Below are 57,671 nucleotides of genomic sequence, written 5' to 3'. Positions count from 1 at the left end.
ATCAGCACCAGCTTCTCTGGCAATTAAAATACCAGCCAGCCAATTGAAGGTATCCAGACCTAATTGATGAAATACATCAATCCTGCCAGCACCTACATAAGCCAGCTGCAAGCCATGGGGACCATAATTCCGGACTACACCAAATTTATTTAACAGTGATGCCACCGCAGCGCTGTGTTTTTCGTTAAAGCCAGGTATAGCTGGTTCCTGGTGTCCGTGTTCAAAAACGGCAAGCATCATATCAGGATCAGTCTTAGCTGATGGCTGGATAGGCTTATCATTCATAACTGCACCTGTCCCTTGCTGCGCCCAAAACATTTCATTTGATAATGGATCATAAATCACCGAAAAATATAATTCCCCATTTCTGATCAATACCAGGTTGATAGTCCATCCAGGAATGTGCTGCAAATATTGTATTGCACCGTCCATTGCGTCGCATAACCAATATTCAGATAGCGGCAACGGTTGCTTTTGTCCGTCGTTATCAAATTCATCAACTGTATTCCAGGGAGTATCGGGAAATTCCGGTGTTAATCCTGCCTTTAACACAGCCATACAGCGTTCGTCAATTACTTCCAATTGTTTAAAGAACTGCTCCTTGTTAGTTGGGATAGTGTTTTGCTTATATTCTTTAAGAAACAAGTCTCCTGCTTGTCTCACCGTATTTAAGACGGTCTGAACATTTATCTGCTTATTCATTTTTGCTTATTTTATAAAGCAAAGAACGTGGATAAAATGCAAACAGAAATATAGTCAAACCTTGGAATGATAGTCCTAATCGTGGTATTGTTGCCGGAATTGCAGCGGAGTTAAACCTGTTACCTTTTTAAAAAGCTTTCCAAAATAAACAGGTTCTTCATAACCGAGTTGATAACCAATTTCCTTCACTGTAAACTTGGTAAAACAAAGCAGCCGCTTAGCTTCAAGCATACAATATTGTTGAATGTAAACTGACACAGAATCACCAGTTGTATGCTTAATAGTATCATATAAATGAGCAACTGAGATATTGAGCTCGGCTGCGTATCGGGCAGGCTGTTTCCAATCCTTATAATTTAGTTTAAGCAAATGCATAAAAGCCTGTTCAATTACAGTTGCCCTGTTAGTTTTTGTTTTGCCGATCGTATTGATTGTTCCAATTTCGCCTGTAATCAGGCCTAGCAAGGCATCGAGTATCGAGTGAATTGCACGTACAGTATATAGATTACCCGCTGCTATCTGCAATTTTTCTATCTGCCCTGTTAAAGTAACCGCATGCCCATAAAAAGCAGATTGCTTGTCTAATGATACAGGTAAGCGAAACCCTTTTTCCATGATGAGCTGAAATTCATTGTCTATCAACGCAGGATCTATACTAAGCACCCAACCTACCGGATTTCGGGCAGAAATAATATAGTGAACCTGGCCGGGAAAGATAAGCAGCATAGCCGGTCCTATTATTGTATTGTTCTCAAAATCGATATTAATCACAAATTGACCGCCTGTAGCTATCATCAACAGATAATGATCATCTCGATGGGGCATAGAATGATCATGTTCAGCAGCATGACTATCATCTATCATGTTCTTGATCAGGATACCAGCTTTAGCCAGAGGCGACATAGGAAACTTTATAATATCAATTTGCTGATCTTTCACGTATTAACTTTTATAATCAATTCTACACAATTATTTGTAATATGCATCCGGCAAAGAGTCTCATCTCTTCACAATGCACACCAGAGAAACCGTGGGAATGCTAATATGAAACAGTAATAAATTGATTACACCTATACAAACCTTGATTGGTGTAATATTCAACTGGTTTGATATTTTAATTTCTACATTTAAAAATAGTGTTATCAAATTCACTTTGTCCATTTCAAGTTAATTTAATCGGGCATTATAACAAAAAATTAATCCAAAAACAAAACATTTAGAATAAGTGTAACAATAATTTTCATTTTATTTGGTTTATACATCTATTTTATAGCGCACAATCACACTGGTGGTATCGATATATTCATTATATCAATATCAAGTATCATTTTTAATATAATTTGGTTCTGCCAAAGAAAAAAACAGCTTCCCCAAGGTGTTATTGAAAGGGATTCTGTTACATTTTATAGTTTGTTCAATGAGGACACTGTTACCTGGTGTGCCACTGTTAAGGACAGCTCACAGGCTAAAGAAGTAATATCTGAACCTGATCAAGAGAGACGGAAAGTGAAAGATAACAAGCCGTTAGAGAAAGACAAAAGCAAAAGATTTGAAGCAGCTAAAAAACATTAAAAATGAGATTTGAAATAAAACTCAAATCTCATTTTTAATGTTTTAAAGATCTAAAGCCCAGAAACCTTTATTCCATCACGCAAATGATTTGTTTTCAAGTACCTGAGAAGTGCTTCCGGATGATCGGTTTGCACACCCTGAACTCCTTTATCCATTGCAACTTTCCACTTTACCGGATCTTCATCAGCCATTTGTACATCTAAAAAGACAGACAATCCGCTTTCTTTAAGTGCGGCAACAAGCGCTGGATCTGAAATATTATCAGTTGCTTCCAATGGAATTTTATCAAGAAAAGTGCTTAGTTCTTCTTTCTTGATCTGCCTGGGCAAGCCAGACATCAGCGGCATTTGCGGAGCTACCGCCCGCCATGCCTTATACTGCTCCGCCTTATTGATATAAACCAGCACTTGCTTTTCCATACCCGCAGCCTTAATTTGTTCATAAGCTTGTGCTACATCAGCCTGCTTAAAATCCAGGTAAATATTAATCCGGTTCTTGCAGGCTTTTAAAGCTTCCATAAAAGAAGGTAAGCTATATAAATGACCATCCTTGGCATTCAGCGTCAGCATCGCCACCTCGTCCAGATTCAAATCCTGAATCCTGCCTTTACCACTGGTCGTATGATCTACGGTTTCATTGTGAATCAAAACCAGATGACCATCACGGGTTGTACGCAGGTCTATTTCCACATAATCTGCACCAAGATCAATAGCTTCCTCAATTGCAGCTATACTATTTTCAGGTTTGACCAGATGGCTTCCGCGATGTGCGATCACGATAAAGCCATTTTTACATTTGGGAAGCGGAGCCAATTTCCGCTGCCCAAATGTGATCACCGCAAAACAGCTGAATACAAGTACCAGTAAGTTTGTTTTACAATTCATCATTTAATAATTATTGCTTTGCAGCAGGGTTCATATCTGTAAATTCCGCAGCATGATCCCTGCTTGATTTATTCAGGGAAAAAGCATCAAACAACTCTCCGGAGGTTTTGTAAGCTTCAAACTTCAGGTTTTTGCCATCCACATGAATTACCTGGAACAGTTGAGTATTTTCCAGAGAAACATTCATCCATTTTGCCCCGTCCACTTTATACATTTTAGGGCCGGCAACAGAAACTAAATATACTGGCCCGCTGACTTCCCTGCCCGATAATCCGCGTGGCAAATTTTGTCCGCGGCTATACGTATGGTCATGTCCCTGCAAAACCAGGTCTATATGATACTTGTCAAATAAAGGTTTAAACCGCTCTCTGAAGTCTTTATTGTCTCTGCTTTTGGCAGTAGAAAAAATAGGATGGTGAAAAGTGATAACCGTCCACAATTTTGTATTTTCTTTCAAAACCTTTTCCAGCCATTCATACTCAGCCTTTGCAGAAGCCTCGTCCAGAATAATCATTTGAGAATCCAATGAAATCACACGTACATTTTGATAATCGATATAATAAACAGACTCTTCTAAACCTTTAGGGCCATTTCCGGGCAAAGTATACTGTACACCCCAATGCGGATCCAATATCAATTTTCTTTTCTCATCACGCACATATTCATGGTTTCCCGGTGAAGGCATACTTGGAACCATTCCGTTGATAAAACCACCACCATAATGCCATTCACCCCACTCTTTGTCATTGTTTGACCTGTTAATCAAGTCACCCGTATGGATAATAAAACGCGCATCCGGTTCATGAGAAAATGCTTTACGGATTACACGTGACCACTTAGAACGGATATCATTTTGCGCATCTCCCAGGTAAATAAAAGAAAAAGGCTTGTTCTGATCAGCAGAGGCTGTGGTAAACTGAAACCATTCACTCCAATATTCACCAGCACCTACGCGGTAAGCATATACCGTTCCGGGCTTCAAATTATTAAAAGTAACACTGTGATACTTCGCTGTCGCATAATTCTGACCACCAGACAATGAACGGGAATCTGCATCATAAGCTGTAATCGCTTCTTCCATCGCAGGGCTGGAATCTTCGGCTTTAATTTGTGCTTTGGCTCCCACAATTGTAGTATCCGTACGCCAGGTTACTGTCTGGCTAACATCAGTATTGCCTTTCCACGTTAAAATTACGCGGTCTGGAAAAGGTTTCGGATTAAAATCCTGTGCCTGAATATTCGTAAAAGCCACAATAACAAGCAATGCAGCAGTATATATAGATTTGTTCATTTGATAAAATTTTAAATTATTTCAGGTACCACATTAATGTAGACTCTTTGTCCGGGCCAAAAACAGAGATTGCTTTCTGATAATTAACTTTGTTTTTCGCACTTTCAGAATCTGGAAAAACATAGCGTTTTGGAATTCCCCTGCCCGCAGCCAAAGGGCCGGTCACAAAAGCCGGATAACCGGTACGGCGCTGATCAAACCAGCCTTCTGATCCTTTAAACAGCATCGCCATCCATTTCTGGGTAATCAGCTGTTCCAATGTACCGTCATATTTAACCAGCGGCTGGTCAAAGTAATTTGCAGGAGCTGTGAGCCCATAACTCTTCATAGACTCTTTAATTCCCTTGTAATACATGGATTCAGCAGTTTCTCCCGGTACAGTAAGTTTCCCTTTCTGGATCGCTTCTGCCAGAATAAAACATTGCTCAGTGTAGGTGATCAGACTGGCATTCAATAAAGGATTAGAAGAACCGCCATTTTTTCTAAAGAAACCAGAAGAGAAAACAGAAACATGATCCTCTCCCCCATTATATGCAGCAGGTGCATCAATCGCATTAGGTACGCCAACATATTTATTAAGATCTACAGTTGAACCAATAGTACTTTTAACCGGCTCTACCCAAAGACCCAGGCGCGGATCATTTATTTGCACAAGTCTGTCAACTAGCTCTTTACTCACTTTCGTCTTTTGATAATCAAAATCAATCATCGCCAGTGGGCCGCCAGGCCAGCTATAAGCGGCTAAATTCCCCAGATAGGCAACTGCCGCGTTATCAGCACTGCTCTCAAAAACAGGATAAGTGGCCTTGTCATTCAAAATGGTCTGCATGTCAGTAAATGCAGCGCCATAAACTTTTGAAATACGCAACAACATTCTTAAACGCAAAGTGTTGGCGAACTTACGCCATTGCAGCGCCTTACCATTAAATAACGCATCGCCTTTAGCATTAATTTCCCCTGTACTTCCTTTTAAAAGATCATTAGCCTCCTGCAACTCTCTCAATAAATCAGGATAGATAACCTGCTGCCGGTCGTATTCCGGATAAATGAGATTACTTTCCTTCGACTTCAATGCCTGGGAATAAGGAATATCTCCATACAGGTCGGTCAGGTAAGCAAAATTAAAAGCTTTCATAATTTTACTGATCGCGACATACTGGTTTTCAGAACGGCTTTGCGCCGTTTCCAGCAAAGTTTTATTCACTGATAAACGGGTATATACATCATCCCAGTCTACCGGCCCCCAGTCAAACAGGTCATAACCAGTATTACGGGCCAGCGTAAGATACCTTGCCGCTGAAGCAGGTCTTCTGCCTGCTGCATTTTCCTGGTAGCCATAAGCAGTAGATAAGATGACCTCAGACATCAGGAACTCTGTGTTAGTCGTTTCCGGAGAATTTGGATTGGTATTGATTTTGTCAAAATCTTTAGTACAGGCACTGAGTATGGCCATGAACAATACCAGGATAGTTTTATATCTGAATTTCATTTGGGTACGGATTAAAAATTACAACTTAATTTACAGCCAAAAGAGCGTGTCCCGGGTAGGGTCCAATGGCCAACACCCAGCTTAAATCCTTCAGTTACACTCATCGTCGTTTCCGGATCGTAGCCCAGGCCATTAGCAGTCCAGGTATACAAATTCCTGCCGATCAGTGAAATGGAAAGGTTGCTTATTGGCAATTTGCCCAATACATTTTTACTAAACACATAGGTTATAGAAGCTTCCCTGAGCTTCAGGAAGGAAGCAGAATAGGTTAAGCGTTCATAATACTTATTATAGGTATTATTGTAAAAATCAGATGCTGCAATAATGACCTTATTCTCATTGTAAGTACCATCTGCACTGGCTATATAACCTGGAATAATCATCCCGTCATTTCGCTTATTACCCTGTGAATCAACCCACGGCAAACCTCCGGTTTGTGCATCTCTGCCAGCAATTGTATTGTCTGTTAAACCTGCATTGATTAAACTTTTAACCACATAAGAGTAAAAGTTACCTCCTTTGCGCCAGTCTAAAAGGAAATTAAGTGTCAGATTTTTATAGCTGAAAGTATTGTTAAAACCAATGGTAAAATCAGGGTTATAATTTCCAACTTTTATATATTCAGCATTATTACGGATATAGTGTCCCGTTTTATCCAACAAGGCTGCTCCGGCATATTGTCCGCCCGGAACTTTAGTATAACTTGGTGTGTAGAAATCTCCGATTTTAGTCCCTTCTTTTATCAAATAACGAATATTATCTCCATCTGCACTACCCATCGAATATTCCGGCAAACCTTCCATTAAAGAGATAACCTTATTTTCATTCCTGGTAAAGTTTGCACCAATTTCCCATTTAAATATACCCTGAACAGGAACAGCATTCAAGCCGATTTCCCATCCGCTGTTCTGAATGTTTCCAGCATTGATTAAACGGTTCGATGCACCCGAAGTAATGGTTGTTGGAATATTGATAATCTGGTTTCTTTTATTGGTCTTATACCAGGTCACATCCAGACCTAACCTGTTATTAAAAAAGCGCAGATCTCCACCAAACTCATAAGAAGTTGCGATTTCAGGCTTTAAGAAGTTATTTTTCAGATTAAACTCAATGGTCGCTCTTTTCACATCGCCCCAATCCTGGTTAAAAGGGATCGTATTGTAGAGCTGATAAGGATCAGTATCACTTCCAACCTGTGCCCAGTTTGCCCTGATTTTAGCAAAAGATAACAGGTCAGATTTCACTTTGAACACATCCGTTAAAACAGTACTCAATGAAACTGAAGGATAGAAATAAGAATTATTTTGAGCAGGTAATGTGCTTGACCAGTCATTTCTACCAGTTACATCAAGAAATACCATGTTCTTAAACGACGCCTGCCCCATTCCATATAAACTGTTGATTCGTTTACGGGAACTATACTGTGCATTGGTGATCGTTCCTGCACGCGCATTATTGATATTATAAATTCCCGGAATACTTAAACTTTCGGTACGCTGAGCCGTACTTCTGTTAGTCTGATCCATTTGGTTTCCCCCAACCGACAAGCCAAACGACCAGTCCTGGTTCAGGGTTTTCTTATAACTAAGCAGGAAATCTGTATTCTGCTCCTTAAAGAAAGAATTATCTACACCATAACCACCAAATTTGAACCGCTTCGCACTAAAAGGACGTTTGGTTTCATGTTCTTCATTGTATAAATCAAGCCCTGTACGTACCATTAAGCTTAAATCATTCGTGATATCGAATACCGCCTGTACATTTCCGGTTATACGATTTCTGTCATAACCATTGGTGTGTTCATAAGCCACAAAATATGGATTATCAGAATCATCCGGAGAAAATTGTTCTAAGTTTTCCCGGCCTGTTTTCCAGTAATTCTTCAAATCATTGATATTCATATTGGAAGGCATGGAGTAAACCATTTGTGTCACACTTTCCCTGTAAGCCGAAGGCCGGTTATCGCTTTTATTATTTACATACCCAATATTGGTACTGATCTTTACTTTAGGATGCAATACATAGGTTGCTGCCAGGTTCAAGGTATTCCTGCTCAGATCTGTATGCGGCACAATCCCCTTATTGACCATATTGGTATATGACAATCTGTAATTACCATCTGCATTTTTACCGGTGATGGCAATGTTATTGGTATAGGTAGAACCTGTATTATAAAAGTCCTTCGCATTATTTGGATGTGATACCCAATCCGTAGGTATAGGTTTTCCACTTTGGGCATCAAGCGGACTGTTCCATTGCAAATGCTTGGTGCCTATATCCAGACGCGGGCCCCAGGCCGAGGTCGTACTTACTGCCGGATCATCCGTATATTCTCCTGCACCAAACTGATTCTGGAAGTGCGGAAACATCCAGGCCTGATCAAACATCGCATTTGAATTAAAACTTACACCTAAACCTTTTTTGGCTGATGAACCACTCTTTGTAGTAATCAGTACCACCCCGCTTCCTGCCCTGCTGCCATATAAAGCCGCAGCACTCGCCCCTTTTAAGATGGTAATGCTTTCAATGTCATCAGGACTGATATCAGCAACCGGACTCCCATAATCTACAGAAGAACGGCCTACTTCAGAAGTCGCCCGCAGCGAATGTGCTACAGGAACACCATCGACAACAAAAAGTGGTTGGTTATCGGTCGCAATCGATGATTGTCCGCGAATGGTTATCATGGCAGTAGATCCTGGATCAGAACCCGTACTCACTACATTTACCCCCGCTACTTTTCCGGCAATGGAATTGACCACATTCACCTCTTTGACAGTATTCACATCACTACCTTTCAAGGTGGCAATAGAATAGCCAAGTGCTTTTTCATTCCGCTTAATACCTAACGCAGTAATCACCACTTCAGATAAACCGGTTTCATCCGGAATAAGGCTGATATTGACCACTGTTTCTCCTTTAAGGGTGAATTCTTTAGTTTGATAGCCCATCATTCTAAACAGAATAGTGGAAGAGGACTCTCTTACATTCAAGCTATAATCACCGTTCAGGTTAGTTGTCGTCGTGTTATTGCTGCCTTTTTCCAGCACATTTACCCCCGGTACAGGCAAACCTTTTTCATCGGTTACCTTACCTTTAACCCGGACAGCTTTTTTAATAATAACCTGGTTGTTCTGGACTACATAAGTTAACTGCATCGGCGTGAGTATGCGGTCAAGCAAACTGCTCACCATTTCATTGTCCGCTTTAACAGCCTCTACCTGCTGGTTCAATACTGCATCTTTGTTGGTGTAAACAAAAGACAGGCTGGTTTTCTTCTCTATGCTTTTCAGCAATGCTGTTAAAGTGCCGTTTTTAAAATTGAAACTTATTCTGTTATTCAGCCCCTGCGCCTTTAAAGGCGAGGCTTGCGCGGCAAAGAACAAGACAGAAAGCATAAAATAAATGAGAGTAAGAAAACGCATTACTTTAAAAATTAATTGATTAGTCACTGCGGACTTTTTCATAACTTTGTGTGTTTTAATCGTTGATGGGTTAAAATAAAATTGAAATCATTAGCCGGAGCATGCGTCAACATGCTTCGGCTTTTTCTTTATAGTTGTCTAATTACATTTACCTCCTTTTATATAAATGGTCTGTTTATTTATTGTGTAATGAATATCCAGGCTTATCTGAATGGTTTGTAACACTTCATTTAAGCTGACATTATTAAATTTCGCCGTGAGTTTGCAACCTTTAAAAGGCTGATCTGTTATAATTCTCACTGCATATCTCCGCTCTAAAGCCTCAAAAACCTCTTTTACAGGCAGCTGGTCAAAAACCATTTTACCTTCAGTCCAGCCAATAGCAGTCCGGGCATCTTCCACGTTCTCCAATTGTAGTTTAGCAGAATTACCGATTGCCTTTTGATTTGGCAGCAGGTGAATAGCCGCCGATTGTATACCTGCTGAATCTCTGGAAACGGCCACTTTACCTGTGAGCACAGTAACTTCAGTTTGATGCCCTTGCCATGCGCAAATATTAAAACTTGTTCCAAGCACACGCGTCCGGATATTTAAGCTATGTACTACGAAGGGATGCTGAGGGTCCCGTTTTACTTTAAAAAATGCTTCCCCTTTGAGCTTGACAGTTCTTAAATCAGCATGCCGGAGGTTTTTTGGATAACTGATACTACTGCCGGAATTTAACCAAATCTGTGAGCTGTCGGGCAACATCACCTTGCTCATCTTTCCGGAACTGGCCGACTTTGTAATCCATGCGATGCTGGTCTGCTGTAAAACCGGATGCTTTACTTTATAGAATAAAGTGAATAGTGTTATTGCGGCAATAGCAGCGGCAGCAGCCAGCCAGAACTTAAGCCTAATGGTTTTCCGAGATGCCTCCTGAAGTAAAGAAGCTTGAATAGTATTAAAACTTTCCTTCCACTCGTCATTCTCAGGCAACGTAGCTGTATTCTCCCATAGCCATAAAGCCTGATCCAGTTCTTGCTGGTGTCCGGGGTCTTTACTCAGCCACTCTTGTATCTTTTGCTCTTCTTGTTCAATTTTCTGAACGTTGCCGCTGGCATTCTCCTTTGCGGATAAATAATCCATTACAAATTTCCAGTTCTCCTGATCCATTCCTATGCTTTTATAGAAACAAGACAAGAAACAGGGCATGCACTACGGGCTGTAAAACGTTAACAATACATTAAGAAATCGTTAAGGCTCTTTTTACCGGAATTCTGACTTGTTTTTCAGTATCCTCTGCTGCAAGAACAGAAAGCCCCTGGCCAGATGGTCTTCCACCGTTCTGACTGAGATATCCAATAAAGCGGCGATTTCTTTATAGCTAAAACCATCTATACGATATAAATAGAAAATCAAACGTCTGCGTTCCGGCATCTGATCAATCAAATTGTATAAGATCCGGTTCCTATCCTTATCGAGATAAAGCTGAGCAGGATCTGCTGTTTCATCCAGGATGCCGGGCAGTTCTTCCTCCTCTATGTGCAGAAAATTTATCCTGGAAACCTTATGGTAATTTGTTGAAGCATTTTTTACCGCCCGGAACAGGTATGCTTTTTCATTTGAAATCCGGGTCTTATTTTTCCAGATGGCGATAAACACATCATTCAGAATAAGCTGGGCTTCTTCTACATCTTTTATCAGGTAAATCGCATATTTCTTTAGCGTAGGATACATGCGCCTGTAAAGATCCTCAAATGCTTTTCCATCGAAGTTATTTACATGATCTCCGTTAAATCCGGCAGTATTGTTTTCGCCCATAAAATATGGAGCAAAATTAGAGCTGCCAAATGACAGACGTATTAACAAAATGTTAAATGAAACAGCTAATCTAATTTAGCAGCTGGAAAGAAAAATGAATGTATTAATTAGGTGACCAGGATTGCCTGGATGGAGGAAATAATTAGCTTTAATGATTTAGCAACCTGAATCTATAAAACAACCAGAACCAATCCATTATGAAAAGACCTGACCAGTTTTTATTCCTTATCCTGCTGCTTATTTTTATCCCTGTACTTTGCTGGGCACAAAATAAGCACTTATCCAAAGCAAAAGATCTAACCAGCTTACAACAAGACTTTGTAGACCTGCGTTTTGGGATGTTTATCCATTATAATATCCCGACCTATATGGACGAAGACTGGCCTGATCCGGACGCTTCACCTGCAATCTTTAATCCCAAAAAACTGGATTGTGAGCAATGGGCAAAAGCCGCAAAATCTGCCAACATGACTTATGGTTGTTTAACGACCAAACATCACAGTGGTTTTGCTATCTGGGACACTAAAACTACAGACTATAATGTCATGAATAGCCCATTGAAAAGAGATGTAGTTAAAGAATATGTCAATGCTTTCAGGAAAAACGGACTAAAAGTGATGTTGTATTACTCCATTTTAGATACGCACCATAAATTAAGGCCAAACCTGATTACGCCCGAACATATAAAAATGATAAAAGCACAGTTAACAGAACTGCTAACCAATTATGGTGAAATCAATGCCCTGATTATTGATGGATGGGACGCCCCATGGTCAAGAATATCATATGATGATGTTCCATTTGAAGAGATTTATACTTTGATTAAATCTATCCAGCCAAACTGTTTGGTAATGGATTTAAATGCAGCTAAATACCCATCAGAAGCGTTATATTATACTGATATCAAATCCTATGAACAGGGAGCGGGCCAGCATATTTCAAAGGAAACCAATAAACTGCCAGCCCTTTCTTGTTTGCCATTACAGCAAAACTGGTTCTGGAAAACATCTTTCCCAACAACACCAGTAAAAGATCCGCTTAAAATGGTGAATGACAATATCATCCCCTTCAATAATGCATATTGCAATTTTATCCTGAACGTAGCACCAAACCGTGACGGATTAATTGATGATAACGCTTTGGCAGCCTTAAAAGAAATAGGAAAAGTCTGGAAGAATGAAGGGGCTACGCAGAAACTTCCCGCAGCAGATGCACCAATAATTTCTCCAAATCTGGCTAAAAACCAACCTGCCGACGGAAGCTGGAGTGATGATATGAATATTATGGATTTCGCGAATGATGATAACTTTAATACGACATGGAAAGTTAATCCAAGAGTTGATAAACCATGGTATGAGGTTGAATTCAGAAAAGAGAAAGCTTTTAATATGGTAGTGATTGCCGATAAAACTCCGGTAACGATCAGGAAATATAAATTAGAATATCGTTTGGATGGTGTATGGAAGACTATTTTCTCTGGAGAAAACGCTCATAAAATAAAGATTCACCGTTTTGATACCGTTTATGGTGATAAAGTGAGAATTAAGGCAGAACAAACAGGTTCAACGGTTGAAATCGCAGAATTTGGTGTATTTAACGAAAGAAGATAACCAATTTAATAACCCTATCCTGCTCAAATCCCCCCAGATTTGAGCAGGATTAAATGGCCAATCTAAGCAATAGTCTCTTAACCCTTTTATATTCCGTATCTTTGCCAATTAAATGGATATTTGATATGAAAGACTATAGTGATATGATTAACAGCGACAAGAATTCTGGTAAGATTAAAGATCTTGAGGATGCATTGAATGGCGTTGAAGTAACTTACTCTCGTTGGCTGGTTAATCGTGAAAATATTCATACGGGTGAGAAACCAGATAGACTAGGAAATTATTTCCGTTATTTCTACGATGAAAACGGTATTCAATTTTATGTAAAAGACGCACTTCCTATTGATATAAAGAATGCGTGCTGGTCTGCTTTCAGAGGCATCTTCGTGAATAAGCAATAATAAAAGTATTTGACATCGTAATAGCTAAAATGGCAAAGGAGAAGATTTATCATCTCCGCCATTAGTTAAAAAATCAGACCTTTTGATACTGGCTTATAGCTTAAAAATAAACTGCCGCAAATAAATAAGATAAATATCTTTTTCATTGTGTTTAGCTTTTTTTATTAATATCACTGGCAAAAGCAATACTTTCCGGATCCTCTCTGAGATAAAAAATGTCAATACGCTCCTGCTGAGTACTATTCAGATCAAGCAAATTCACGACTTTTTCCAGCCCTTTATGATATTTATGCTGGTGATCATCAGTATATTCAAGTTCAAAATGGATTACTGGCTGTGCATTCATCAATCTGCCGGTTTGACGGGCACTAACAATTTTTGCAGCTGCCCTTTTCCCTTTAAACCTGATCTGGTTCAGCTTATCCGGTTTTTTCTCTGTTATCCTAAAAACAATTTTTCCTAAAATATGATATAACAGCAATACCGTTGAGCAAACTATCAGCGGATGTGCAAAACTCATAAAGCGCCAGCCCATACCAAAGCTTTCAGACTGATAAGCATAAATATAATAACCAATGATTAAGGCAAGCATGGTTAACCAACCTAAAACACCAAGCAGGATAGCTTTTGTATTTATAGCCACCTTAGTACTAGCAAAAATAAAACATGGAACATGCTTCAGTTCCTGATCAATCAGCAAGTCAACTTTTTTGCCTGCCTCAAACCGACGTTCGTACGGTCTGCTATCTGTGACCCTCGCTTTACGCAGGACAATTTCTGTATCAGCCAGGTTATTTACGGATAAGTCCAGTTCATAAGCATCATATTTATCGCCCGTCTTTGAAACCTTGCTTACACTTAGAATTTTAGCTCCCCGGCGTATTCCATTAACCAGCAGCTTTTCCAGGCGATGCTTTTTCACAAAAACGCTTAATACCCATTTTTGAAAGAACCCTGCCAGAAGGATTGTCCAGAATAGAACTGAAATTGCCAAAACACTTAGTACTAACCACGGATTTTTGTCTTTAAGGTCAGTTATATCATATTCACTATTGATCGTATAATATAAAATCATAGGAAATGGGATTGCAAAAAACAACATGTAAAGCATCCAGAATATAATAGCAATACGTTTCATTTTTCTACCAGTTAACAACGATTAATTAAAGCTAGCAAATAATGAAACGTATCTGAAATTTTCTTTTGCAGGAAGACGCCCCTGAGCTGAGTTGTCAAAAATCAATTGATCATGACCAGCTTTTATTCCTTATCCAGTAAAAAGCAGATCCCAGGGCAATCAATATCAACAAAGCAGGAAGCCATGTACTTAATTTTAAGGTTTCTTTTTCTTTAAGGGTTTGTTCAGCTTCACTTTTGTTTGTATTTAAACTAAGCTCATTTTTCTTTGATAGTACCGTTAAGTTTTTTCGTATAACTGTCTCTTTATTAATTTTCAGCGGGATCACCTGCTCCTTGATAAAGGCTCTGGCCGAAAGTTTTTTCGTTACAGGATTTAAAATTAAACTGACCTCTGCAAGCGGGCTTTTAATAGCCATTACCCCATTCACCAGATCATCATAATCAATATAGGTGTCTGTGGTAATTACCTGTCCGGGAATAACCAGTATGGTATCTGCTTTTTCTCTGATCGTAGTCAATGAATGATCAAGCGTTAAACTCACTGTATCCTTTTTAGTTTGCTGAGCAGTTTCCTGTTTGCTCTTTTCCGTTGCCCGAAATACGTGACGGGAAGTTCCGCATCCCGATAAGATGATAAGCAATGAGCAAATGAACAGGTAAATTGTTTTCGGGTGTATATTTTTCATAAGGATGTATTTGTTATTTAATTTGATAGCTTATGTTATAAGCTGATAGTCAAACCGGTGCAGGTTATTGAAATATAAAGCTCCCGGGGTTATTCCCTCTGCGCTTATATTTGAATATCCCTGACCGGATGAACTAATTTTTACTCTGATAGTTTATTGTGCACCAACACCTGGGATCAAAGAGAGAAAAGTAACGGTATCAGCAACTGCCTCTTGTTGTGAAGGGAAGTATTGATTATTCTCATTGCGGATCATTTGTGGCCCGCCCATGTTGATCATATCCCCTATCGGACGTGATACATCCTCTCTGTACATTTCAAAACCAAGGTTGTTGTAATATTCAAGTGTACCACCAGTTTGATACAGATCGATCATTACCCCTTCCCAGTCATGGGATCTGTTGAGATGACCGGCAGTATTGTTATATACCTGCGCATTAGCAGGTTTAATTCTGGAAGGATAAGCCGCCAGATAATCCTGTATTTCCGGAGTAACCTGAAGCTCAAAAGCAGAATATTTCCAACTGTTCCAAACGATGTTATTGTAAATGGAGATATCCTCAACTTCAGCACCGTAAGACACCCCCCATGCACGAATTGCATTTCCCTGGTGGTTCGTGATTTTATTGTCATGGAACGATCCATTACCATCCAGATGGAAAATACCATTATGGTAGCCGTTCGGAGCATTAGGATCATCATATCTTGTATTGATATTGTCAACAATATTTCCGGCAATTTCATAACCATCAGCCTGTCCAACATAAACTACATTTCCAATAACCGGGCAATTCTTAACTACACAATTCAGGAATTTAAAGTTTCGCATCAGATTTACAATTCCTTCGGGGGCAAATGCGCCATCACAATGAAACCCTGTACTCGTATTTTCAAAAGTAAGCCGCTCCAATTTCCAGTCTTTAGAAGCAGATGCATCTGTACCATCATACACCCCTTTGTAGTGATAAGAAATGGTATAGTCGCCCACATTTTTAAAGCTGATATCATGCAGGTATATCCCGTTGCTATGGTTTTCAATAGAAATAGCGCGGTAAGTCTGATCCGTAATTAATGCTCCCCACAACTCGAAGTTGTCTGCCTGGCCGATATCGATACTTCCACCGTTCAACACTACTCCAGTTGCATCCATTCTGACATTGGTTGCTTTCTCCACATAGATGTAACTGTAATTACCCGGAACAATCTTCACATTGGTATTGGCAAGCGGCTCCAGAATCAGCTGACCTGAACCCGTACCTATGCTCACGAAATCAGGATCTACCGGAGGGTCTACTGGTGGAATTACCGGCGGCACAATAGCCGTTGCATAAGCTTTTTTAAAATCGGTACTTATAATAGCAGGCGCCGCAACTTTACCATCCGAATAAATGATGATATTACCTTTCACCGTGTAAGTAATTACCTTGCCGTTTAAAGTGATAGAACCTGTTTGATCTTGTGCAGCTGTTGTTGCTGCCTGTGCTGTGAATTGACTCATAATTTATTTGTTTTTAATTTGATAGCTGATATTATAAAGCTGATACCAGAAGAACTGATTTTTAATTATTGTGCACCAACACCTGGTAAAAGCGAAACGAAATTGACCGTATCTGCTACTGCCTGCTGGTTTGAAGGGAAATAATGGTTGTTCTCATTGCGGATCATTTCAGGGCCGCCCATATTGATCATATCATCTACCGGACGCGATGGGTTCTCTCTGTACATTTCAAAACCAAGGTTATTGTAGAATTCCAGTGTACCACCAGTTTGATACAAGTCAATCATTACCCCTTCCCAGTCATGGGACCTGTTTAAAAGACCAGCAGTATTATTATATACTTTTGCATTAGCTGGTTTCATTCTCGAAGGATAAGTTTCCATGTAAGTAAACATTTCCGGGAAAACCTGTAACTCGAAAGCAGAGTATTTCCAGCTGTTCCAGACAATATTGTTATAGATTAATATATCTTTGGTTTCAGTACCATAAGAAGCACCCCATGCGCGGATCGCATTTCCCTGGTGATTAGTAATTTTATTATCATGGAAAGAACCATTTCCAGTCACGTGGAAAAGACCATTGTGATAACCGTTCGGAGCATTAGGGTCATCATACAGTGTATTGACATTATCAATTGTATTCCAGGCAATTTCATAGCCGTCTACTGCTCCCAGATAAACAACGTCCGAAATTTCAGGACAATTTTTAACCGTACAGTGAATGAATTTAAAGTTTCGCATCAGACTCTCAATTCCAGCATCCTGAAATCCACCGCCACCACTAAAAGCTAAACCAGTATTTTCAAAAGTAAGGCGTTCAAATTTCCAGTCTTTAGAAACCGTACTGTCCGTACCGTCATATATCGTTTTATCTTCATAAGCAATCGTATAATTACCTACATTTTTAAAGCTGATATCATGCAGATAGATCCCATTACTCTGGCTTTTAATAGAAAGAGCGCGGTAGGACTGGTCAATAATCGACGCTCCCCATAATTCTAAATTGTCTGCCTGGCCAATATCGATAGATCCGCCTTTTAGAACCACTCCTGTTGCATCCATTCTGACATTAGTCGCTTTTTCGACATAGATGTAATCATAATTACCCGGAACAACCTTTACATTGGTGTTTGCAAGTGGTTCCAGTATCAGCTGGCCTGAACCTGTACCTATGCTCACGAAATCAGGATCTACCGGAGGATCTACTGGTGGAATTACAGGAGGGGTTACCAGCGGCACAATTGCCGTTGCATAAGCCTTTTGAAAATCTGTGCTTGTGATAGCAGGCGCCGCAACTTTACCATCTGAATAAATGATGATATTACCTTTTACCGTGTAAGTAATTACCTGGCCGTTTACAGTAATGGAACCCGTTTGATCTTGTGCAGCTGCTGTTGCTTGCGTTGTGAATTGACTCATAATTTAATTGTTTTTTTTATATAGTTGATTGTTTAATTTGTTTGTTTGCCAACTGCTTCAGAAGTTCATTCAACTCATCCACCGTATTATTAATGCTATCCAGTTTGGAATTAACCGGATAATCAGAAATTTCTATAAATTCTATTTTTTCCGGAGGAGCCCTTGTTGGCAGCACGCCAGTAAGCAACAGTAATCCGAGCAGAACTAAAATTTTTTTCATCTCTCCATATTTTCATTAATGTATCTCCTGACCGATTCTACCGTTCCATTTAAATGGATTAAAGAAGTATCCAGTTTCTTGTTATTGCTATCCTGCTTTTCCTTATAAGGAGCAAGCTGTTTAGGCAATTCCTGCTGTACCCCTTTCTCGACAGCCAGGTTGATCTTCTCATTTAATGAGGTTATATCTTTTATCCGAAGCCGGTTCATCTCATTCAGGGCACTATATTGCCAGAAGTTCATCGCGACCGAAAGCAGGAGCATCGTTGCAAAAGGGTTCTGCTGAACAGCAGTAAACAGCCGGTCAAACATTCTTTCAATCCATGCAGCTTTCCTGTCTATCATGTCTTGTGTTTCTGTTGGTGGATTTTGTATTTCTTCCATGATCATTAAGTTTTATAAGGTTTAATCCTGCTTAACCAACTTTTCAGGAACCTGGCCTGTGTCCCTTTTGCGATCGAACTGTAAAAAGCCTGTCTTTTACTGTTATATATTAAAGTAAGTTTAGCTGGGTCGCTTGTATTCACTGCCTGGATAGTTACAGGTCCTATAATACCATCTGTGGCCAGATTCAGCGCAGAAACCAGGTTAACCGAATCCTGTAAATATTTAGCTGCTCTTACCGTTCCTGAATTCACCCCGAAATCATAAACTGTATTGGCCAGCTGCTGATCACGGATCAGGCTCAACTGATTGATGTCCCAGAAATTCTGTTTGTAAAAAGACCAGATCAGTTCAGTTAACTGCGCATTGGCTTTTGCTTTCCGGTTAATCAGCGCAGCAGAAATACCTGCTGTATCTTTTAGCCCGTCAATAATCAGCCAGCCTCTCCATCCCGACCAGTTATTTCTGGAAATACCGGCATAAGTTTCTCCTCCTTTATCATTCGGATCATTCACATATCCACCTTCATTTATTCCTGTTAACTGCTCTGCTATTCTAAAATCACTCATGTTTTCGGCCCCGGATATTATGCTTGTTAATTATCTATTTCCTGTGTAATCCTATTTTTTGTACATTTACTTCGTTGTACGATACAAATATAATATAGAATATTCTATATTTGCAATACACAAATAGAATATTCTTTAAATAATCATGGAAAACACTGAAAACCAAAGACTTAAAATATTCAGAAAATCGCTCAATAAAACCCAGATGGAGTTTGGAGTGGTTACTGGATTAAAACAGGGAAGTTTCGCGGATGTCGAAAGAGGCAAAGTGAAGGTTTCCGGAGATATTAAAAACGCACTACGTAAAGAATTTTCTTTAAATATAGAATGGCTGGAAACCGGTCAGGGGGAAATGACTGCAATCAGTGCAAAACCAAACGCCAGATCAATCGGCGAAATACAATATCCTTTAGAATTTACGGACTCTCCTTTTATAGACCTGGGAGAAGGACAGTACTTAATGGTCGTACCTTTAGTTAATGAATATGCTTATGCGGGCTATTTATCCGGTTACAAAGACCCTGAGTATTTAGAAGTATTACCAAAGCATACAATAATCGTGGACAAATATCATAAAGGCAGTTACAGAGCATTTGAAATAGTTGGTGACAGTATGGACGACAACACCAAAGAAAGTATCAGTGATGGAAGTATTGCTACCGGAAGAGAAATTCAGCAGCATTTATGGACTTCTAAATTTCATACCCACAGATTTAAAGACTACGTCATTGTACACCGCAGGATGGGAATTATTGCAAAAAGGATCTCCAACCATGATACTGAAACCGGGATCATCACCTGCCACTCCTTAAATCCTGATAAAGTTGCTTATCCTGATTTTGATATCCACCTTGATGATGTGAAGCAGATGTTTAATATTGTAAATGTCCTTCAGAAAAGATAAAAACAAGCTTTACAGATTAATACAAGGTTATAATCTAATTATTATTTTAATATTTTACCTTTGCACGCGCTAAAACAGGCTATATCAATCTGCATAGCCTGTAAGCTCTTCACTTCTATCATATTATCAATGACCGAAGGAAGATTGCCTGTATAAAAATTAAATATAAAACAATATTTCCCCTTTTGAGATGAGTAAGTTTCTATATGGAATTGATTTTGGAACAACCAATTCTGCCCTATCTATTTATGACGAAGAAAAAAACGAAATCATCAATACGATAACAGTTCCTTCCCTCTTGTATTTCCAGCAAGAACAAAGTGCAACCCAGCCATTAAACTATGTAGTGGGTGAAAATGCAATCGACGCTTATTTAAGCGATGGAATGAAAGGAAGATTTATCAAATCTATCAAGCAAATCTTATCAAGAAGCAGCTTTATAGAAACCAGGATCCATAATAAAAGATACAATGCATCAGATCTGGTTGCTTTAATCCTGAAGGATTTAAAAACCAAAGCCGATGAAATTATCGGATTTGACTGTAAGAAGGCTGTGATTGGCCGTCCTGTATTTTTTGACGACGATAGTACCGCTAAAGATACGCTGGCACAGACAAGACTTAGTAAAGCAGCAGAAAATGCTGGTTTTACAGAAGTACGGTTCCAGTTTGAGCCAATTGGTGCAGCTTTTGCCTATGAGAAGACCATTACGAAAAAAGAAAAAGTACTGGTAGCCGATTTAGGTGGAGGAACAACAGATTTTACTTACCTGGTATTAAACCCGGATAATGTGGGCAACAAAGACAGGAGAAATGATATGATTGCCTCAGGAGGTATTTATATTGGCGGAGATAGCTTTGATTCTGCATTTATGTGGGATAAAGGAACGCCTTATTTCGGGAAAAACACTTTGTATGAGGCTACACCCGGGAAAGTCCTGACTGTTCCGATGTCACTGTTTGCAAATATTTGTACCTGGGATAAAATGAATTTTTTTAATGGCCTGAGGATACAAAAAGATTTACAGGATTATTATCATTATTCTAAAAAAGACAGGAAGTTCAAAAACCTGATTACTTTGATTGATAATAACCTGGGCTATTCTATATTTCGTTCTATTGAAAAAACAAAGATTACTTTATCTGATGAGCCGGTTTCTCAATTCACTTATTCAAATATGGATATTGAAATCGACGAAGAAGTTTCCAAAGAACAATACGCTGCCGTAATCGAGAAAGACATCAAAAAGATCAGTGTTTATCTGGACGAATTCATGCTAAAGAACAATATCAAAGCAGAAGAAATTGATAGTTTATTCCTGACCGGCGGAAGTTCACTGGTTGGAGGTGTACAAGCTCTTTTCAAGAACAAATTCCCTCATATCCCGGTAAATTCGGGAGACAATTTTACAAGTGTTGCCAAGGGCCTTGCTTACAGCGGCTACTTATTTGACGCAGATTAATATATTCCTTTTAACGGTTAGTATTAAACGCGAACAGCCCCTGAATATATTCAGGGGCTGTTCGCGTTTAATACTAACCGTTAAACAGCCATCTTATCCCGTGCTGAAAAATGAACAAAAAATGAATATGAACAAGCGTTTTTAATTTTATGAGTTTGACTAAATTCATAGCACAAAACAAAATTTATGAAAACTACAGCTAGCGAAAAGTCACTTCCCTTCCGTGTTGGCAAATGGCTTCCCTCCGATCAGACTATCCTGGAAAAATGGTTAGATGATCTTATTACAGAAGTAGAAAAGGATAAGCGTCCTTTATTGCCTGTAATTGAAGAGTTAAAGGAACTCATAGAAGACGATCCGGAAGTATTTATGTGGTTCCACCTGATGTTCTCAGAAGTACCACGTAAACCACCTTATAATAAGAACCCCGCAGGCGGGCCTCAGGTCAGGGACTATCATTTGATGTTAAGGCTGATGAATAGAATAATGACCAAAGCACCAGAGTTTAACGAAACAGGACTGGTTGGTTTTCCGATCAATGCGATTCTGGACTGGTCTATGGGCACTACTGCCGGATATGCCGCTTTTTTAAATGAAAAAGTGAACTGGCAATTCAAAAGGATACTGAATGAATGGGGGATTTTTCTATGCTCAGCAGATTCAAAATATGTATTGAGTAAAGATCCAAAAAGCGGATGGTTTGGCGCTGATGCAAAAAAAGCAATGCCAGACTTCGATCAGGAATTTATCTGTGATCCTGCCCAGCCTCATCATGGATTTAAATCATGGGATGATTTTTTCACCAGGGAATTCAGAGAAGGTCAGCGTCCGGTGGCCAGCCCTGAAGACGACAATATCATTGCAAACGCGTGTGAATCTGCCCCATACAGGATTGCAGAAAAAGTCAAAAAACATGATAAATTCTGGATAAAAGCCCAGCCTTATTCATTGGAACACATGATGGCCAACGATCCGCTACTGGATAAATTTGTTGGAGGCACTATCTACCAGGCCTTTTTAAGTGCTTTAAGCTATCACCGCTGGCATAGTCCGGTAAGTGGAAAAATAGTAAAAGCTTATGTAGTAGATGGCACCTATTATGCCGAAGCGCTATCGGAAGGTTATGACCCATCCGGCCCGAATGAATCTCAGGGTTATATCACTGAACTTGCCACCAGAGCATTGATTTTTATAGAAGCAGATAACCCTGCTATTGGCCTGATGTGTATTATGCCGGTTGGAATGGCAGAAGTATCTTCTTGTCAGATCACCGTTTATGAAGGTCAGCATGTTAAAAAAGGCGAGCAGTTAGGAATGTTCCATTTCGGGGGTTCTACGCATTGCTTGTTTTTCGGGCCGCAGGTTAAAATTGCCTTTGATATGCACGGTCAGACCCCGGGATTAGACTCCAGCAATATTCCATTAAAATCGAAGATTGCGACAATTTTAAAATAAAATCAATGGATAGCCGGGGCTAATCTTAGCAGTCAGCAGCTTAATCATCACTTAATAATAATACGATTGTCAACATCGCATTTCAGTTTGCTCAATATGGCCTTATTTAAAGATTTAAGGCTATATTGAGTATAACAGCCCTATTTTAAACAGGGCTATCATTTTAAAACCCTTTTTATGAAGATTGAAGCGATTGAATTGCTAAGCAATAATATTATAGAAACCGAACAGTTTTACAACAATGTACTTAACATTAAAACTAATTCAAAAAATGAAAATGAAGTATCTTTTTTGATTGGTACGACAAAAGTATCTTTTCAAACATCGACGGTTGAACGCCCTAATTATCATCTTGCATTTGATATCCCAAATAATAAGCTGGAAGAAGCTTTTAAATGGCTTGAGCAAAGAACGACGGTATTACCAGTAACGGATGATAGCCAATTTTCTTCTTTTGAAGCCTGGAATGCAAAATCATTCTATTTTTATGATAACAATGGAAACCTGCTTGAGTTGATCTGCCGTTTTGATACTGATCATCAATCCGATGTTGCATTTGACAGCAATTCGATATTATATGTTAGTGAAATTGGTATCGTGACCAGTGATGTGCATTCAACAGCAGAAGAATTAATTAGTCAATATGGGCTTGATTACTATGTTAAACAACCCAAAACTGAAAACTTTGCAGTTATCGGTGATGAAAACGGACTACTGATCCTGGTTACCCCGGATAGAAACTGGTTCCCGACAACCAAAAAAGCACAAGCATTTGAAGCTAAGGTCCAACTGAGTACAGCAGACCGGGCATATCAGGAATTATTTATCAAATAACAGGATTTACAACCTCGCAAAAGAGTAATCAATACTTTTTCCATTTCCCGATATCGTTGCCTGTAAATCTTTACCTGCTAACTTGTAAACAATTTTCTTAGGAAAATCATGTTCAGGGTTTTCACAGGTAAAACCATTGGAAGTGATGGTAGTCAATTTAAAATAGACCAGTCCATTGTTCTCTTTCACATCAGCCACAAAAAAAATGGCATTGTCTTTAACCAGCAATGTCATTTTTTCTACAAAAGCCGTATCTGCTCCTTTGCGCATCACCCCCATCCCTTTAAGTTTGAAAGCAGACTCCTTTACCCATTCTTCGGTCGTAATTTGTCCGGGCTTTCCATTAGTGCGGTTCCATTTACCAAGCAGCCATTCCAGTTTCTTAAAATCAGTACTTTGCTTTTTAGAAATCATCGGCTGCTGCGCATAGATAGCTGTACTTAACAGGAACACTATAAAAGTTAATAATAGCTGATTTACTTTCATTATTCTTTTTCTTTACTACAGGGGCTATCTATTATTAAATATAGCAATTACCCATTTTATTTACCTGTAAAAACGAATAAAACTTATCTATTTCAACGAAACAAACTAATAAATTTAATTATCAAAAATCATATAATATTTTTACTTACATTCACTTAAAGTTTATTTAGTTAATCAATTAGCCTGTTAAATTCAGAATCTATCCTAAAATCATATAAATATTAAACATATTATCTCATGAGAAAAACAAGAATTACTGTAATTACGATGGCTATGAGTGCTGTTTTTTTTCTAACCAACTGTAAAAAACAAACCGACAGCACCAACCAGAATCAAGACCTGAATAATTCCGGTACGCAAATCAATGCTGTCAATCCGCTGGCTGTGTTATTTAATGGAGATGCAACCAATGGCAGCAGTAGTGTATGGAAAGAAATCAATGTAGAACAAGAAGGTTCTGTAACTACTGTCAACGATGAAACAGGAACGCTCTGCTGGAACTTTTTAAAGCCTATAGGCAGTCATCGTGCTGAAGGCCATGGTGCAAAAAATTACCAGGCCGCAGAAGGATCAGATATTTATATAGGCTGGACGAGCAAAATATACATGCCAGTCTCTTTAAAAACGGAAGCTATATTTCAATGGAAAGCTTACCCTACCTCTAAAGCAAGTGCAAATCACCCATTAATGCTCCGTACACTTAATGGTAAATTGGAATTACAACATTTTGATGAAAGTCATACTGCAACAGTTCCCTGGTCTATCGCCTTAGCTACAGGAACCTGGCAGCAATTTGTAATCCGGATGAAAGTATCTAAAGATCCCTCTGTTGGTTTCATAGAATTCTGGTACAATGGCGTTCAGCAGACTTTTACAAATGGAAATAAAAGATTAAAATGCAGAACACTTGACAGTGATTTCTGTGACCCGAAATGGGGAGTATATGGTGGTGACACTGCAAAGGTTACACATGTAGTAAAGAAAATACGTATTGCTTCTACTTATGCAGACGCAGCCCAATAACTGTCTTCATTTCAACAACAATCATCTTCATTTAAACAATAATTCCTGCTACTATCAACTTAAGAAATTCACAACCACCAATTTAACCGGGCCTGCTATCATTTTAGCAGGCTTTTTTTGAACCGCCCTAATAGTTATTATCCAAAATCTTTTGAAGAACTGATTGTGACTGACTTAACTTCTTACTCTTAATGGCTTTAAACAGCTGCTCATGCAAATGATGATTCATTGCAAAACGACTGATCCCCTGTTTCTCACGGGCTGCAAAGAAATTACGCATGATCAGCGTAAAACTATAATACAGATCAGACAATACAGGATTTGAAGAAGCCTGGGCAATAGCCGTGTGAAAGGCAATATCCGCATCTGCACAGCGCTGAGAGTCTTCTTCTTCAATAGCCAACTTACGGTTCCCCAAAGCCAGTTCAATTTCTTTAAGCTGTTCCTCAGTGCGGTTCTGTGTTGCCAGTTTTACGATTTCTTTCTCCAGCAACCGCCTTACCGCATTTACATCATCAAAATCAGCACGCCTTAACCTTTGTTCGATACTCACTTCCTGGAAACTCGTGTTCACAAAAGTACCCGACCCTTGCTGCACCTTCAGTATCCCGGAAATGGCTAGAGTCTTAATCGCTTCCCTGATACTAGACCGTCCTACACTATATAATTTCATCAGCTCAGGTTCAGCAGGGATTTTCTCACCCGCTTTATACTTTCCCTGAGAGATATCCTCTTTGATCAGGTTAATTACTTTCTCGTAAAGTTTGATGGAGTTGCTCAAAATAATTGCTTTGTCACAAACATACGATGTTTCTTTCAAACATCATATACATCTATCCCATTTTTAACTTCTGCAAAGCAATAAAAACAGTATTAAACCTCAAATTCAAGTTCACCATGACTATAACGACGTTTACCACAAACATATGATGTTAAAATAAACATATGATGTTTTATTTTAAAATACCATTTATGCATTATATATTTGCTTCATATTAATCTAAAAATTATGGCAACTACAAGACGTGGATTCATTTCCGCAGCATCTTTATCCACCTTTGGTTTAGTAACAGCTGCAACAAGCCTGAATTTATTAATCCCTCAAAAGGCTGATGCAGCAGTAAAATCACCGGTAAAAAAAGGACCCGAAGGTCCACAGGCAGAATTGGAAGATTTTGTTTATGACATTGAAAATGGAAGTACAGGCTGGACAGGCACTGGTGGAACTGCCAAAGAAGCCACTGTCGAAGAATTTCCAGTTTCACAAAGTATAGCGGCCGTAATTATGCGGTTAAATCCAGGTAGCTTCCGTGAATTGCACTGGCACTCCATCGCAGCAGAATGGGCTTATATCTTAGAAGGTAAAGTACGCACAACAGTCGTTTCTCCTGACGGGACAACATCAACCGATGACTTTGAAAAAGGCGACATCTGGTATTTCCCAAAAGGCCATGGACACTGCTTACAATGTTTAGGAGACGAGCATTGTTTATTCCTGCTGGGTTTTGACAATGGTCATTTTTCTGAATTTGGAACCTTTAGCTCCACAGATTGGATCAGCCACATCTCTCCGGAAATTATGGCCCGTAACTCAGGATTATCAGCAAGTACATTTGCCGCTTTCCCACATAAAGAACTTTACATCGGTACCGGAAAAATAGCTACAGCACCAAGACCACAAAACTTAGATCCGAATATCCCAACCAGCAGTTCTGCTCATAAGTTCCGTATGGAAAAAGACGGCGTATTTCAACAATTTGCAGGCGGTTTTACAAGAAAAGTTTCTTCTAAAGAGTTCCCGATCCAAACTACGCTGACTGCCTTACGTATGGATATTGAACCAGGTGCGATCCGCGAACTTCACTGGCATCCAAACGCCGATGAATGGCAATATGTAATGAGCGGAAAAGGAAACCTCAGTATTTTTGGTTCACATGGACGTGTCAAAACAATGCCTTATAAAAAAGGGATGGTGTCCTTTATTAAACAAGGTTACGGCCATTACATAGAAAATACGGGTACAGAAACGCTTAAATTAATTATATTATTTAATGCCCCGGAATATCAGGAAATTTCACTGAATGATTGGTTAAGTGCAAATCCAGCACAACTTGTTCAGGATCACTTTGGTATCACACCAGCCCAAACAGCTACGCTTGCACATCATAAAAAAGGAATTTTTTAGCAAAAAGCCCCTGATTCTTTGGGTCAGGGGCTTTAACTATAGCAGATAACGACTAAAATGCACCTGCTTCAGACAAAGCAGCAAAAGATTGTCCGTCATAAGAAGATTTCGCTATAATTTTAAAGTAGCGGAAAGTCTGTTTAGCAGGCAAATTAATGTACTGTGACCCATTTACATTAGCCAGCACATAAGATCCTGCCGAAACAAAACTTGAACCGTCCGTACTATACTGGATCTCAAAATCCTTAATAGCTCTTTGTAAACCGTTTCTTTGGGTAAGACTAATCCCGGTTACTTGTTTAGCAGCAGCCATATCTATGGTAAACGAATGCGGATAAACAGCAGTAGTACCTGAATATTGTGAATGCCAATAGGTATTGATCACCCCGTCAATCAGATTCGCAGCTTTACCATCTTCTTCGGCGGTCTCCTGTGAGCTTACATTCAATACGTTCCAGCCAGTTTTGCTAAATTCATCTCTGCTGCTGAAGTTCAGTACCGGAATACCATTTACAAAGTCATAATTATAAATTGTTTCTGTGACATTACCATTGTCATGAACTAGTTTAACTTTCAATTCATATGGATTGCCATCCTTGTATTTAAGCTCTGAAATTGGCATTTCCACATAAAAACTATCCACCCCGATCGCTTTAGATTCCCAGGTAGTGGCGTTATAATCCTTATTTACGCCAATCCCTTCATTGTTTACATTCGGGTCATTATAATAAACCACACTGTTTACTTTCACATCTGAAGTAAACCGGCCGGAAACAACAATCGATGATTTCGAAGGATCATATTTTGCATGAATCTTACTGATTGATGCCTTAACCGCACCGTAAGAAGCTTTATCACCCTTATTAAAGACTTGATTTACATTTAATATCGCTGCATCTGTAGCAGTTAAAAAAGTCGGGGAAATCCCTAACGTACCATTACCGGCCCACATTAATGCCATGCCAAGCGTTGCATTTTCCGATACTTTCTGACAGTTGTGCGGTAAATTCAAACCATGTCCTAATTCATGCATCATTCCGCCAAACCAAACACTGAAACGTTTACCATCTGCATCCGTTTTACCCAGGTTTTTAATATCCATACCCTCATAATCAAGTGCATAACACCACTTTCCAGTTCCATAAAATGGCCCTCCGCTTGGTGTTCCGTCTGCTTTAAATTCATAACGCGGTATAATTACCAAAGTATGTGCGCTGGTATTTTCTGCGGGATGTGCGGTGAAATAAGCATTAATCTCTTGTGCAACAGCCCCATTTCCCCCAGAATAAGGATAACTGCTTTTTGGTTTGGTCCCCCTGATCACTGTAATTTTCACCCCTTTAGTCGGGCTGGTAAACAAGCCAAAAGTTTTATCTGCATACCCATTACGGGCCATTTCATCTTTATAGAATTTCTGTCCCCAAAGCATCAGGTCACTTAAACGCTTTTGATAACCAGGCAGGGTATCTAAATCATTTGGTATAAAATAGACCAGGTTAAGGTTATGGACATGATCACTGCTATAACCATCAGCAGTGGTTACTACATCTACCGGCGTAGTACCACCACCTGAAGGATCTATTGCTTTTTTACAAGCCATGAAGCTGATCAGTACCGGAATTAATAATAATAGTTTTCTTTTCATAGTGTTTTTCGGTTAGGTTAAGATATTGTATTCAAGCACAATGCTTTATACAATTGTAATCTATAGATATCCGAAAAAACCAAGCCTATTAAATGATACACAAACGTTTGACTTACTGCCAGTATAATTATCAAATAATAAGTTCATTCTTCCAGTTCATATTGCAAATACCTTTTAGAATACCTATAAGTCAGCATTTACAGCTTACAAAACCATCATCAATCGTTTTAAAACTGAGCATAACTTAGCATATACACATCTTAAAAACATAGCACATTATCTTACAGGAGCTTATCAAACGTTTGCGCAAAAATTGTTATCAGAATTCAACCCCTAAGCTAAAAGCAGAATTGCCCATAGTGAAACTGAAGAAATAGCTATCCATAAGATGGCTCCCTGAAGAAAAGGCTTGACTCCAACAGTTTTAATGACCTTAAATGATAAGCCGCTTCCTATCAAAAATAAGGTTAGTGTCAACCCTGTTTTAGCCACGCTTACCGCATAAGGAGCGAAAGGTTTAAGGAAAGGCAAATAAGTATTTGCAAGCATCGCCATTATAAATAATCCGATGAAATAGGGTATTTTAACTTTCTTCTGGTCACTTTTAAAGATAAAAGCAGTGCAAAAAGCTACAGGGATAATCCATAACGCCCTTGCCAGTTTAACAGTGGTGGCGATCTGTAAAGCCTGCTCTCCATATTTACTGGCTGCCCCAACTACAGAGCTGGTATCATGGATCGCTATGGCGCACCAGATCCCAAACTGGCTTTGTGACAAATTCAAAGCATGTCCTATTCCCGGAAATATAAATAAAGCAGCAGAATTCAATATAAATACGATCCCTAATGCCGCAGAAATTTCTTTTTCACCAGCTTTCATCACCGGAGATAAGGCTGCAATAGCACTTCCTCCGCAAATAGCCGTACCAGCAGAGATTAAAAAAGAGGTTTTACGTTCAGTCTTAAAAACCTTACCCAGGATGAAGCCCAATGTGAGCACGCCAAAAATTGAAGCGACTGTAAATAATAAGCCTTCCTGGCCAGCTTTTAGTGCAAATGACAGGTTCATTCCAAACCCCAGTCCGATTACAGCTAGTTTAAGCAACCAGTTAGTCGCTTTATGATTGAAATTAATAAACGGATGTTCTATGAGCTGTGCAATTGCAAGACCTAGCAAAAGGGCCAGCGGAGGAGACATCAAAGGTAGCAGACAAAAGAGTGCAGCAACAATAAATATAATTTTACGGGTATTCAAATTCAATGACATAATCTTTGTTATTTATAGCACAAAGATGCCCCTGATGGCCCCGCAGATCAAATTGCGAATATTAATCCGCCATTACTTCAAGTTATGGGTTAAACGTGCGTGGCGCAAAAAAACTTCCGATAAGCCATCCAGTTTACCCTGAAGATGGATAAAATAGAAATGACGTTCTATATCCAGTCCGGCTACGTCAATCACTCTTAAAGTTCCACGCTGAAGTTCATTGGTCAGCGCATGTACAGATACAAAAGCCAGGCAGTTGGAGTGCATCAAGTATGATTTGATACTTTCAGTACTTCCAAGGTGTATTTCTACTTTAAGATCAGATACCCGCATCCCGATCTCTTTTAAAGCATAGTCTATAACTTCAAGCGTGCCTGACCCCTGTTCACGCATCACAAAGGAATTCTCCAGTAATAATTCTTTACTCAGTTCAGATTTTTTCACCAATGGATGATGCTGACCGCATACCAACACAATTTCATCCCTGATAAACTCTGTATAACTGATTTCCTGATGTTTAGATCTTCCTTCGATAATTCCAAGCTGAATTTCTTTATCCAGTAAAGCTTTCTCAATCTGTTCCGTATTTCCATTAATCAGGTTGATAGCTATGGCGCTGAATTTTTTCCTGAAACTGGCAAGAATTGGTGCAATTACATAATGGGAAACTGTAGTACTGGCCCCCATTGCTAAAATCCCCTCTTTTTTATGAACAAGTGCATTCATATCAAAATCAATATTCCGGTAGATATCAAATAATGATTCCGTATGACTGAGTAATAGTTCTCCGGCCGGAGTCAGCTGAATTTTATTTCCTTTACGCTCAAAAAGCTTATTGTCATATTGCTGCTCCAATTCATAAATATGCTTGGTTACTGCAGGCTGGGTGATGAATAAAGCAGCCGCAGCTTTAGTAAAACTAAGCCGTTTAGCTACGGTATAAAAAACTTCTAAGCGAAAGTCTGACATAGGTGCCCAAGGTCTTAATAAAATGGCAAAAAACGAAATACTGTATTACCCAAATTTGAATGCTTGTTGTCTGAATATATTTCTAACAAAATTTTCAACTACATTTACAAGCTTAAACAAGCCATTTCAGCAAATTGCTATGGTTTATAGCTAACCTAAAACCTCTTGTAAGATTTTTTACTATTCACAGGCAAACCTCCTTAAGTATAAAAACACAGGAAATAAGATTAAAAAAAATCATATACTAATGAAAAACAAGCGGATCTCCTTTATAGTAATTCTGATAACTATTGTTTTATTTATTGGATTGCTGTTGAGAACATCTTTCAACCAATATACGGAACAAAAAACGCTTCAGGCCACAAGTCTGCAAAGAGATGCGAATAATGAGCAGATCTACAAGCTGGATACCATTAACATGGGCTTGCAGGAAGCGGAAAATAATTTCAGAATGTACACTTCCTTATGGGAAAAGAAATACTTCATCAAATATAGCCAGGGTATTCAGCGCATTTCTTCCCTATTGGAAAGTTTCTCAAAGGAAGATCTGAACAGTGTTTCTACTGATATATCCAATGATTTAGCGAAAAGAGACAAGCAGATTTTGCTTTATGCAAAAATTAAAAGAATGACGGATTCACTAATGTCTGTCAACCTGAAAGTTGATACTGGTAAAACTTTATCTACGGCCATTTCATTTAAGAAATCACCACAGCCTGTAATAAAAAAGATCATCAAAACGGAAGTTATTAAACCCGCTCCGGAAGCGAAGAAAACTAAATTCTTTCAGCGTATAAAGAGTGCTATACTCAATAAAGAAGATAAAAAAGATACCGCTCAGACTAGTAAAACGGAAACGGTTATCATGGAAGCTACTGAAAATGATAATCTTTATACCAGGAAAAACCTGGAAGATGTAGAGAAGTTCTATAAAAATCTTTTCGAAAGTCAGCGGGGTAACCATAAACTCCTGACCGAAAATGAAAGGGCAATTTTAAAGACCAACGGCCAGATTTTAGACAATATCAAAGTGATGTTTACTGAATTCAGTGCGCGCGAACATCAACTTCAGCTGGCCAGGAAGATGTCATTAAGAGATCGGACGCTTCATTCCCTGGAAGTCATCGGTACCTCCGGAAAGATTAATTTCATGATCAATTTAGTATCATTGATCGTAATCATCTCTTTACTGATTACTTTATACCGTGCTTACAACAGGATTGTAAAGGCCAACAAATTAGCCTCTGAACAGGTCATTGTTAAATCCAGGTTTTTTACAAGTATAAGCCATGAAATGCGTACGCCGCTAAATGCAATTTTAGGAGCAACTGAACAGCTAAAAGCTACCCCATTAAATACTGAACAGCAAACAATGGCAAATTTGCTGGAAACCTCTTCTTCAATGCTGCTGTCTGCGGTCAATGAAATCCTGGACTTTTCAAGGATGGAAACAGGAAAATTATCACTTTCAAAAACCCCTTTTCAATATAAAAATATTCTGCATGAAATTGTTGCAGCAACTGCTGTACTCGCGACTCAGAAAGGACTGAAATTAATATTAAACCAAAAGGATGCACCCGATTTACTGATCACTGGTGATCCATACCGGTTAAAACAAATCCTGGTTAACCTGATTGCTAATGCCATTAAATTCACTGACCAGGGAGAAGTCCGTGTAAAGGTGGATATCAGGAAAACAGAAACCGGCCATGTACTTTTGCTGATAGAAGTCAGTGACACTGGTATTGGGATTTCAGAAAAAGAACTGCCTTTTATTTTCGATGAGTTTTCACAGGTGATCAATAACAAACGCATGGATTGGCAAAAAGGGTCAGGATTGGGATTACCAATCTGTAAAAAACTGGTTGACCTTCATCATGGAAAAATAACAGTAAATAGTATTTTAGGTAAAGGCACTAGTTTCCATCTGGAATTACCTTATACCATTGCAGCGCATCCACAGGAGGTTTTAACGGATAAAGAAGTATTGGTTTCCAGAGCAGATGCTTTTAAAAACATCCATTTACTCGTAGTGGACGATGCAAATATGAATTTACTGGTCATCAAAATGATTTTTAATAAACATAAAATCAGCTTTGATACGGCTACAAATGGTGAAGATGCTTTAAAAGCTTTTGATTCAAATCACTATGATATGGTGTTAACAGACATTGAAATGCCTGGCATGGACGGCGTTGAACTGACCAAGAAAATCAGGGCTCATCATGATATTAAAAAATGTGGAACACCAATTATAGCGATAACCGGCCAGATTTCTCCTGAATCTCATCAGAACTATATTTCCTCAGGCCTGAATGATTATATAGTTAAACCATACAAAGAGAGTGAGTTACTGGAAAAAATACTGGATTACCTTCCTTAATTTCATTGATTAATTAAACTATTACTGCTTAATCAATTGATTAAAAATCAGTTGATGAGCGGAACTGTGTTTATAATTTCCAGCTTAAGCCACTCCATATTCCAGATAGTCTTCTACCCTGTTTAAATAAGGTTTCGGTTCTATTCAACTTAGGTATTCTTTAATATCTGGCAGCGTTTGTGGCTAGTAACTCTATTCCCATAAAAACGTCATTTTCTAAAACAACTTTACTTAAATGTCTCACATTTGAGAAATTATTCCTACAATTGTATCTTCGCAACTTGATTGCAAAAACAACATTAATGAAAGACACCAAACAAAAAATTATTGATACTGCTATTGAAATCTTTAATGATGACTATTCTAGTGCGCTGGAAAAAGTAGCGGAACGGGCAGAAGTGACCAGAAGAACACTTCACCGGTATTTTACAGATAGAAATGATTTGCTAAAGGCTTGCCATTTAGAAATGCAGCATAAATGCAAAGTCAATATTACCAATGCAATCAATAGCTCAGAAGATCCGCTCATCCAGTTAGAACGGGTTTTATATGCAAGTATTGAATGTGGTTCTAAATATGCTTTCTTTCAGAAATTACATCAATATCAAGGGCATCAGCACCAGAAAGAGGATGAAGATTGTGCAACCTATGATCAGACTTTTTCCCCTACAACAGCTGTGATCAGGGAATTACAAAAACGGGGGATAATCAGTCCTAACCTGACAATCGCCTGGATTAATTTGTTTATGAGCGGAATTATCACAGCGACTATTCAATCTTCAACCAGCGGATCTGTAGCAAAAAATGACATTAAAGATTTCGCCTGGTTTTCATTCAGTAATGGAATTGGAATTAATAAATTATAAAAAATGGAAAAACATGAATTTGAAGTTATCATTATTGGTGGTAGCTATAGCGGATTATCGGCGGCCATGTCTTTAGGCAGGGCCATCAGAAAAACATTGATCATTGATAGCGGCCAGCCTTGTAACAGTCAAACACCACATGCGCATAACTTTATTACTCAGGATGGCTTTAGTCCGGCGCAAATTGCAAAAGCGGCTAAAGATCAGGTAGCTGTTTATCCAACAATTCAGTTTATGGATGATACGGTAGTCAGCGCCATTGGCGAAGACTTTAATTTCACAGTGACTACTGCTAAGGGAATACAGATCAGCGCAAAAAAATTATTGTTTGCAACCGGAGTAGCAGATCAGCTTCCGGAGATTCCCGGACTTTCATCTTGCTGGGGAATTTCTGTCATTCACTGCCCTTATTGCCACGGCTACGAGTATAAAGATCAACCACTGGGAATTTTATCAAATGATGAAAACACATTGGATTTCAGTAAATTAGTTTCAAACTGGAACAAAGATCTTCGGGTTTTCACTAATGGAGAACCAAAATTCAGTACAGTTCAACAGCAGGAAATCAAAAATTTAAAGGTAACCATTATCGAAAAGCCAATCGCAAATATCGAACATGCAACTGGCCAGTTGACAGGTATCCGGTTTTTAGACGGAACGATAGAAAAAATTGAGGCACTTTATACCAGACCACCATTTGTTCAACATTGTACTGTTCCCCAGGAAATTGGCTGTGAACTGGATAAAAGAGGGTATATCGTGACTGATGATTTTAAGAAAACAACTATTCCGGGTGTGTATGCAGCAGGTGACAATATAAGTCCGATGAGATCTATTGCAAATGCCGTAGCAGCAGGCAGTATTGCAGGCGCTATGCTTAACCACGAACTGATTATGGCCTAAGTTTTAGGCCGTAAACATTTAACCACCAAATATTTGTGTTTTAAATATATTTTATCCTTAACTTAATATAACCAAATGAGTTTATCTTAAAAAGGAGGTTTTATGAATATGGTTCAAAAAATAGAGCATTGGGGTGATATCCATCACACCAAATCGCTCGATATAGTCCGTATCGGACTCGGCTTACTGATTATCAGCAAAGGTATTGCATTTGTCAGTGACACCGGAGTGCAGCAGGAATGGATTATACAGCACAACACTTTGGGGTTTTCAGGGTTAATGGCCGTTGCAGTATTACATACTGTCGCTTTTGCACACCTGGTTGGTGGTTTACTGATCCTGATCGGACTGGTTACACGCTTTGCTGCTGTAATACAGATCCCAATTCTGCTGGGCGCTATTTTCTTTGTAAATATTTCTAAAGGGTTCTCTTTCCTCAATTCAGAATTATCGCTGTCAATTATTGTATTGCTGCTGCTGGTTCTGTTCTGGGTAGTAGGTTCAGGGCCATATTCGGTAGACAACTGGATGAAAACACACCGTCCAAAACCATAAATGTAGCGTAAGTTATACTTACGCTACATTATTAATTGATATTAATTAGTACTTCCTGGATAAGTTACTCCAGGGAAGGTCAGTTTCGCTTGTTGTAACTGCACTGTCCAGTCATTGCCTTGCTCATCTTTGTTTCCAAAAGCAGTAAGCGCCAGCGGCTTTAAATCAGCACCCGCAGCCCCGCTCCAGAAATGAACAAATTCTCCAAAATTCAATTTCCTGCTGTATTCATTGATATTGGTCACACCATTTGAAACTACATGTTTCGGGAAATTTGCAGCTAATAAAGTAAAATACTTATTCAAAACAGCTGTTTTTCCATATTGCGTGTAAAGTGGGTACCACCAGTCTTTAAACCAATGAGACTGCGCACGTGGATAATTATCCGAACCTGCTGAAACCAGGTTATACCAGCGTTGTGCATCAGCCGTTCTGCCCAATCCAAGGTATACATCATAGATATAGATCTCCATCCACTTGCTATCATGCCAGATATCAAATGCTGGTGAACCATGTACGCCTTTTGAAGCGCCTTCTACGATATGACCAACTTCATGCGTAGTCAGATCCAGGTCATTGCCTGTTCCTGATAACCAGGCTTGTGTACTTCCAGAACCGCAATCAATCACATTTCTGTAATCATGACTGGCATCCATATAAGTGCTTGGATGGCCGCCACTGTATTTCCCGGTATGCAAAATCACATAAAGCGGAGATTCATTTCCGAAAGCACCATACGTTTTTTTGGTATAACTCCACACTTGAGCCAAAAAGGTATAAGGCCACGTGATGCTCCTGTCTACTGCATCATCATAATACACAGCTACATTTGAATCTTTGAAAACACGGTTAAGCAATTGATTATGCTCAAACCAATGTTCTTTCCAGGTAGTTGGAGGATCAACAAGGGCTGCATTAGGCTGAGTCAGCGTTTTGTCAGAAGAAAGCCCGTCTTTGCTGGCCGGGTCTTGTTTAGTACAGGCGATCGCGGTGCTCAAAACGAGCAGGCTAAAGATCATTGATTTAGTTTTCATAGGTTTATATTTGTTTTTAATGGTTATGAAGCTATCATGATTTTATTTCCATTTCGTTAGGTGATCTGAAAAATCATGATGGTTTCATAGGTTTATGATTTATTGGTTAAAGATTAAAAATTTGTATTTTAGGCATCATTAAAACGTTTTAACAAAATAAAAAAGAGGCAGATCATTACATTATTAATAAATAAGATGTTTTAAGATTAATTAATTATCAGCTGATAAATAAATATATTCATTAATTTTAATTCAGAGATAAAATTTAATAAAAAATTTAACACAACTATTTTAAGACAAATGACTTAACAAAAATATTTTCACACTATAACCTTAAACAGCTTCTAAAACAAAATAAATAATCTAAGTTTAGCCTTATTTTTACGGGTAATAGCTAACCAATTCTTTTATATAATTTTTTATGCAGGCAAATAACAGGAATAGTACTATGTCCTTGCTTGATGATGCCGAATTGGTTGATCAGATTAAACAACATAATAAACACGCTTTTGACGAGCTTTATATAAGGTTTGCAAAAACACTTACTGGCTACGGTCTTCGCTTAACGGATGATATACAAATTATTGAAGATAGTCTGCATGATGTCTTTGTATGGATCTGGACAAACAGGGCTAAATTTGACATCAGGTATTCTTTAAAAAGTTATCTGATCAAATCGGTAAGAACAACGATTATTCATAAACTAAAAACACAACAAAAAAATGTAAGCACTGATTTTGTAGATGATGATGAAGAAATACACAGCGATTTTTCATTTTATAACACAGTTGAATCCGAATTTATAGCAAAAGAAAGCCACCAATCCACAGCAACAAAAGTTTTAGCAATGCTGGAGACGCTTTCGCCTAAACAAAAGGAACTCATACATTTGCGCTATTATCAGGAAATGAGTTTCAAGGAAATAGCTGCGCTGTTAAATATCAGTATCAAGGGCTGTTATAAATTAATGGGCAGGGCAATAGACGGGCTGAGACAGAAACATCTCCTTATTTTATTTTTACTTTGGGTACATGGGGTAATTAATCCTTAAAAAGCCTCTTATAAATTATAATCGATAAAAATGTCATATCAGGAATATACAACAGCTGATTTTGTAAATGATGAGAGCTTTACGAATTACGTAAAAGCCACTGATCAACAGGCCACGCTTTTCTGGGAAAAGTGGATTCATGAGCATCCATTGTCCCTGGAAAAAGTGAATGAAGCCAAGGAAATCATCGGCTTGCTGTCTTTAGGGAAAGATCCGCTGAAGGAACAATTTTACGAAAGCCTTAAAAACCGGATTGACTATACCATTAGTGCACAGAATACAGACTATCAGCCTGTTGTTAAAAATATATTTCCTTTTTTCAAAATAGCAGCTATACTGACCGGCCTGGTTATTGGCGCAGGATTGTTGTTCTATATAGGTAATAAGACTGAGAACATGGCACTATTAACTGTTGTTGCTCCGTATGGACATACTAAAACCATTATGCTACCTGATAGTTCTACTGTTATCCTGAACGCAAACAGTTCGGTGAAATATCCTGAAAAGTGGGACAAAACGAACAGGCAAATCTGGTTAAATGGGGAAGCTTATTTCCAGATCAAACATATTGAAAAGAAAAATCAGCCAGCCGTAGCCTTTACTGTACATGCAAATCTTACTGAAGTCAGTGTTTTGGGCACTGTATTTAATGTGAATACACAGGCAGATAGCACGCTTGTGACTTTGGTGAGTGGTAAAGTTGGCTTAAAACATAAAAACCAGTCTCTTATCCTTGCGCCCGGTGACTATGCGACTTGTAAAAAGGGAGAAATTGCCTTGAGAAGAAAAACAGGTGATATCGAACAGTTTACTTCCTGGGTGAATGGTAAATACATTTTCAAAAATGCTACTGTAGCAGAGGTCTGTAATAAATTATCTGCTTATTATGGTAAAAAATATCTGATCAAAGATCAATCCATCCGTACCAGGGAATTTTCCGGTACATTGGAACTTAAAAATGAACCTGTTTTAATTCAGACTTTGGCAGCCTTGCTGAATACGACAGTAAAAGAGAATGGCAAAGAAGTTTATATCGGAAGTTAATTTATATGTAGCAGGCATTCTTTTGCTTGCACTATTTACTATTTCTGGTGGAAGAGTCTTTGCACAATCCCCTGATCAGTCCCTTGGAAATGAATTAGATTTACTTTCTGCGCACTATAAGGTCAGCTTTGTTTATGAAGCACAATTGATTGCCGCGGTTAAACTGAACCATTATAAACGCCTGGCTCAGCCGGATCTGGATCTGATTTTATATCACTTACTAAATCCGCTAAATCTGGCTTTTAAAAAGATATCTGATAGTCAATATATTATCAAAGCTGCTGTACCTGCCGAAAAAATCATCATCAAACCGATTATATTAAGTTTAGATGAAGTGGCTATTTTAGGTTCTCATGCCAAAATGCCGCGTACAAAACTGCAAACAGCTTTACCTGTGGATGTTCTTAATCAGCGTACATTGATGCAAACTGGTCAGACAGACCTGGCACAAATGCTGCATTATACTTCTTCCTCTTTCAATTCTTCTAAATATGGGATCAACAATGTAGCTTCTTATGCGGAACAGTCAACCCTGCGCGGACTTGGCCCGGATCAGTTACTGGTTTTAATCAATGGCAAAAGAAGGTATAATATCGCTGCCTTAAACCTGAACAATACAGTTGGAAAAGGAACCGCAGGAACAGATTTAAGTGCAATTCCCGCAGCAATGATTGAAAAAATAGAGATTTTAAGGGATGGTGCTGCTGCGCAATATGGTTCTGATGCAATTGCTGGTATTATTAATATCGTTTTGAAAAAAGAAACCGGAGGTACTTTCAGTACTCAGGTCGGTCAAACCAGTAAAGGTGACGGTAGCTATACACAGAACAATTTGAGCTATGGTTTACCACTGGCTTCAGGCAAAGGGTTCCTCAATTTCACGTTAAATTATCAATATCAGCAGTCTACTAACCGCGCCAGGGCTTATACCGGATTAGTCTATACCAAGATTAGTGATACGGCTAAGCTGAGCAGCATAAATTTCCCCGCCCCTGCTGATAAACTAGCTGAAAATAAACGAAGAGACGATTTATTGGTTAAAGAAAAGGGGTTCCAGCGTAACCAGGGTCAGTATGGTGATGCAGAAATCAAGAATATAGCGCTATGGTTCAATATGGAAACGCCTGTTGCTCAGGATTGGAAGTTTTATTCATTTGGCGGCTTTTCACAAAAAAGAGCAATAACCTTCGGATTTTATCGCTTTCCAAATTTCTATCCCGCCTCAACTCCACTATTCCCTGATGGATATTTGCCAGAATTTCCTGCTGTATTATCCAACGGATCTGTAGCTGCCGGGCTTAAAAAAGTAAGTTCAGCTGGTTGGAATATGGATTTTAGTGCTGTTTATGGCTATAATAAGCTCAATAGTGAAGCGGTGAATACGGTGAATGCTTCCATGGGTAAAAACTCTCCTTTAACTTTTAATGCAGGTGGAACTATATTACAGCAGGGCATTCTGAACCTGGATTTTTCCAGAACGCTCACCCCTGGTATTACCTTTGCCGCAGGTGCGGAATCACGTTTGGAAAATTACCAGATCATTACCGGAGATGAGGCATCTTATCTGGATGCAAATTTACCGGGTACACCCTCTGCCCTTTTAAAACTCCTAGGAACCAATGGAAGACCTGGTTTTAAGCCTGATGAACAATTAAATAAATACCGGGCGAATGTTGGCATTTATGCTGAAGTAAATATGGAACTTTCCAAAAAAACCTTAATTGCTGCTACTGCACGTTATGAGCGCTATAGTGATTTTGGAGGAAATTTATCAGGTAAACTGGCAATCAGACATAGAATAACAGATGCTTTTGTATTCAGGACATCACTGAGCCGTAATTTCAGGGCTCCTTCTTTACAGCAGGTTTATTACGATCAGCTTCAATTTCAGTTCTTCCAAAAAAACGGGCAATCGGATGTTTACCTTGTACAGCATTTCCGCAATGACAGCCCTGTTTTACAGCAACTGGGCATTCCAAAGCTCCGGCCAGAAACTTCTATAAACCTGAGCGCCGGCCTTACCGGAACAGTTAATTCTTCGCTGTCGCTCTCTGCTGATTTTTACTATATCCCCATTCGTAACCGGATAGTCGTTTCCGGAAGACTCGATAGTTCGGTTGTAGCCCTGCGTCCGGTTTTAGCAAGTGCAGGGGTAACAGACCTTCAGTTTTTCATCAATGCGCTAAATACCTATACCAGAGGGGTTGAGCTTACAGCTAATTATACAGCAGTTTTTGCGCAGCAGCAATCACTCACGATCAATGGAACTGCTTCTTTCAACCGGACTAAAGTTAAATTGAAAGTGGCCAGCCTTCCGCTTGCGGGTGGGGGAAATATCCCGGCTTCTGAGTTGCTTCCACGTATTGATATCGGAATTATTGAACATGCACAGCCGAACAGTAAAATGATACTGTCATGCGCTTATCAAATGAATGCTTTTAATTTTTTACTGCGCAATACTTATTTCGGACAAGTCGCTGCCTGGGAGAATGATCCCGTTTTTGACCAGACCTTTAGCGGTAAGGTGATTACTGATGTGCAGTTTTCCTGGCGCCTGAATAAAAGATTTTCGGTTAGCACAGGTTGTAATAATTTATTTAATGTCTATCCTGATGAAATAAAAGAGATTAATGAGTTGAATACGAATTTATCTTTTGGCGGACAGATTCCTTATAGCAGAACAGCTAATCAATTCGGTTTCAATGGCATGAACTATTATGCCAGTTTACAGGTTAAATTTTAGACAGGTTCATCTACCCTATATATTGATATTTTTTCTGCACAATGGGGTAAAATCAGCTGCTGGTCCCTCTTAGCTGATTACAAACCAAATATTTAATATGAAATTCTATCATTACCTGTCAGGCATCTTGTTTCTGCTGCCTGCAATTGTGCTGGCACAGAACCAACCTCCCCCTGCCGATCCCCTCACACTTTATCTGAATAAGGAAAAAACGCATTATCTGAAATTTGGCGGATACATGCAGGTCTGGTTTAGAAATACACAGCTTAATCCTGGCAGTAAAATCAACGATTCGCAACTCAGCTCTATAACCGATATTTCCTTAAGACGTGTGAGGTTGAAAGTAACTGCTATGCCGGTTGATAATTTGATGCTTGTGATGCAGCTTGGTCCTACAAATGTGAACAATCTGACCAAAACGGACACCTATGTAGATTTACTGGATGGATACGCAGATTATAAGATCAATGAATATATTTCTGTTGGAGGTGGCCGTTCTTCCTGGATGGGCCTTTCAAGATATGCTACTGGTTATACGAAAACTTTGCTCTATGAAACTCCTTTAATTAACCTCGGGGATATCAATAAAAGAGATATAACACAGCGCAGGCTGGGGTTATTTGTAAAAGGCATCATTGAAAAATTAGATTACCGCTTTGCCTATACGACTCCTTATAATACGGGAGGGACAGCTCCTTTGACTGATATTGCTGTATTTAATACTAAAGTGGTCAAACCAAACTGGTCAGGTTATATCAAATGGCAGTTTTTTGATAAGGAGAGTAATGTGATGGCGCAAAACCAGGGTGCATATCTGGGTAAAAAGAAAGTATTGGCTATAGGTGCCGGATTCGAACTTCAAAAAGATGCATTATGGCATAAAAATTCCGTAAATGATACTATAGCCGATAACCTGAAACAGTTTGCCGCCGATATTTTTTACGATACACCTGTCAATAAAGAAAAAGGTACCGCATTCACCTTTTATGGCGCTTATCATCACCACGATTTCGGCCCCGATTATACAAGGATACTGGCCATAGGAAACCCTGCAAACGGACTGGATGCCAGTACAGCATCTTTCAATGGTTCTGGAAATGGTTATCCTGTCATTGGAACAGGTAACAGTATCAGTGTACAGACTGGTTTTCTGCTGCCTTATTTTAATCAAAAGAAAAAAGGAGCACAGTTACTGCCTGCTGTGGGTATCCAGTATTCAAAATTTGAAAGGCTCGCAGATCCAATGGTTACTTATGATGCTGGTGTAAGTTTGTTACTGAAAGGCCATTCTTCAAAACTTGTCTTTAATGCACAAAGCAGACCCATATTCAGGGCAGAACCTGATGGTGAACTGACTACCACTATGCGAAAAATGATGTACGTACTGATGTATCATATCTCAATTGACTAAATTTTAAACTAATAATCATTATTTTTAATCCTTCAATATGGAAATTAATTATACTACCCCCGATAAAATACAAAAAAGAAGCTTTACGAAAAAACTATTTACAAATCTGACTTTTTGGGTTTTGATTGCAATTATTGCCGGGATTATACTGGGAACCACAAACCCTGCACTGGCGATAAAAATGGAAATCGTGGGTAAGACTTTCGTCGATATTATCAAATTATTCATTGCGCCGATTATTTTCCTGACCATTGTTTTGGGAATCAGCGGGATGGGTGATCTGAAAAAAGTTGGCCGGATTGGTGTCAAGTCACTGGTTTATTTTGAAATCGTAACCACATTTGCTTTAGCTATCGGCATATTCGTCGCTTATATTATACGTCCCGGGCATATTGACCGGTCAGGCCTGAATATACAAGACCCTTCTAAGTATACTAAAGCTGCCGAATCGGGTGCTGGTTTTGACTGGGGCAAGTTTTTTATGTCTAACCTGACTTTACAGGTTTTGGTCGTTGCTATTGTTGTGGGGGTTGCACTCAATTTTTATTCAAAAAGAGAAGCGGTTATCGGTGTTTTGGGAAAAGCTTCGAAATTGGTGTTTGGTGGATTGAAGTATGTGATGTACCTCGCTCCTCTTGGTGCTTTCGGAGGAATGGCTTATACGATTGGTAAGTTTGGTTTGCAAACGCTGATTCCTTTAGGAAAACTGATGGGCACGGTTTATTTAACCATGGGATTGTTTGTGTTTGTGATCCTGGGATCTATTCTGAGGTATTTCAATTTAAGCATCCTTAGTTTTCTTAAATATATCAAGGAAGAACTGCTGCTTGTGCTGGGAACTTCTTCTTCGGAATCTGCTTTGCCTTCTATCATGAAAAAACTAGAGCAGCTGGGTTGCAGTAAATCGGTTGTCGGATTGGTTATTCCTACTGGTTATTCTTTCAACCTGGATGGGACATCTATTTATTTATCAATGGCTGTTATCTTTTTAGCGCAGTTGTATAATGTTCATTTATCATTGGCGGAGATGCTGAGTATCATTGGGATATTAATGCTGACATCCAAGGGCGCTGCGGGCGTGACAGGCAGCGGCTTTATTGTATTGGCCTCTACGCTTACTGCTATCCATAAGATTCCGGTAGAGGGGCTTGCGTTCCTTTTAGGGGTAGACAAGTTTATGAGTGAAGCACGTGCAATTACAAATATCATTGGAAACGGAGTGGCTACGATTGTGATCGCGAAAACTGAGAATGAGTTTCATCCCGGACCGGATAATATACTGGCACTGAAAAAGTAAAACAAACTTCAGTAAAAAACTTTTTGTTAAGTCATCGTTGAGAAATCTCTTCAAATAAAAAAAGCCGGCTCATTATAAATGAACCGGCTTTTTTTATTAAGCCTGCGAATGCAGGTACAAATATTATTATTTGTCGCTGTTTTTCTTTTCAGTTACTTCAGTACGGATGTCCTGAGCAAGTGTTTTTAAATCTTGCATTGCTTTACGTACTCTAGTACCAGCTGCGCCGTTACCTGAATTGTAAAACTTGTCTGCATCTGCCTCAACTCCGGCGATTAACTCTTTTAATTTTGCGAATTTTTCCATGATATTTTGTTAATTAAATTTGATTTCTGGGCTTAAAGTTAATAATTGTTTGTTTTCTTCCAAATCATTAACGAACGATAATTGGGTTTTAATATGTCTGGATGTTTATTTAAAACCATTTCTACCGGGTATTGTTAAAGGTTTTATGTTTTAACAACCCATAAAGCCATGAAAAAAGACAATCCACAAGAAAAACATAAAGTAGCTGACTCAGAAGACTTTAACACTGACAAACCTCAAAATCAGACCTTACCAAGGTATAATAGTACCAGCGAACATAGGGACGGATCTGAGCTTCCTGCCATTGAAAATCTAAATCAACAGGATGGAATAAAAGACGAGCTAAAAGACGCCAAAAACAATGATTCTGACAATGATATGACAAAAAATGATGATGCATTGTATGGTAAAAAGACCAAAACCAACCTTGGCGCAGGCCAGAGAGACGAAGATGAAGATGAAAAAGAGAAGATAATCCGTACCTGATCTCCTGTGTTGCAGGAGATCAGTATCAGCAGATTTTAATAAGAAGCCGGAGCCGGCTGATTAGATTTTAAGTTAATTTTTGTCCTGTTCAACTTTGGAAATAAAGCGATAACCAGCAGTACAGCGATCAGCAAAATACTAATCAGCAGATAATAATCCATCATTGCTCTTAGCTGTGCCTGGCTGTCAACGCTTCTGTTCAATAAACCTCTTGCTGCTTTGGCTGCCAGATCGGGTGCCATGCCTTTATTGGTTAATGCACCCGTGTATTGAGCCAGACGTTCAGTAACCACAGTATTCAGCCCGCTCAGGTGTTCCTGAAAACGGTTGATGTGGTTACTCTTTTGTTGCAATTGAAAGTAATTGATTAAAGCAATACTGGAACAAAATCCGGTAAAACGAAAAAATACACCCGTTGCAGATGCAGAACTGCCTAAACGTTCAGGAACTGAGGAAATCGCAAAAACAATAATTGGTGTCATAAGCATCCCCGCTCCCATTCCCTGGATAATTAAAGGAAGAACAAAAGTAGAGGGGTCGGCCTGAGTAGTAAACAGGAACCACATCCAGACGTGAAAAATCAATAACAATACAAAACCATATAGCCAGACCAGCCGGATCGGTCTTTTCATAATGATCAACCGGGACGAAATGAGTACGCTTAATATAATACCTACGATATTCGCCGCCATAATATAACCTATATGTATAGGGTCCATACCTAGAATAACGGCAAAGTAGACAGAGATTATTCCCAAAGCTCCACGAACCAGGTATAAAATAAAGATCATAAACATCCCCACATTAAAGTTCCGGTGTTTAAAGACATCCAGGTTCAGGTATGGGCGTCTCAGATGAAGCTGGCGAATGATATGTAAGCCTATCAATATCAAAGTCCCTGATAAACTCCAGACGATCCTGGAATCGTGAAGCCAGTAATATTGTTGTCCGTATACCAGTGTATAACCTAATAAACACAGCACCGATGAATAAATGATAAAACTGTAAAAGTCCAGTTGATAAAGTGGCATCTTTTTGTTCAGTCTGATATTATTCATGATAATCAGCAGCAGAATCCCACCGGGGATATAGGCGAAAATGATAAACTTATATAACACATTATAATCAAATGCATTTAATATAGGCGCGGTAATGATAGTTGATATCGGCGTAATACACAGCAACATCCCGTAAAAGATAGAATAACCGATTTCCCTTGCTCTCTCATTGTGCAGACTTCCAAAAATCAGTGTAATACAAATACTGGTTGACATACAGTTAGACATCCCTTGCAGAAATCTGAAAAACAGTAAGATATAAAGGTTCTGAGTATGAAAACATACATAAGCCGTGCCCATTTGAATCAGGATACTAAGTATAAAATATTCTCTGGTGGCAATGAAAATGAAAAACCTTCTTTCCAGTGCAAAGAACCCGGCTACCGCTGCATAAAAGATCACCATAGAATATTGGACATCTGCTGGCTCAATTCCATAATATCCGGCTGCTCCGGCGCCACTCGCCGTTGATAAGCCAAACAGCAAAAGTCCCGGAAAGATAACCAGAAAGATAGTTGCCCTGATTAACCAGACTGGCACCCACGATTTAAATACTGGCAAAGCTAAACTCATTAGTCTTTACTTATTTTCACATTAACATTCATCCCTGCGCGCAGCTGATCCACCACTTCCCTGCTTTCTGTCAGTTTAATTTTAACCGGTATACGCTGAACGATTTTCACAAAGTTACCTGTGGAATTATCAGGAGGAAGCAAAGAAAACCTGGCTCCTGTTGCCGGAGAAAGAGAAACGATAGCACCTTTAAATGTTTTGCCAGGAAAAGCATCGGCAGTAATTTCTGCTGCTCCATTGACCCTCATCTTAGCAATCTGTGTTTCTTTAAAATTAGCAATCACCCATTTACCTGCATCCTGATCTACAATATAGGCCAACGTTTGTCCAGTCTGGATCTGTTGTCCTTCCTGAATTGTTCTTCTGCCCATTTTACCATTGTAAGGTGCACGTATAATTGTATAACTTACATCAAGTTTACCTCTGCTTAATAAAGCTTTACGACGTTTGATTTCCGCCTCATAGACTCCTTTTTGTGACCTGATATCATTTACTTTTGATAAAGATGCCTGATAGTTTTCCTGAGCGGCCTGATATTCTGAAGTCGCCACATCCAGGGCAGCTTTACTATTCTCTAATTGTTGTTGTGTGGCAGATTCTACTTTAAATAATTTGGAGTACCTGTCATAATCTTGTTGCTGTTTCACCAATTTTGCTTTTGCAGAAGCTATTTGTGACTGACTGGCCTGAGAAACTTTAGAAGTGGTTAAAACATTGCTTTCCAATACAGAAATCTGAGCCTGTGCATTAGACAATGCGGCTTCGGCTTCTTCTTGCTGTAATTGATATTCACTGTTATCAATGATCAGTAAGGTATCTCCCTTTTTTACTTCCTGGTTTTCTTCATATTTAATCTCCCTGATAAAACCGCCCACGCGTGAAGTGATCGGATTGATATATTCTTCGACCTGTGCATCGTTGGTATCCTCATAGTTGTAAAGCTCAACCAGGGACATAATCCCCCAGATGGCAAGCCCCACAGCAATAATTCCAGCTATCCAGGCTGTTATTTTTGTAATCAGCTGATCCGTATTCGTATAGTTATTCTTTGTTTTCATGTTAGAGGTTACCTATTGCCTTTTGTAATTGATAAAATTGTAATTGTGCTGCGATTCTGGCCGCAGCGTAATCGAAACGTGTTTGAAGTAATTGTGTATCTGCATCGAGCAAATCTGTCACTAAGGCCAGCTGGTTGAAATAGGTGTTGTTCACAATTCTTAGATTCTCTGTGGCCTGGCTGATATTTTCTTTGGCAACATCAATCCTGGTCAGTGATTCCTTATATCTCAAATACGCTTCATTTACTTCCTGCCTGATTTTATCTTCTGTATCCGAATGTTCTACTTCTTGCTGCTGATATTTCAATTCGGCTGCTCTTGCTTTATGTGTATTGTGATAAAAGGAAGAAATCGGGAAACTTGCTTTAATCCCGGTCATCCCTAAGCCGTAAACGGCTATCGAATAAGGATAAAGCAGAATCTGAGGATAGGAATAAGCGTAATTGGCAAATAAACCCAGTTTAAAAGACACATTTGCTTTTACGTTCTTCACTTCCAATTTGCGCAACTCTGTTTCTTTTTCAGATATTTTATAAGCAAAGGAATGTGCCATTGCATCCGACAAATAGGTATTGTAAGGCTTTAGCACCGGCAAATCAGCTTTTAAATCTTCTGCCGGCTGAATCACAGTTTCATCAGGTAATCCGGTCAGTATATTCAATTTCTGGTTGGCTATGGCCAGGTCATTGTTTAGCTGAACCAATGCCATTTTTTGCCTGGATAATTTTAAGGTTACCCGAAGCACATCACTTTTTAGTACGACCCCATTTTTAAGCAATTGTTTGATTTCTTCCAGTTGTTTTTCCTGGTCACTGATATCTTTTAATAACAAGGCTTTAAAAATATTACTTCTTTGCAGGTCAAGGAAATAAGCAGTCGCCCTTAATTTCATTTCTGAAGTAGTCAGATTACGCTGTTCAATAGCGATCTCATTTTCTTTCTTTTCTTCCGCAATCTTAATATTAGTCTTGCTTCCGTTGTACAAATTCAAATAAGCACTACCTCCAAATTTATAAGAGGTATGCACCACTTCAAATTGACTTGGCGTATGGAATAATCCATTTTCGTAAATAGGCACATTGCTGACTCTTGCATATTCACCTTCGGCAGAAATTTCAGGAAGACGCTCTGCCTTAGCATCTTTAATCCCTTCTACAGTTCCTTTGACCCGAAGATCCTGCATTTGTATGCTTTTATTATTAGCAGTCACTTTTTCCCAGATTTGGTTTAGTGACATTGAAATTGGGGTTGTCTCTTGTGCTTTCAACCTGTTGAACAGGAAAATAGAGAAGAGCAACAGAACGAGTTTTTTATTAATGTAGTACATGTCTTTAAGAATGATACAAAATTACACCTATGAAACACTTGTAATTTTACCTATATTACCAAATATTTGTCCATTCCAGCCAATGCAACTTTTAGATACAGCAGCCTACCTTAAAAACATAGATTTCAAGCCAAAAAGCATATTTATCGTCCATGAGAAGCTGGAAAGAAGCCTTCCCAGACATTCTCATACCAAAGGCCAGCTCACTTATGTAGAAGGCGGGATCGCATATATTCATATCCAGAACAAAACTTATATTATTCCTGCCAGACATTATGTATGGATTCCGGGTGGTATGGAACATTATCTGAATGTAAGAAATGCAGCTACGGTTACCCATAACTTATACTTTTATACAGAAGATGATCATTTGGACCCTTTTTATCAGAAACTGGGAATTTATCCGGTAAACAGTTTATTATTTGAGATGCTCGTTTTTGCAGAGAACTGGACCGGGACAATTGAGAAGAAAGATCCCGGTTTTAATTTTTTAGTGGCGATCAAAGATATTTTACCACAGTTAAGTACTAAATCATTTCCGATTGCTTTGCCTACAACATCCAATACAAGGTTAAGACCTATCGTACTGTATCTCTCTCAGAATTTTGCACAACCGCTGACTTTAGAAAACCTGGCCAGTCGCTTTGGGATGGGGGAACGCACCTTATCACGTTTATTTCAATCTACAATGAGCATCTCTTTTTTGCAGTATCTGAAGTTACTCAGAACTGTAAAAGCTATAGAATTCATTATGCTGGGCGATAAAACGACGACAGAAATCGCGTATTTAACAGGATATAATAGTCTGGCGGCCTTCAGTAAAGCATTTTTTCAGCTCACGAACATCAGGCCGTCAGATTTTGGCAAGAAGGATTAATCCAGCCTTTTTAAGTAAAAATCAGTAGGTATATCAACAATCAAAGGGACCTTTTCTACTGCTACAAAGCTTAAGTCAAGACCAAATCCTCTTTCTTCTGGTACACTAAATGTTTTAAGGATGGTATAGTAAGCCATCGTAAAGCGTTCGATAAAGCGTAAACTGTTAGAGTTTGAAAGTACTTTCTCAATCACAACGAACCTGAAATCTCCTGCAATATTATGTTCTTTCAGAGAAGCATATTTACTGGTGATATCAATTTCCCCGTTTTTAACCATCTCTTCTACTACTTTTCTGAACAGTACATTGACGCGCTGCTCTACCCTGAATCCAAGACGGAAATCAATTCTGATCAGTTTTTTATCGACTAACTGCTCCACTTTATATTCCATTGTAAAAGGCTCATCGGTTACATCAACGTGTAACAACCAGTATACATCAGCTCTTTTAGGATGTTTCTGAATGATAGAATACATGATCGAGGATTCAATTTCGAAATTGAAATTGGCACTGGTCAGATAAACTAATTGTGAGGCATATTTAGGAATAGTTTCATCTTCACTGATCTTGCTGATAATTGGGAAATACTTCTCAATGTCCACAAAACGCATGTACCTGTTTCTGATCCGGCGACCGTTAGACCAGGCCCACATGATAGAGAAAAGAGACATACCTAAAATTAATGTAAACCATCCTCCGTGTAATATCTTCACCGCATTACCTGCAAGGAAAGTTAATTCAATCACCCCGTAAATAGTCAGGAAGATCACAATCAGATACATCGGTACCTTTTTACGCATTAAAAAGATAGAGACCAGGATGGTTGTCATCAGCATGGCTACGGTAATTGATAAACCGTATGCTGCTTCCATATGCTCTGATTTCTGGAAAATCAAGACGACAAGGATACAACCTATAAATAATACCCAGTTCATAGAAGGCACGTATAACTGTCCTTTTGAATTACTTGGATAATTGATTTTAACTTTTGGCCATAGATTTAACCTCACCGCTTCTGAAATCAGGGTAAATGATCCTGAAATTAAAGCCTGACTGGCTACAGCTGCTGCTACAGTTGCAATCAGGATTCCGTAAATCAGGAACCAGTCTGGCATGATATGGAAAAATGGGTTAATCTCTCCCAGGTGTTTACCTTGTAATTGCCATAACCATACTCCTTGTCCCATATAACTTAAAATCAAACAGATTTTAACATATACCCAGCTGACACGGATATTGGAGCGTCCGCAGTGACCAAGATCAGAGTAAAGTGCCTCTGCTCCAGTTGTACATAAGAATACTGCACCAATAATCAGGAATGCTTCGGGATTGGTAGTCAGGATATGATATGCGTAATAAGGGTTGATCGCTTTAAGGATTTCCGGAAACTGCATTACATAAGTTGCGCCCAGAACAGCAATCATCGTAAACCAAAGCCACATAATCGGGCCAAACGCTTTACCAATAAATGAAGTTCCGAATTGCTGGATACCGAAAAGGAAAGTAATAATCAGCATAACAATCGGCACGGTTGGCAGATCTTTATAAATAATACCTAATCCTTCAATTGCCGAAGAAACGGTTACTGCTGGTGTCATAATTCCATCCGCAAGCAAGGCTGCACCACCAATCATCGCTGGAATAATGAGCCATTTTGCTTTACGTTTAACCAAAGAATATAAAGAGAAAATACCACCCTCCCCTTTATTGTCCGCCTGAAGCGTTATGATCACGTACTTTATAGTTGTTTGAAGCGTTAATGTCCAGAAGATACAGGATAAGCCTCCGAGTATCAGGTCTGAAGTAATTAACCTGTCGCCAATAATTGCCTTGAAAACATACAGTGGAGAAGTACCTATATCTCCGTAAATAATCCCTAAGCTAATTAGTAAACCTGCCGCGGTTAGCTTATTGACGTCTTTATGATTTGCCATTTTTTTTATTTGAGTGGCGCAAATGTAGGGATTGTTATACATTGAAGAGTACTATAATTTAAAAAATTAATATTTAATCCAATCTGTTTAAACATCTTACAAATTTCTTCAGTTATAGTAAAGGCCTCCCGAGTCTCCAATATTAAATCTATGTTAACTTAAAATCATCATTAACAGAATGATAATTAAAGATTACCAAACTGTTAACTTACCTTTACAGCGTGCCGCTACCAATTTTCATTTTCCACGAACTACTCTTTAGAATTCAGCTTTTTGATCCTTCAATCGGATCTTATGTGTCCCATAGTTATACTAAATCTGGTGCGGTTATCGTCACCACAACGCGGACAATCCGCATCCGCAGAGGTTTATTGAATAAACAATTTAAAGATCCGACGCTGATCCCCGAAGCAGCATTGCAGAAACTTATTGCCTGATAGCTAATCTCATACAGAGTTGATGAAGACTTAACATTACCTGTTTATTTTTACAGAAACCCCATTCCGATGAATTCTGTATTCAACTTCTTTAGTCCGAAAGACAAAAAATTCCAGCCGCTGTTTGAGCAGGATGCTAAAAATCTGGTTAAGATCTCACAAAGCCTTTTGCTTACGGTAACTACTGAAGATCAGGAGCAGCGTATTGCGCAATTCAGAGAAACCGAAAAGCTGGAACAGGCCGGAGACGATATTACGCATTCAATTTTCCTTGAACTGAGCAAAAATTTCATCACTCCTTTTGACAGAGAAGATATCCACGCTTTAGTAAGTGCGCTGGATGATGTAGCGGATTATATCTATGCCACTTCTTTAAATATCGAGCTGTATAAAGTCAATGTTTTTAGCCAGGAAATTATACATCTGGCCAAGTTAATCACAGAAATGTCCAAAGATCTGGAATTAGCGATAATGGAACTCCGTAATTTCAAGAATACCAATATTATTGCTGATGTTTGTTCTAGAATTAATAAGGGAGAGAGCCAGGCAGATTTTCTTTGCAACACTGCCATCGCCCGTTTGTTTATCTCAGAAACAGATGCGATCGAGCTCATCAAGCAAAAAGAGATTCTCCAGACCCTGGAGATGGCTACCGATAAATGCGATGATGCAGCGAATGTGCTCGAGGCTATCCTGATTAAAAACGCATAGATAAGCATGTCATCAGAAAATAGAAAAACACCTTTATTCAAATTAAACCAACCAGACGACACCTATAAATTTCAGCCGCTGCCTGCTCCGTTCGGAGAATATCCTTACCGGTTGAATCCAGCATTAATACTACCTGATCCGCATAAAATGGTCTTCCAGGTTGCGGGTGATACAGGAGGATTAAAATCTCCTTCTTTTCAAAAGCTCATTGCAGAAGAAATGGGCAAGCAGCATCATCAGGCCAAAAATCCGGCAGATCAGCCTCAGTTTCTTTACCACGTAGGTGATATTGTTTATCATTTCGGAGAAGCTGAACAGTATGAGCGCCAGTTTTTCACCCCCTATAAAGATTATCCTGCTCCAATTTATGCAATTGCGGGTAACCATGACAGCGATGTGAACCCGAATGCAAAACCACCTTATTCAAGTCTTACTCCGTTTACCAGCGTGTTTTGCGGAAAGGCACCAAGACCTGTTCCTTTCGGTACAAAACTAAATCGTATGAGCGGAATACAGCCTCATGTGTACTGGACTTTACAAACGCCATTAGCAAATATTATAGGACTGCACAGCAACGTTCCTAAATTCGGGGTGATTACTGAAGAACAAAAACAATGGTTTATTGAAGAGCTGAAACACGCTGCTGCTGAACGTGCAGAGAAAGCAATTGTAGTTTGTGTTCACCATGCCCCTTATTCAGCCGATTTTAACCATAGCTCGAGTTTACCAATGATTAATATCATGGAAGATTGTTTTGAAGCTGCGGGCGTAACTCCGGACCTTGTATTAAGCGGACATGTACATAATTACCAGCGTTTTAACAAAACTTATGCGAATGGAGATGTTGTTCCATTTATCGTTTGTGGTGCGGGTGGTTTTGACGAGTTACATTGGTTAGTGGAGAGTGATGACCTCTTGTATACGGATAAAAGTGATCTTTTTGATCATGTTACGTTGGAAAATGCATGTACGATGCAGCATGGTTTCCTAAATCTGGAGATTGAGAAAACTGAGGTGGGACACCAAATCAATGGAAAATACTACGCCATTCCGCATGAGGGATTGAAACCCGGTGAAGATGCCAGTCTGTTCGAAGAGTTTACGTATTTTTGTAAGCATGGCGACAAACAGGTTGTTCAATAAATCTTCTCTTCAGAATTCTAAAAAAGAAAGTTTAACGCTCAAAGAAAGATTTGCAGCTTTAGGTAATTTACCGGAATTCTTTAAAATGGTCTGGCAGACAAGCCCCAGAATGACCATTTCAAACTTGTTTTTGCGGATAGCGCGTTCTGCTACTCCGCTGGCGATGTTATATGTGGGTAAGCTGATTATTGATCAGGTGATCTTGTACAGTAAAACACCACAGCAGCATGATCTGACTTATTTGTGGGAGTTGATTGCGCTGGAATTTGTACTGGCAATCTGTTCAGATTTGTTAAGCAGGGCGATCTCACTGCTGGATAGTTTATTGGGAGATCTTTTTTCCAAGCATACTTCTATACAGATCATGGAACATGCTGCCACGCTGGATCTGGATCAATTTGAGGATTCTGTTTTCTATGATAAACTGGAACGCGCAAGACAGCAAACTGTAGGGCGCACGATTTTACTTTCGCAGGTGATGAGCCAGTTACAGGATCTGATTACGATGGGCTTTCTTGCAGCAGGTTTGATTGCATTTAATCCGTGGTTGATTTTATTGTTATTCGTCGCTATCCTGCCTTCTTTTTTAGGAGAATCTTATTTTAATGATCAGAGTTATGCGTTAACCAGGGGACAAACTCCTGAAAGAAGAGAGTTGGATTATCTTCGTTTTCTGGGTGCGAGTGATGAAACAGCCAAGGAGATCAAGATATTTAATCTTTCTGGTTTTGTAATTGACCGGTTTTCACTTTTATCAGACAGGTTTTACAAGGCGAATAAAAGATTGGCTGTACAACGTTCGGCATGGGGTGTGTTTTTTGCCTTATTAGGTACGGCAGGGTATTACGGAGCTTATATAGTGATTATCCTGGACGCGGTTTCCGGAAAAGTGACCATTGGGGAACTTACCTTTTTAGCGGGTTCTTTCCGGCAGCTCAGAACTTTACTGGAAGGAATCCTGACGCGTTTTACTGCGGTATCTCAGGGAGCTATTTATTTACGTGATTTCTTCGAGTTCTTTGAGATTATGCCAAAAATCACCACTGCGGCAAAACCTATCCCCTTCCCAAAGACTATTCAAACAGGCTTTACTTTTGAGGACGTTGGCTTCCGCTACCTGAATTCTGAGCGCTGGGCAAACAGGCATTTGAACTTCACGCTGTTTCCAGGTGAAAAACTAGCATTGGTTGGTGAAAATGGTGCTGGAAAAACTACGCTGGTGAAGTTACTTGCACGGTTATATGACCCTACGGAAGGCCGGATTTTATTAGATGGCATAGATCTGAAAGCGTATGATCTTGCAGATTTAAGGATGAACCTGGGAATTATCTTCCAGGATTATATCCGCTATCAAATGAGCTTTTCTCAAAACATAGCGGTTGGGAATATCAAAGAGAAAGATAATGAGACTTTGATTAAAGCTGCTGCACATCAGAGTCTGGCCGATCAGCTTGCAGAAAAATTACCGGGACATTATGATCAGGTATTAGGGAAAAGGTTTTCTGAAGGTGTGGAGCTTTCTGGCGGAGAATGGCAAAAAGTAGCTTTGGCCAGAGCTTATATGAAAGATGCACAATTGCTAATTCTCGATGAGCCAACTGCTGCGCTTGATGCGAGAGCTGAATATGAGGTTTTTCAAAGATTTTCAGAGTTAACACATGGAAAATCAGCGGTTCTGATTTCTCACCGTTTTTCTACGGTAAGAATGGCTGATAGAATCCTTGTGCTGGAAAAAGGAGAACTGGTAGAAATAGGAAGCCACCAGGAGTTACTGGATAAAAACGGACGATATGCAGAATTGTTTAATCTTCAGGCCATGGGTTACCGGTAGACTAATTGTATTTCAATACTTTAATGGCGTCCAATGGATTAGGTTCCCGCTAAACTCTTCGTTGAAATAAAGAAAAAAGTCTTCTACTGTTGCAAAGCCATCATTAACAGCCAGACGAACCAGCGTTTCTTTATCTATCAATTCATAGTTTATAAAAACAGCCGGCCCTTTATCATTGATCAGATTAGAGTAATCAATTTGTATCCGCTGCACGGATTGACATCTCAGGATAGGCGCAAATTGAAACTCGTCGGTTGAATTCAGGTTAATAACAAGCTGAATTTCCATTCCTGCACTCCATTCATTATCCAGGTCTCTGCGAATAGTATGAATTTTTGGCTCCAGGAACTCTCCAAAGGTATCTCCATCCCAGCATTTACCGAATTTCTCCAGATGACGACGCTGAAAATCCTGATAACTGCCTTCCAGGTTACCCGGACCAAGCATAAGGCCTTTCCATATTTTCTCCAGAAAATAATTAGGCTGATGATTGACTTCTGTGCCAAATGATAGTTTCATATTATCTGTGTGCTGTATAGTAAGATGCGGGTACTGCTTTGATTAATAATTCAATTTCCCAGTTGGAAAGTGGTGGGAAATCTGCTGCCGCAGCAATATCTTTTAATTGTGCCAATGTTCTGATGCCCATTACCGCACTGTCCAGGGCTTGATTTTGCAAAACAAAACGAATTGCTGTTTGTGCCGGAGAACTGCTTTCGCTGGTAATAGAGCGGATAACTTCTGCTGCTTTAGCAACTTCTGCTTCGCTATAGCTCAAATAAGGTGCTGCGGGTTTACCTGCCAATAGCCCCTGTGCGATACTGCCGCGTCCGAGCACACCAATATTGTGCTCATGAAGCAGTTCCAGACATTCTTCTTCCGGCCTGCGGTCGAGTAAGCTGTATTGCATCATTACACTCACCATTTTAGAACACTGAACATATTCCCTGATCACGTTTGGCCGGATAGAGGAGATGCCGTAATACCTGATTTTTCCTTGTTGTTTTAAGATTTCAAAAGCCTCAATAGTTTCATCAACCGGATCTTCAATAGTCCCTCCATGTAATTGATAAAGGTCTAAATAATCTGTTTGCAGCCTTTTCAGGCTACCCTCTACTGCTGACAGGATATGTTTTTTGCTGGGGTTCCAGTCCCATCCGCTTCCATCTGCCCGGTGCTGATTGCCAACTTTGGTTGCCAGGATTACCTGATCGCGTTTTGATTTCAATAAGGCACCTATTTTTGCTTCATTTTCTCCATGTTCATAAAGATCTGCGGTATCAAAATAATTGATTCCCAGGTCCAGTGCCTGATCAATAATTAA

The 57,671-nt window shown here is 39.2% G+C and carries 51 protein-coding genes (2 of these 51 running past the window's edge); 23 read left to right on the top strand and 28 right to left on the bottom strand.

Features of this window, described 5'->3' with window-relative positions:
• The 8 genes from HDE70_RS16975 to HDE70_RS16940 all read right to left on the bottom strand — a co-directional run.
• A protein-coding gene (locus tag HDE70_RS16975) for an inositol monophosphatase family protein (RefSeq protein ID WP_183891326.1) crosses the window boundary here: on the bottom strand, positions 1-702 show its 5' portion. Its footprint begins 102 nt before the window's first position; only the first 702 of its 804 coding nucleotides appear in the window; it begins with the start codon at positions 700-702; its stop codon lies off the left edge, out of view.
• 75 nt (positions 703-777) lie between these two features.
• Positions 778-1,641 (bottom strand): helix-turn-helix domain-containing protein, encoded by an 864-nt coding sequence (locus HDE70_RS27445; protein WP_183891325.1) that lies wholly within the window; start codon positions 1,639-1,641, stop codon positions 778-780.
• A 683-nt stretch (positions 1,642-2,324) separates the two neighbouring features.
• A complete protein-coding gene (locus HDE70_RS16965) occupies positions 2,325-3,161 on the bottom strand; it encodes a glycerophosphodiester phosphodiesterase family protein (protein ID WP_183891324.1) in 837 nt (278 codons plus the stop codon).
• A 7-nt stretch (positions 3,162-3,168) separates the two neighbouring features.
• Complete coding sequence (locus HDE70_RS16960) at positions 3,169-4,449, bottom strand: purple acid phosphatase family protein (RefSeq protein ID WP_183891323.1); 1,281 nt, start codon at positions 4,447-4,449, stop codon at positions 3,169-3,171.
• Positions 4,450-4,465: 16 nt separating this feature from the next.
• Positions 4,466-5,938 (bottom strand): SusD/RagB family nutrient-binding outer membrane lipoprotein, encoded by a 1,473-nt coding sequence (locus HDE70_RS16955; RefSeq protein WP_183891322.1) that lies wholly within the window; start codon positions 5,936-5,938, stop codon positions 4,466-4,468.
• A gap of 11 nt (positions 5,939-5,949) precedes the next feature.
• A complete protein-coding gene (locus HDE70_RS16950) occupies positions 5,950-9,405 on the bottom strand; it encodes a SusC/RagA family TonB-linked outer membrane protein (RefSeq protein WP_183891321.1) in 3,456 nt (1,151 codons plus the stop codon).
• A gap of 96 nt (positions 9,406-9,501) precedes the next feature.
• Positions 9,502-10,518: a FecR family protein gene (locus tag HDE70_RS16945; RefSeq protein WP_183891320.1), complete on the bottom strand. Its 1,017-nt coding sequence runs from the start codon at positions 10,516-10,518 to the stop codon at positions 9,502-9,504.
• A 93-nt stretch (positions 10,519-10,611) separates the two neighbouring features.
• Positions 10,612-11,166: an RNA polymerase sigma-70 factor gene (locus HDE70_RS16940; RefSeq protein ID WP_183891319.1), complete on the bottom strand. Its 555-nt coding sequence runs from the start codon at positions 11,164-11,166 to the stop codon at positions 10,612-10,614.
• A gap of 197 nt (positions 11,167-11,363) precedes the next feature.
• Here HDE70_RS16940 and HDE70_RS16935 point away from each other — a divergent pair, with 197 nt between their 5' ends.
• Both HDE70_RS16935 and HDE70_RS16930 read left to right on the top strand, forming a co-directional pair.
• Positions 11,364-12,776, top strand: coding sequence for an alpha-L-fucosidase (locus tag HDE70_RS16935; protein WP_183891318.1), 1,413 nt, complete (start codon positions 11,364-11,366; stop codon positions 12,774-12,776).
• A gap of 125 nt (positions 12,777-12,901) precedes the next feature.
• A complete protein-coding gene (locus HDE70_RS16930; RefSeq protein WP_068396121.1) occupies positions 12,902-13,177 on the top strand; it encodes a hypothetical protein in 276 nt (91 codons plus the stop codon).
• A 151-nt stretch (positions 13,178-13,328) separates the two neighbouring features.
• On the opposite strand, the gene HDE70_RS16925 is transcribed toward HDE70_RS16930, so the two are convergent.
• The 7 genes from HDE70_RS16925 to HDE70_RS16895 all read right to left on the bottom strand — a co-directional run bounded on the left by HDE70_RS16925 (position 13,329) and on the right by HDE70_RS16895 (position 19,090).
• Positions 13,329-14,315, bottom strand: coding sequence for a hypothetical protein (locus HDE70_RS16925; RefSeq protein ID WP_183891317.1), 987 nt, complete (start codon positions 14,313-14,315; stop codon positions 13,329-13,331).
• Between the two features lie 109 nt (positions 14,316-14,424).
• On the bottom strand, positions 14,425-15,003 hold the full coding sequence (locus HDE70_RS16920) for a hypothetical protein (protein WP_183891316.1): 579 nt from the start codon (positions 15,001-15,003) through the stop codon (positions 14,425-14,427).
• Between the two features lie 153 nt (positions 15,004-15,156).
• A complete protein-coding gene (locus tag HDE70_RS16915) occupies positions 15,157-16,500 on the bottom strand; it encodes a hypothetical protein (protein WP_183866386.1) in 1,344 nt (447 codons plus the stop codon).
• Positions 16,501-16,565: 65 nt separating this feature from the next.
• Positions 16,566-17,918, bottom strand: a complete 1,353-nt coding sequence (locus HDE70_RS16910; protein ID WP_183866385.1) for a hypothetical protein — start codon at positions 17,916-17,918, stop codon at positions 16,566-16,568.
• Positions 17,919-17,934: 16 nt separating this feature from the next.
• Complete coding sequence (locus tag HDE70_RS16905; protein WP_183866384.1) at positions 17,935-18,138, bottom strand: hypothetical protein; 204 nt, start codon at positions 18,136-18,138, stop codon at positions 17,935-17,937.
• Positions 18,135-18,521 carry a hypothetical protein gene (locus tag HDE70_RS16900; RefSeq protein WP_183866383.1) on the bottom strand — a complete coding sequence of 129 codons (387 nt, stop codon included), beginning with the start codon at positions 18,519-18,521 and terminating at the stop codon, positions 18,135-18,137. The genes HDE70_RS16905 and HDE70_RS16900 overlap by 4 nt, the downstream gene beginning before the upstream one ends.
• Positions 18,522-18,526: 5 nt before the next feature.
• A complete protein-coding gene (locus HDE70_RS16895) occupies positions 18,527-19,090 on the bottom strand; it encodes a glycoside hydrolase family 108 protein (protein ID WP_183866382.1) in 564 nt (187 codons plus the stop codon).
• Positions 19,091-19,235: 145 nt separating this feature from the next.
• Here HDE70_RS16895 and HDE70_RS16890 point away from each other — a divergent pair, with 145 nt between their 5' ends.
• From HDE70_RS16890 to HDE70_RS16875, 4 genes are all read left to right on the top strand, one after another.
• Entirely contained in the window at positions 19,236-19,994 is a 759-nt protein-coding gene (locus tag HDE70_RS16890; RefSeq protein ID WP_183866381.1) for an XRE family transcriptional regulator, read from the top strand.
• 190 nt (positions 19,995-20,184) lie between these two features.
• Complete coding sequence (locus HDE70_RS16885) at positions 20,185-21,456, top strand: Hsp70 family protein (protein ID WP_183866380.1); 1,272 nt, start codon at positions 20,185-20,187, stop codon at positions 21,454-21,456.
• Positions 21,457-21,642: 186 nt separating this feature from the next.
• Positions 21,643-22,911 (top strand): phosphatidylserine decarboxylase family protein, encoded by a 1,269-nt coding sequence (locus HDE70_RS16880; protein ID WP_183866379.1) that lies wholly within the window; start codon positions 21,643-21,645, stop codon positions 22,909-22,911.
• 177 nt (positions 22,912-23,088) lie between these two features.
• Positions 23,089-23,745 carry a VOC family protein gene (locus tag HDE70_RS16875; protein ID WP_183866378.1) on the top strand — a complete coding sequence of 219 codons (657 nt, stop codon included), beginning with the start codon at positions 23,089-23,091 and terminating at the stop codon, positions 23,743-23,745.
• A 6-nt stretch (positions 23,746-23,751) separates the two neighbouring features.
• Here HDE70_RS16875 and HDE70_RS16870 read toward each other — a convergent pair whose 3' ends face one another.
• Positions 23,752-24,231, bottom strand: a complete 480-nt coding sequence (locus HDE70_RS16870) for a DUF6265 family protein (RefSeq protein ID WP_183866377.1) — start codon at positions 24,229-24,231, stop codon at positions 23,752-23,754.
• Positions 24,232-24,468: 237 nt separating this feature from the next.
• Here HDE70_RS16870 and HDE70_RS16865 point away from each other — a divergent pair, with 237 nt between their 5' ends.
• Complete coding sequence (locus HDE70_RS16865; RefSeq protein ID WP_183891315.1) at positions 24,469-25,254, top strand: heparin lyase I family protein; 786 nt, start codon at positions 24,469-24,471, stop codon at positions 25,252-25,254.
• Positions 25,255-25,381: 127 nt separating this feature from the next.
• Here HDE70_RS16865 and HDE70_RS16860 read toward each other — a convergent pair whose 3' ends face one another.
• Positions 25,382-26,035 carry a FadR/GntR family transcriptional regulator gene (locus tag HDE70_RS16860; RefSeq protein ID WP_183866375.1) on the bottom strand — a complete coding sequence of 218 codons (654 nt, stop codon included), beginning with the start codon at positions 26,033-26,035 and terminating at the stop codon, positions 25,382-25,384.
• A 228-nt stretch (positions 26,036-26,263) separates the two neighbouring features.
• On the opposite strand from HDE70_RS16860, the gene HDE70_RS16855 reads away from it, so the two are divergent.
• Positions 26,264-27,439 (top strand): cupin domain-containing protein, encoded by a 1,176-nt coding sequence (locus tag HDE70_RS16855; RefSeq protein WP_183866374.1) that lies wholly within the window; start codon positions 26,264-26,266, stop codon positions 27,437-27,439.
• 52 nt (positions 27,440-27,491) lie between these two features.
• Here HDE70_RS16855 and HDE70_RS16850 read toward each other — a convergent pair whose 3' ends face one another.
• From HDE70_RS16850 to HDE70_RS16840, 3 genes are all read right to left on the bottom strand, one after another.
• Complete coding sequence (locus HDE70_RS16850) at positions 27,492-29,084, bottom strand: discoidin domain-containing protein (protein ID WP_183866373.1); 1,593 nt, start codon at positions 29,082-29,084, stop codon at positions 27,492-27,494.
• Between the two features lie 333 nt (positions 29,085-29,417).
• Positions 29,418-30,350 carry a YeiH family protein gene (locus HDE70_RS16845; protein ID WP_183866372.1) on the bottom strand — a complete coding sequence of 311 codons (933 nt, stop codon included), beginning with the start codon at positions 30,348-30,350 and terminating at the stop codon, positions 29,418-29,420.
• Positions 30,351-30,422: 72 nt separating this feature from the next.
• Positions 30,423-31,319: a LysR family transcriptional regulator gene (locus tag HDE70_RS16840; RefSeq protein ID WP_183891314.1), complete on the bottom strand. Its 897-nt coding sequence runs from the start codon at positions 31,317-31,319 to the stop codon at positions 30,423-30,425.
• Positions 31,320-31,566: 247 nt separating this feature from the next.
• Between HDE70_RS16840 and HDE70_RS16835 the strand changes: the two genes are divergently transcribed.
• From HDE70_RS16835 to HDE70_RS16820, 4 genes are all read left to right on the top strand, one after another.
• Entirely contained in the window at positions 31,567-33,702 is a 2,136-nt protein-coding gene (locus tag HDE70_RS16835; protein ID WP_183891313.1) for an ATP-binding protein, read from the top strand.
• 302 nt (positions 33,703-34,004) lie between these two features.
• A complete protein-coding gene (locus tag HDE70_RS16830) occupies positions 34,005-34,568 on the top strand; it encodes a TetR/AcrR family transcriptional regulator (protein WP_183866369.1) in 564 nt (187 codons plus the stop codon).
• Positions 34,569-34,571: 3 nt separating this feature from the next.
• Positions 34,572-35,471, top strand: coding sequence for an NAD(P)/FAD-dependent oxidoreductase (locus HDE70_RS16825; protein ID WP_183891312.1), 900 nt, complete (start codon positions 34,572-34,574; stop codon positions 35,469-35,471).
• 102 nt (positions 35,472-35,573) lie between these two features.
• Complete coding sequence (locus tag HDE70_RS16820; protein ID WP_183891311.1) at positions 35,574-36,026, top strand: DoxX family protein; 453 nt, start codon at positions 35,574-35,576, stop codon at positions 36,024-36,026.
• A 41-nt stretch (positions 36,027-36,067) separates the two neighbouring features.
• Here the strand turns inward: HDE70_RS16820 and HDE70_RS16815 are convergent, their stop codons facing one another.
• On the bottom strand, positions 36,068-37,060 hold the full coding sequence (locus tag HDE70_RS16815) for a hypothetical protein (protein WP_260161039.1): 993 nt from the start codon (positions 37,058-37,060) through the stop codon (positions 36,068-36,070).
• 421 nt (positions 37,061-37,481) lie between these two features.
• Here HDE70_RS16815 and HDE70_RS16810 point away from each other — a divergent pair, with 421 nt between their 5' ends.
• The 5 genes from HDE70_RS16810 (at position 37,482) to HDE70_RS16790 (ending at position 44,606) form a co-directional block, all read left to right on the top strand.
• Complete coding sequence (locus HDE70_RS16810) at positions 37,482-38,111, top strand: RNA polymerase sigma factor (protein WP_183866366.1); 630 nt, start codon at positions 37,482-37,484, stop codon at positions 38,109-38,111.
• A 30-nt stretch (positions 38,112-38,141) separates the two neighbouring features.
• Positions 38,142-39,155, top strand: a complete 1,014-nt coding sequence (locus tag HDE70_RS16805) for a FecR family protein (protein ID WP_183866365.1) — start codon at positions 38,142-38,144, stop codon at positions 39,153-39,155.
• Positions 39,127-41,898: a TonB-dependent receptor plug domain-containing protein gene (locus HDE70_RS16800; RefSeq protein WP_183866364.1), complete on the top strand. Its 2,772-nt coding sequence runs from the start codon at positions 39,127-39,129 to the stop codon at positions 41,896-41,898. Before HDE70_RS16805 ends, HDE70_RS16800 begins: the two co-directional genes overlap by 29 nt.
• Before the next feature lie 97 nt (positions 41,899-41,995).
• Positions 41,996-43,309, top strand: a complete 1,314-nt coding sequence (locus HDE70_RS16795; RefSeq protein WP_183866363.1) for a hypothetical protein — start codon at positions 41,996-41,998, stop codon at positions 43,307-43,309.
• A gap of 37 nt (positions 43,310-43,346) precedes the next feature.
• Complete coding sequence (locus tag HDE70_RS16790; protein WP_183891309.1) at positions 43,347-44,606, top strand: cation:dicarboxylate symporter family transporter; 1,260 nt, start codon at positions 43,347-43,349, stop codon at positions 44,604-44,606.
• Between the two features lie 126 nt (positions 44,607-44,732).
• Here HDE70_RS16790 and HDE70_RS16785 read toward each other — a convergent pair whose 3' ends face one another.
• Positions 44,733-44,912, bottom strand: coding sequence for a histone H1 (locus tag HDE70_RS16785; RefSeq protein ID WP_068396067.1), 180 nt, complete (start codon positions 44,910-44,912; stop codon positions 44,733-44,735).
• Between the two features lie 168 nt (positions 44,913-45,080).
• On the opposite strand from HDE70_RS16785, the gene HDE70_RS16780 reads away from it, so the two are divergent.
• Entirely contained in the window at positions 45,081-45,398 is a 318-nt protein-coding gene (locus tag HDE70_RS16780; protein WP_183891308.1) for a hypothetical protein, read from the top strand.
• Positions 45,399-45,433: 35 nt separating this feature from the next.
• Here HDE70_RS16780 and HDE70_RS16775 read toward each other — a convergent pair whose 3' ends face one another.
• From HDE70_RS16775 to HDE70_RS16765, 3 genes are read right to left on the bottom strand one after another with little or no spacing between them, the layout of a single operon-like run.
• Positions 45,434-47,029: an MFS transporter gene (locus HDE70_RS16775; protein ID WP_183891307.1), complete on the bottom strand. Its 1,596-nt coding sequence runs from the start codon at positions 47,027-47,029 to the stop codon at positions 45,434-45,436.
• Positions 47,029-48,087 (bottom strand): HlyD family secretion protein, encoded by a 1,059-nt coding sequence (locus HDE70_RS16770; protein ID WP_183891306.1) that lies wholly within the window; start codon positions 48,085-48,087, stop codon positions 47,029-47,031. Before HDE70_RS16770 ends, HDE70_RS16775 begins: the two co-directional genes overlap by 1 nt.
• Position 48,088: 1 nt before the next feature.
• Positions 48,089-49,324 (bottom strand): TolC family protein, encoded by a 1,236-nt coding sequence (locus HDE70_RS16765; protein WP_260161028.1) that lies wholly within the window; start codon positions 49,322-49,324, stop codon positions 48,089-48,091.
• Positions 49,325-49,496: 172 nt separating this feature from the next.
• Between HDE70_RS16765 and HDE70_RS16760 the strand changes: the two genes are divergently transcribed.
• Entirely contained in the window at positions 49,497-50,291 is a 795-nt protein-coding gene (locus HDE70_RS16760) for a helix-turn-helix domain-containing protein (RefSeq protein ID WP_183866741.1), read from the top strand.
• On the opposite strand, the gene HDE70_RS16755 is transcribed toward HDE70_RS16760, so the two are convergent.
• Positions 50,288-52,225 (bottom strand): KUP/HAK/KT family potassium transporter, encoded by a 1,938-nt coding sequence (locus HDE70_RS16755; RefSeq protein ID WP_183866357.1) that lies wholly within the window; start codon positions 52,223-52,225, stop codon positions 50,288-50,290. The genes HDE70_RS16760 and HDE70_RS16755 overlap by 4 nt on opposite strands.
• Before the next feature lie 221 nt (positions 52,226-52,446).
• Here HDE70_RS16755 and HDE70_RS16750 point away from each other — a divergent pair, with 221 nt between their 5' ends.
• The 4 genes from HDE70_RS16750 (at position 52,447) to HDE70_RS16735 (ending at position 56,347) form a co-directional block, all read left to right on the top strand.
• Positions 52,447-52,662: a hypothetical protein gene (locus HDE70_RS16750; RefSeq protein WP_183866356.1), complete on the top strand. Its 216-nt coding sequence runs from the start codon at positions 52,447-52,449 to the stop codon at positions 52,660-52,662.
• A gap of 69 nt (positions 52,663-52,731) precedes the next feature.
• On the top strand, positions 52,732-53,373 hold the full coding sequence (locus tag HDE70_RS16745) for a DUF47 domain-containing protein (RefSeq protein WP_183891304.1): 642 nt from the start codon (positions 52,732-52,734) through the stop codon (positions 53,371-53,373).
• 6 nt (positions 53,374-53,379) lie between these two features.
• On the top strand, positions 53,380-54,516 hold the full coding sequence (locus HDE70_RS16740) for a metallophosphoesterase family protein (protein WP_183891303.1): 1,137 nt from the start codon (positions 53,380-53,382) through the stop codon (positions 54,514-54,516).
• Positions 54,452-56,347 (top strand): ABC transporter ATP-binding protein, encoded by a 1,896-nt coding sequence (locus tag HDE70_RS16735; RefSeq protein ID WP_260161024.1) that lies wholly within the window; start codon positions 54,452-54,454, stop codon positions 56,345-56,347. Before HDE70_RS16740 ends, HDE70_RS16735 begins: the two co-directional genes overlap by 65 nt.
• Before the next feature lie 12 nt (positions 56,348-56,359).
• Here HDE70_RS16735 and HDE70_RS16730 read toward each other — a convergent pair whose 3' ends face one another.
• Together HDE70_RS16730 and HDE70_RS16725 are read right to left on the bottom strand one after the other, a co-directional pair.
• Complete coding sequence (locus HDE70_RS16730) at positions 56,360-56,866, bottom strand: hypothetical protein (RefSeq protein WP_183866353.1); 507 nt, start codon at positions 56,864-56,866, stop codon at positions 56,360-56,362.
• Position 56,867: 1 nt separating this feature from the next.
• A protein-coding gene (locus HDE70_RS16725) for an aldo/keto reductase (protein ID WP_183891302.1) crosses the window boundary here: on the bottom strand, positions 56,868-57,671 show its 3' portion. 93 nt of this gene lie beyond the right edge of the window; the window shows 804 of its 897 coding nt (coding positions 94-897); its start codon lies off the right edge, out of view; it ends in the stop codon at positions 56,868-56,870.

The organism is Pedobacter cryoconitis (genome assembly GCF_014200595.1).
Lineage (GTDB): Bacteria > Bacteroidota > Bacteroidia > Sphingobacteriales > Sphingobacteriaceae > Pedobacter > Pedobacter cryoconitis_C.
Note: the sequence above shows the minus strand (reverse complement) of the source record. Positions and strands in the feature narration are given on the sequence as shown.

Excerpts from the sequence above, each read along its gene's own strand:
- HDE70_RS16735 (WP_260161024.1), top strand. The coding sequence starts at position 54,452 with ATGCCAGTCTGTTCGAAGAGTTTACGTATTTTTGTAAGCATGGCGACA.
- HDE70_RS16855 (WP_183866374.1), top strand. The coding sequence starts at position 26,264 with ATGGCAACTACAAGACGTGGATTCATTTCCGCAGCATCTTTATCCACC.
- HDE70_RS16945 (WP_183891320.1), bottom strand. The coding sequence starts at position 10,518 with ATGGATCAGGAGAACTGGAAATTTGTAATGGATTATTTATCCGCAAAG.
- HDE70_RS16870 (WP_183866377.1), bottom strand. The coding sequence starts at position 24,231 with ATGAAAGTAAATCAGCTATTATTAACTTTTATAGTGTTCCTGTTAAGT.
- HDE70_RS16960 (WP_183891323.1), bottom strand. The coding sequence starts at position 4,449 with ATGAACAAATCTATATATACTGCTGCATTGCTTGTTATTGTGGCTTTT.
- HDE70_RS16840 (WP_183891314.1), bottom strand. The coding sequence starts at position 31,319 with ATGTCAGACTTTCGCTTAGAAGTTTTTTATACCGTAGCTAAACGGCTT.
- HDE70_RS16790 (WP_183891309.1), top strand. The coding sequence starts at position 43,347 with ATGGAAATTAATTATACTACCCCCGATAAAATACAAAAAAGAAGCTTT.
- HDE70_RS16950 (WP_183891321.1), bottom strand. The coding sequence starts at position 9,405 with ATGAAAAAGTCCGCAGTGACTAATCAATTAATTTTTAAAGTAATGCGT.
- HDE70_RS16820 (WP_183891311.1), top strand. The coding sequence starts at position 35,574 with ATGAATATGGTTCAAAAAATAGAGCATTGGGGTGATATCCATCACACC.
- HDE70_RS16880 (WP_183866379.1), top strand. The coding sequence starts at position 21,643 with ATGAAAACTACAGCTAGCGAAAAGTCACTTCCCTTCCGTGTTGGCAAA.
- HDE70_RS16865 (WP_183891315.1), top strand. The coding sequence starts at position 24,469 with ATGAGAAAAACAAGAATTACTGTAATTACGATGGCTATGAGTGCTGTT.
- HDE70_RS16805 (WP_183866365.1), top strand. The coding sequence starts at position 38,142 with ATGTCATATCAGGAATATACAACAGCTGATTTTGTAAATGATGAGAGC.
- HDE70_RS16815 (WP_260161039.1), bottom strand. The coding sequence starts at position 37,060 with ATGAAAACTAAATCAATGATCTTTAGCCTGCTCGTTTTGAGCACCGCG.
- HDE70_RS16900 (WP_183866383.1), bottom strand. The coding sequence starts at position 18,521 with ATGGAAGAAATACAAAATCCACCAACAGAAACACAAGACATGATAGAC.
- HDE70_RS16800 (WP_183866364.1), top strand. The coding sequence starts at position 39,127 with ATGGCAAAGAAGTTTATATCGGAAGTTAATTTATATGTAGCAGGCATT.
- HDE70_RS16795 (WP_183866363.1), top strand. The coding sequence starts at position 41,996 with ATGAAATTCTATCATTACCTGTCAGGCATCTTGTTTCTGCTGCCTGCA.
- HDE70_RS16745 (WP_183891304.1), top strand. The coding sequence starts at position 52,732 with ATGAATTCTGTATTCAACTTCTTTAGTCCGAAAGACAAAAAATTCCAG.
- HDE70_RS16830 (WP_183866369.1), top strand. The coding sequence starts at position 34,005 with ATGAAAGACACCAAACAAAAAATTATTGATACTGCTATTGAAATCTTT.
- HDE70_RS16875 (WP_183866378.1), top strand. The coding sequence starts at position 23,089 with ATGAAGATTGAAGCGATTGAATTGCTAAGCAATAATATTATAGAAACC.
- HDE70_RS16965 (WP_183891324.1), bottom strand. The coding sequence starts at position 3,161 with ATGATGAATTGTAAAACAAACTTACTGGTACTTGTATTCAGCTGTTTT.
- HDE70_RS16955 (WP_183891322.1), bottom strand. The coding sequence starts at position 5,938 with ATGAAATTCAGATATAAAACTATCCTGGTATTGTTCATGGCCATACTC.
- HDE70_RS16770 (WP_183891306.1), bottom strand. The coding sequence starts at position 48,087 with ATGAAAACAAAGAATAACTATACGAATACGGATCAGCTGATTACAAAA.
- HDE70_RS16915 (WP_183866386.1), bottom strand. The coding sequence starts at position 16,500 with ATGAGTCAATTCACAGCACAGGCAGCAACAACAGCTGCACAAGATCAA.
- HDE70_RS16920 (WP_183891316.1), bottom strand. The coding sequence starts at position 15,003 with ATGAAAAATATACACCCGAAAACAATTTACCTGTTCATTTGCTCATTG.
- HDE70_RS16895 (WP_183866382.1), bottom strand. The coding sequence starts at position 19,090 with ATGAGTGATTTTAGAATAGCAGAGCAGTTAACAGGAATAAATGAAGGT.
- HDE70_RS16835 (WP_183891313.1), top strand. The coding sequence starts at position 31,567 with ATGAAAAACAAGCGGATCTCCTTTATAGTAATTCTGATAACTATTGTT.
- HDE70_RS16775 (WP_183891307.1), bottom strand. The coding sequence starts at position 47,029 with ATGAGTTTAGCTTTGCCAGTATTTAAATCGTGGGTGCCAGTCTGGTTA.
- HDE70_RS16730 (WP_183866353.1), bottom strand. The coding sequence starts at position 56,866 with ATGAAACTATCATTTGGCACAGAAGTCAATCATCAGCCTAATTATTTT.
- HDE70_RS16935 (WP_183891318.1), top strand. The coding sequence starts at position 11,364 with ATGAAAAGACCTGACCAGTTTTTATTCCTTATCCTGCTGCTTATTTTT.
- HDE70_RS16785 (WP_068396067.1), bottom strand. The coding sequence starts at position 44,912 with ATGGAAAAATTCGCAAAATTAAAAGAGTTAATCGCCGGAGTTGAGGCA.
- HDE70_RS16940 (WP_183891319.1), bottom strand. The coding sequence starts at position 11,166 with ATGGGCGAAAACAATACTGCCGGATTTAACGGAGATCATGTAAATAAC.
- HDE70_RS16930 (WP_068396121.1), top strand. The coding sequence starts at position 12,902 with ATGAAAGACTATAGTGATATGATTAACAGCGACAAGAATTCTGGTAAG.
- HDE70_RS16780 (WP_183891308.1), top strand. The coding sequence starts at position 45,081 with ATGAAAAAAGACAATCCACAAGAAAAACATAAAGTAGCTGACTCAGAA.
- HDE70_RS16885 (WP_183866380.1), top strand. The coding sequence starts at position 20,185 with ATGAGTAAGTTTCTATATGGAATTGATTTTGGAACAACCAATTCTGCC.
- HDE70_RS16845 (WP_183866372.1), bottom strand. The coding sequence starts at position 30,350 with ATGTCATTGAATTTGAATACCCGTAAAATTATATTTATTGTTGCTGCA.
- HDE70_RS16765 (WP_260161028.1), bottom strand. The coding sequence starts at position 49,324 with ATGTCACTAAACCAAATCTGGGAAAAAGTGACTGCTAATAATAAAAGC.
- HDE70_RS16755 (WP_183866357.1), bottom strand. The coding sequence starts at position 52,225 with ATGGCAAATCATAAAGACGTCAATAAGCTAACCGCGGCAGGTTTACTA.
- HDE70_RS16925 (WP_183891317.1), bottom strand. The coding sequence starts at position 14,315 with ATGAAACGTATTGCTATTATATTCTGGATGCTTTACATGTTGTTTTTT.
- HDE70_RS16905 (WP_183866384.1), bottom strand. The coding sequence starts at position 18,138 with ATGAAAAAAATTTTAGTTCTGCTCGGATTACTGTTGCTTACTGGCGTG.
- HDE70_RS16850 (WP_183866373.1), bottom strand. The coding sequence starts at position 29,084 with ATGAAAAGAAAACTATTATTATTAATTCCGGTACTGATCAGCTTCATG.
- HDE70_RS16825 (WP_183891312.1), top strand. The coding sequence starts at position 34,572 with ATGGAAAAACATGAATTTGAAGTTATCATTATTGGTGGTAGCTATAGC.
- HDE70_RS16890 (WP_183866381.1), top strand. The coding sequence starts at position 19,236 with ATGGAAAACACTGAAAACCAAAGACTTAAAATATTCAGAAAATCGCTC.
- HDE70_RS16740 (WP_183891303.1), top strand. The coding sequence starts at position 53,380 with ATGTCATCAGAAAATAGAAAAACACCTTTATTCAAATTAAACCAACCA.
- HDE70_RS16910 (WP_183866385.1), bottom strand. The coding sequence starts at position 17,918 with ATGAGTCAATTCACAACGCAAGCAACAGCAGCTGCACAAGATCAAACG.
- HDE70_RS16810 (WP_183866366.1), top strand. The coding sequence starts at position 37,482 with ATGCAGGCAAATAACAGGAATAGTACTATGTCCTTGCTTGATGATGCC.
- HDE70_RS16760 (WP_183866741.1), top strand. The coding sequence starts at position 49,497 with ATGCAACTTTTAGATACAGCAGCCTACCTTAAAAACATAGATTTCAAG.